Below are 57,671 nucleotides of genomic sequence, written 5' to 3'. Positions count from 1 at the left end.
CGACCTGTACTCGCGGCGGCTGCTCGGCGCGGCCACGGGGCTGCACCCGAACGCCGAGCTGGCGTGTGCGGCGATCCGGATGGCGGTGGCGGCCCGCGGCGGGGCGGACCGAATCGCCGGGGTGATCTTCCACACCGACCGCGGGTCGACCTACACCGCGGGCGCGTTCACCGCTCTGTGTCGGCGGCTCGACATCCGTCAGTCGATGGGCCGGGTCGGGTCGTGTTTCGACAATGCCGCGGCGGAGGCGTTCTTCTCCAGCCTGGAGTGGGAAGTGCTGTCCCGCAACGAATTCGACACCATCAGTAGGGCGCGGGCGGCGGTCATCGACTGGTGTTACGGCTTCTACAACCACCGGCGGCGACACAGTGCCGCCGCCGGGCTCTCACCGATCAACTACGAGAACGCCGCCCTCACCCGAGACGCGGCATAAGAACCCTCCACGATCTCGGGGGAACCGCAAACACCATGCCGCGCAGCACGTAGTCGCGGCGGGTCTGGCGGTTGGCGTTGGATGCGCTGCCGTCGCGGGAGCCGCGGTGCTTGGCCGCGTCGGCGCGCATCTGGTCGTAGACGTGTTTGGGGATCAACGGTTCGTGGGTGGGCTCAGGCGACCACACCCACTTGGCCGGGTCGTTGACCGCGCCACCGCGTGAGGTGCTCGCACGCCGGTTGAACACCATGTACCCGGTGTATTTCGGGTTCTTCAGGATCTCGTAGACGGTGAGCTTGCTCCACGCGCCGCGGGCCCGGTGTCGCCCGCCCACCGGTTCGGGTGGCGGGTAGCGCTCCAGGTCGGTGTTGAGCCGTTCGGCGATGGTGCCGTAGCCCAGGCCCTCGTGGTAGCGCCACAACGCGATCTGGGTGACGGTCTCCCCGCGGGCCCCGTCGGGTTCGAGCCGGGTCTTGGACAGTCCCTTGGCCCGCTTGACCGGGTTGGGGTGGCGGATCTTGCGGGCGCGGTAGCCGTACGGTGGTTTCCCGACGTTCCACCCCTCGCGGGCGTGGGTGCACAGCCCGCCCCAGGAAAGCTCCAGGGTGTTGATGACCTCGTACTCGGCGATCGACTGATTGATGCGCCGCTGCAGGATCCGCTGCGCCCGGCTCCCGGACACGGTGATCGGCTCGTTGCTGGCGAACAGGACGACGTCGGCGTCTTCGAGGGCTCGTTCGACCGTGAGCCCTTCGTAGGCGCGCCGCGCGACCCGCGACATCGACTCGACGATCACCACGTCGAACTTGCGCCCCGGCTCCTGCGCGGCGGCGAGCAGGTCGGCGATGCCGCCGTCGCGCGGGACCGGGATGTTGAACCGCTCGTAGTCCGCGCCCCGACCGCGCCGGTCGAGCGCCATCCGCCCGGACTCGACATCCCAGTAGTGGGCGACGATCACCCAGCTCTCCGGCAACGGCTGCTTGCAGTTGCCGAGCTGTCGCGGGATCGACGACCGAGGGTCCTGCTGGTCCTCTGTGGAGGTCCGCCCCAGGAACGCGACGCGGACCTCCTGGCGCATCAGCGCCAGCGGCGCACCCAGTGGGGACACCGCGTAGTCCGACAGCCCGGACGGCCCGGACTCCGGCACCGGCCGTCGCCCACCCTGCTGCGTCCGGTCGCCGCTAGTCTGTCCCCACCGCGGATCTGCTGTCATCGTCGTCACCGTCGCTTGTCGTCAGTGATCTGGGCGATCACCAGGTCGGTCATGGAGCGCGCCGCTCGTCTCGGCGTGCACCGTTCACGTCTCGGCCGGCGGCGTCGTGTCGTCGTCGCGTCCGGCGGCCCAGGCCAGCAGAGCCGCGAGCGCATCGGCCTGCTGCCGCTGGAGGTCGTGGCTGGCGGTGTGGCGCACCGAGCCGCGGTAGACGCGCTCGCCGCCTCGACGGTCGATCCGCTGCCGGTAGCTCCACGAGTAGCCCGCTCGCTCGTCGGCGAGGTCGACCGCACCGCCGCCGCGCGGACGACCCGGCGAGTCGAGGAAAGCCCCATCATCGCCACCCCTTCCGCTTATCGGGTCACCGGACGTGTCGGTCGTGTCGAGTTCGCCCGGCATCGAATTCCCTGCCCCGGAGATCGGGGCAGCGAATTCAACATCCTCAGAATAGCATTTATCCGGGCCAGATACCCTATTGATTCCGCCCTTTCCTGCCTCGCTTTTACGCGACCTTTTCGGGAGCGAACTCCGTGGTGGTCGAGGCGGACCCGGACGCGATGCCCGCCCGGAGCGGCGTCTGTCCGCTCGGTCGATCGGGTCACGCCTGGGTGCGCCGGTCGTGGCGGGCTGCGGGTCGATCCGTTTCGGCGTCACGGCTGGGTCCCGGAGCGAGCGGCGAGCTCGGCGCGGTTCATCGCGTCGAGCGCGGCGGCGCCCAGTGCTTGCCCGGGGACCGGCTCGGTGGGATCGAGCCACATGACGCGGCCGCCGCGCAGCGACTCGACGTCGGGGGCGGTCCCTCGGGCCTCGCCGTTGCAGTGCCCTTGGTGCGGGTGGCCGATGTTCGTACGCAGCCAGAGCACGCCGCAGCCGCGGGTGAGCAGGTGGTCTGCCTGGCCGCACTCCTGTGCGAGATGCTCCGGTCCGTAGCTGGCGTCGCTGATCAGGACCAGGAGCCGAGCCGCGGGTGACTCGGTCAGACCGGCGGCGTGCGCCACCGCAGCGATCCCGCCGGGCACCGTCGAGGGGCGTCCGAACCTCGTTCGCGCGCCGTACGGTTCGTGGGTTCCCGGCAGGCCGGACGAGCGTCGCGGCGGCGAGGCTGCTCCACCGGCGGTGCCGGTGTCGGTGTCGGTGTCGGTGTGACCAGGGGCGAGACCGACGGCGGTGAACACCGGGCCGAGGGCGTCGTCGATGCCTCGTGCGGAGTCGTAGGCGGCGGTGACCAGTGACCACGCCACTCGTGTGGCGAACTCGGTCGGCGCGCGCCCGGTCGGGTCGACGTCAGACAGGACGTTGACGATTCCGAGCCGCAGCCCGGCACCCGCCCAGCCCGGGGCGTCGCGCCAACGGCCGAGGACGTCAGCGACCGCTCGGGCGTCACCGACCGGGCGATCGGCCAGCCGGGGCCAGGGCGGGGACACGACGCCCGTCGGGACGAGGCCCGGGTGGACCCCCCGAGCGCGCGTCCGGAGCAGGTTCCGGCAGCCGTGTCGGTGGCGTGGTTCCTTGCGGCAGGGCTTTCCGTCGACCATTCGTCCACACTCGGTACCCATGTCCGTCGGCTCCCTCTCTACGTTCGGTCGTTGCCTTGCGGGTGGTCGTGTCGGCGGTTCAGGTCACGTAGGTCGGGCGTCTCCCTCGCCGGTTTCCAGCCCGATCGGTCGCGCCGGTTCCCGGTTCCCGATCCGGGTGTGGACGGAAGAACGGGGTCAGGTGTCGCCCTGACCCCGACCTCCCCGCGAGCGGGACGCGTTCAGATGAGGAAATCTCGGGCCAGCGCGGTGTCGAACACGAGCAGTACCGGCCCGTGATCACGGGCCCGCACCAGGAGGCGGGTTAGCGCGTCGACGTCGTGGTGCGGCGTACCGCGGGCGATGTCGGCGAGATCGTCGGCGGTCTCGCGGGACAGGCCCTGGGTGTTGCCGTCCTCGTCGGGCGCGGCGAGGGTGACCATCACGGCACCGGCCACGAGCATCAGCGGTGCCTTGAGGGCGGTGGCGAGCCAGACCGACCGGCCATTCGCCACCCACTGCGTGTCCGGGCCGATGTCAGTGTTGATCCAGTAGGCGAACACCCCGCCAGCGGTGTGCATGCCCACCTCGGTGGCGTCGATCTCGCGGTAGAGCGTGCCGAGCTCGTCATCGCCGCCCGGCCAGTCGATGACGCGGATGGGCTTGTCCACGTCGACCGGTATGACGACGGCGTACTGGCCGGCGGCGACGTTGATGGTGCGCGGCATGCTCATCCCTCCGTCGCGGCGGAGCCCGCCGGGTCATCGGCCCGTTGCGTGGTGACCAGCGGGACCGCAGCGGCTCGCCACCCTCTACCGGAGGCGTCGGCGCCCTGGCGTGCATCGCGGGGGGACCTCGCGCCCGGCCCGGCGTCGTCCGGCCCGCCGTCGTCCGGCCCGCCGTCGTCCGGCCCGCCGTCGTCGGCGTTGACGGGGTCCCCCGTGTCGGGTTCGGTGTCGGGGTCGGGTCGTTCGAGTTCGATGCGGATGGCTTCCACGAGTAGCCCGACGGCGATGCGGGCGTTCGGGTCGAACAGCAGGGTCGTTCCCGGGTAGTCGTCGCCGATGCACAGCTTGGAGCTCGGGCACAGCCACAGCACCCCGCAGCCCGAGCGGCGCAGCACCTCCAGCTCCCGGCGGGCGCGACCGACGAAGCGCTCCGGTTGACCGAACGCATCGCAGATCAGCACGAGCAGCCGCGCAGCCCCGGGTTCGGCCAGCCGCGCGAGGTGACCCACGGTCTCGATCGCCGCATGGACGTTGCGCTGGCTGCCCGTCCCCAGCGACGGGATCCGGTCCTCGTCGCTCACGATCCAGGTCATCGGGGTGGGCTGCGCACCGGCACAGCAGACGGCCGTGGACACGGGGAGGTCGGGGATGTGGGAGCGGTGTTGCTGGGCGTCGTGGGCGGCCCGCAACAGCACCCAGCTCAGTCGGGTCGTCGCCCGGCTGAGCGCGGTCATCGTCGGACCGATGTCGGCGACGACGCCCACCCGCAGACCGCCCTTGTCGCACAGCGGTCGCGCCATCGCCTCGGAGACGACCCAGGAGGCGTGCGCCTCCAGCGCGTCGGGCTCGTGACCGACGAGTCGCCACGGCCTCGCCATGACATCAGCCAGACCGACAGACCGGTCGTCGGCCCGGTCATCGGCACAGTCGCCGGTCCGGTCGTCGCCAGCTCGGTCGTCGGCCTGGTCGGGTGTGTCGATCATCATCGGTTCCCCGTCCCTGCGTCGGCGTGGTCGGGGTGCGGGCGGTCGATCTCGGCGTCGATAGCCGCACCGAGCACCCGGGCCGCGGGTGGCTCGTCGGGGTCGATGAGCAGGGTCGCCCCGGGCAGGGTCGCGCCCACACACGGCGCGGTGGACGTGCAGAGCCACAGCACCCCGCAGCCGGAGTCACGCAGCCGCGCCAGCTCCGTCCGGGTCTGGTCAACGACATCGTGCGGTGCCTGCGCGTCGGTGATCAGCACGAGCAGGCGAGACCCACCGGGTTCGGTCAGCCGCAAGCGGCGCACCAGCCCGTAGACGCCGTCGTCAAGGCGCCCGGTCTGCCCGGCGGTGACGGCGCCGATCATCTCCGACACCCCGAAATCGGCCACGCTCATCCGCGGGACGACGCCGGGCTCGGTCTGGACCACGATCGCCTTCGCCGAGCGACGCACACCGGTGTGGACGTCGTAGCGCTGGGCGGCCAGATGCGCGCCGCAGATCAGGACCCACGCCAGCGACGTGGTGCGCCCGGCGAACGGGCGCATCGACTCCCCGGTGTCGCACAGCACGCCCAGCCGCAGCTCGCCGCCGCGGCGCGACACCGTGTGCTTCAAGAACCCGGAGATCACCTGGGCCGTTCGCTCGTCCACGGCGTCGGGTCGGTGACCGTCGGGCTTCCGCCGTTCCCGGATCGGCCCATTTCGTGTGCCACTCATTGGATACACCTTTCGGTATTCGCGTTCCCGGTCGTGCGAACGGCATAGGTGTGACGCCGAACGCTTAGGATGTCGAATCGACAGAAGCAGCGGCCAGCCGCTCGCATTGAGCCGCCCTGTCAATTCAATCCGAATATAGCCAGGCATTCCGGGCCTGGCAAATTCGCCCGATACCGGCCTCGCGCTACAGTTTTACGGGTCGCACGAATTGAATTGATGGTGGCTCACGAGTGCTGCCCCTACGGTGTTGTCGACCGTCCGAGCTGGCGCTTCGCGTGTTGTCGCGTACGGGTGACCGGCGCGCCGAATCCGGCACGGTCCGGCGGCCGACGTTTTGTGCGGATGAGTTCAGCGGGATGTGCGTACGCGTTGGACGGCGTCGTAGAAGCCCTGGCCGATCAGCGCCGGATGGCTGATTCGCGGTGAACGGATCCAGTCGCAGACCGGGACGGGTCGTCGGTGTCGGGTGCGCCCCCACACCTGGTGCCCGCAGTAGCTGGGATCGGTCAGGATGCGGGCGACGAGGGCGGGCGTCCACCGTCGTGGTTCCCCGGGTGTGTGGGTTCACGGGTCGGGGGATGTCGTCGACGGCGGACAGCGACGCCGCGATCCGGGCGTCGCTGTAGCCGTCGCAGCCCATCCGGTAGATGAGCTGCACGACCGGTGCGGCCGCGTCGTCGCGCTCCCACAGATACGGCGGGGCCACCCCGCCCGCGGCCGGGTCGACACGACCCCCGTCGGCCGGTCCGGTGGTCGAGATGCGGTAGCCGTAAGGAACGCGGGCGGGGTGGACGCCGTCACGGACGCGGTCCTGGACCCCGGCGCGGCGCCGGCGGGACAACTCCGCGTGGTACTCGTCGAGCACCGCCGCGCGGACCGTCGCCGGGATCTGCCCCGTCACGGCCAGCCGCAGCCCCGCCACTCGGCCGCTACCCCCACGACGGCCCGGCCGAGCCGGGCTCGGGCCGCAGGGCCGACCGCGGCCGGTACGGCTGCGGGCGCGGCGGCTGTCGGTGAAGCGCTGCCGCGTCGGGCCTGCGTGGGCGTTGGCGTTCATCGTGGGGCTCCTGTTCAGGTGGCGCCGCGATCGGCGGTGTCGGCCGGCGCGGTGTCGGCCGGGGTGGTTGGGGCAGTGGGATGGTCGGCGGGCCGGACGGACTCCCGGGTCGCTCCGGGCGGTCGTGCCGATCGGGTGGCTCGGGTGGTGGGAGTCGGCGGGTGCGGAAGGTGAACGCGCGGGTCTCGCCGCCGTGGCAGAGCAGGCGGGCGGCGGCGTGGAAGGCGTCGAGGTTCGCCAGGTCGTGGGCGCCGAGTTCGGGTGCGGTGTGTTTCGCCAGGCGTGCGGCGTCCTCGGGCGCGGAGGTGAACACGATCTTGGAGCGGGCGTCGGTGGCGATCCCGTCGCGCAGCTCGGGCGGGAGCTGTGCGAGGTACTGGTGGGACAGGGTCAGTCCGAGGCGGTAGCCGCGTGCCTCGGCGAGCATGTCCTCGATCTTGTAGGGCAGGTTGAGGAAGTTGTGGCACTCGTCGAGGACCAGGGAGGCGTCGCGGCGCAGGTGCTCGGGTTGGGCGGCGCGGGCGGTGGCGGCCTGCCAGACCTGGGCGACGATCAGCGACCCCAGCAGCCGGACGGTGTCCTCCCCGAGTGGGCCTTTCGGCATCCGCACCAGCAGCAGCCCGCCCCGGTCCAGGACGTGGGTCAGGTCGACCGTCGACGGCCCGCACAGCACCCGCGCCGCGAACGGGCGCAACAGGATCGCCCGTAGCTTGTTCAGCAACGGCGCGGCGATCTGCGCGCGGGCGGGTTCGGACAACCGCTCGAACCACGTCCAGAACTCACGCAGCGCCGCGGTGTGGACGCTGCCGGACGGTAGTTCGCGGATGGCGTGCGCGCGGGCGTCGGCGTTGGTCAGCAGGGCGGGCAGCATGTCCAAGCTCGGGGTCTCGGTACCGGCGCGCAGGGTCAGGCACGCCACCCGCAGCAGGTCCTCGCTGCGGAACCCCCACGCCGAGGAGAACACCCTGGAAAAGATCGTCACCACGTTCTCGGCGGCGACGTCACCGACCGCGTCGACGTCCCCGGCCATCCCCGACCCGGTGGCCGGCGCCAGCGGGTTCAGACACGGCCACGCCAACCCGTCCGGGCCGCGTCGCGGCCGGTCGGGGCCGATCACCACGGTGCGGGCGCGGGCGGCGGCGGGTAGCCGGGCCAGGATGTCGGTGACCAGGTCGCCCTTGGGGTCGAGCACGACCGCGGCGCGCCCGGCGGCGGCGTCGGCCAGCACCCCGTGCACGAGCAGGGTGCTCTTACCGACCCCGGTCGCGCCGACGATCCACAGGTGATGGCGGGCATCGGGAACGGCGAGCCCGACCGGGCGCCCCGCCACCGCATCCGAGACGCCCAACGGCCGGACACCGTGCCCGGCGGTGGGGACCTGCGGGGGCGGCGCGACAGCGGCGGCACCGGCGCGGCGCAGCCCGGGGACGTGCTCACCGACCGGAAGCCGGGCCAGCGCCGCCAGCTCGGGCACCGAGAGCAGGTCCCCGCCGCGCAGCCGCCGCGCCCGCAGGACCGGGTCGGGGCGGCGCAGGCGTCGGCGCCGGAAGTGGTTGTGCCCGGCGAACGCCGACGCGACGCTGTGCGCGATCCCCCGACTCCGTGCTCGCGCGTGCCGCTGCTGGTCACTCATCGTCCGGCCCCGCGATCTCCTCGACTGGGGTGGCGGCGGCGTAGCGGATGGTGACCCGGTAGCCGCCGGCGGCGGCGCCGAGCTTGCCGGCCACGGCGCGGTCGGCGGCCGCGTCCATCACCCGCTGCGGACCGGGACCCGACCGCGCCGGGCGCGCCGTTGACGCCCTGCTCGCCGCGGGTCGATGGCTCGACGGTCCGCCGGGTACGAGCGCTGACACCAGCTCGGTCACGACCGCGGCGACGACCTCGACCAGCCCGAACGCCAGCGCGGTCGGCAACCGCAGCGGCAACGGTCCCGCGCCGTGCCCACGCCCGCCGCGCGCGGCCGATGCTGCGGCGCGGGCCATCCGGGCGGCCGGGACCGGGCGGGCCAACACCTGCACCCGCGCCCACTGGCCCGGACCCAGACGGCCGGGCGCCGCCAACAGCGCGCGCACCGGGTCCCCGGGTGGATCGTCGGCCAGCGGCAACGTGTCCGGCCGGGCCAGGCACAGCACGCCCCCGGCGACCGCGCGGCGCTCCCGGTCCCGGCCCGGCCCCGGCGGCGCGGGCGGCGGATCGGACTGCGGGTCGCAGAACGAGATGTGCGTGTGGCTCCCAGGCCACGCGGACCGGATCGCCGAGGCCACCAACGACGCGGACACCGTGCCCGGCACCCACACCCCGATCTCGACCCCGGCGGTGGAGAACCGGTACTCGAACACGACGTGCGGCGTCCCGGCCAGCCGGTCGCGCCACCGGCTGGGTAGACACAGCCCGAGCACGGCGCGCCAGAACATGACCGCGCCGTGCGGGTCGACCTCGGGCGGCGCGAGCACCGTGATCCAGCACGCGCCCCGCAGCAGACGTCGGTGACGCAGCCGCCCCACCCATTCCCGCCCGGCGACGACGAACACCGCCACCACAAGGACCCCGGCCGCCATCGTGACGGCGTCGGTCGTACTGATCATCGGCAGGATGGGAAGCATCCGGCTCACCAGCCCTCGACGATCAGGTCCGCGGCACCCGACGCGGCACCGGCCACCCGAGGATCCGCGACCTCACGCCGAACCGGAGCCGCGCGAGAAGCTGGCGGGCTGGGTGCGGCCGGACGGGGTGCGGGCGGACGGTCCAGGTCGATCCAGTCCCCGCCGGTGGCGGCGGTGCCGGTCAGCTGACGCGGGTCGGTGGTGATCAGCGCGTCCTCGGTCGGGGACACGACCGCGGACAGCGCCACCCGGGTGGGGCCGGCCACCAGCAGCGCCTCGCCGCGTCCGGCGCGGCGCACGAACCGCGCCTCGCCACCGGACAGGCCGCACGCGCGGGCGACGTCGTCGATGGCCTCGGCCGACTGGCGCAGGACGATCTGCGTGCCGGAGTTCGCGATCACCGCCCGACCGAGCTCGGAGCCCAGGACGTCGGCGACGTCCTGGGTGATCAGGGTCAGCCCGGCCCAGTGCTTGCGACCGGACTTCGCCGCCCGCAACAGGAACCGGGCGGCCGACGGGTGCTGCAACAGCGTCCACGCCTCATCGACCACGACCACCCGCGGTCGCCGGTTGTGCGGGTGGGTCACCGTGCGCCACACCGCGTCGAGCACCAGCAGCATCCCCAGGCGACGCAACGCCTCCGGCAGCTCCCGCACCGACCACACCACCAGGTGCCCGGCCGCGACGACGCTCGACGGCCCGTCGAACAACGCCGCGTAGGCCCCCGAGGTGAACGGGGACAAACGCGCCGCCAACCCGGCCGCCACCGAAGCAACCTCAACGCCCGTCGCGCCACCGCCCGTCGTGCCGGAGTCGGTGTCGGCGCGTAGCTCGGCGCCGGATCCGCTGGGACTTGCAGGGTCGGTGGAGCGCCGACCGGCAGCGTCGGAGTCGGTGCCGACGTCGAGCAGGGCGCGGTGCAGGTCGGTCAGCAGCGGCGCGGGGCGGGTCCAGGTGTGTGGGTCGTCGGTGATCCCGGCGCCGGTGTAGGCGGTGGTGATCGCGGCATCGAGCACGGCGCGCTCGAGCGCGGTGAGAGCTCCCGGCCCACCGGGGGCGGGTGAGCTGTCGCCGGTGAGGTCGGCGGTCAGCGCGACGGACAGGAACGTCTGCACGGCCAGGCGCTGGCGGGTCAGCGCGTCCGGGGCGGCGCTGCGCCGCCCGGTCGCGTGGTCGAGGTGGACCGGCAGGTCCAGCGGGTTGAGGGTGACCCCGGGTGCGCCGGCCCGGATCACGGTGCCGCCGACCGCGTCGGCCATCCGCACGTACTCGTCGTCGGGGTCCACGACGTGCACCTCGGTCCCGGTGCACAGCTCACGCAGCAGCCCCGACTTGACCAGGTAGGACTTCCCGGCTCCGGAGGAGCCGATCACGGTCTGGTTGTAGTTCGACTGGTCCCAGCGGTTCCACCACACCAGGCCCGAGCTGTGCAGGTTCTCCCCGTAGAGCACCGCGCCCGGCCCGGGTGCGGTAGCCGGCAGGTCGGGACTGGTGAACGGGAACGACGCCGCGAGGCTCGCGGTGTCCAAGATCCGGCCGGTCCGGACGCGGTCGATCCCGCACGGCAACCCGGTCTGCCAGGCGTGCAGCGCCCGCCCGGTCGTCGGGCGCGCCGAGATCAGCAGCGACGACGCCACCGCCTGCACCGCCGCGACCTCCTCCGCCAGCTCCGCTCGGGTCACCGCGTGCACGGTCACGGTGATCGTCGTCTCGAACATCCGGGCCGCGCCCCGAGCGATCCGCTCGGCCAGGGCATGCGCGTCCTCGGTGGCGGCCTCCTCGTCGGGATTGCTCAACCGGCCGCGCTCGGCGCCCATCCGGCGTCCGGACTCCAGGCGGGCCAGCCGACGACGTAGTCGTGAGGCCGCTACCGACGGGTCCACCGGGGTGATGTGCACGCTGACGTCCACCAGACCGGGATGTCCGGTCAACGGCGCCAGCCAACCCGCCCCCACCTGCTGCGGGAACCCAGTCAACGACAACGTGGATGTCCACAACCCGTCGACCCGTACCGCCTGCGCGCTCACCACCACCTCGGCCGCATCGAAGTAGCCCCGCGCCGCCACCGCACGGCGACCGAACCGGGAACGCCGGCCCGTTCGCCCCCGACGTCCGGAGCGGACCGGGTCGCGCCCACGACGGCGCCCCCGACGCTGCTGCTCCCGGCGGGCCGCGGGTTCGGGGTGGGTCATGCGCGGGCTCATCGGGTCGTCCCCTGTCCGGAGACGGGACCGTCGAGTGCGTCCCGGATACGGCCGGGCCGGAACTGGCCCGCCTCGATCTGCTCGTCGTCGAGCCCCTCGACGCCATCCACACCGAGGTCTTCCGACCCGCCGTCGTCCATGTCGCCGTACACGTCGTACGTCGGTTGGCGATCCAGCTCGACCGTCGGCGCCTCGTCCCAGCCGGGACACGGCGCCCATCCCGGGCTCGGCGCTCTGGTCGGACTAGGGGTTCCACCCGGGGTCGGGCCGCCTCGCGTCCGCGGCGGGGGTGGTGGCGGGGCCGGTCGGGGGTCGGGAGCCCAGTCCCGGGCGGCCTCGGCGGGGTGGAGCGGGGCAGGTCCGCTGAGTGGGTCGGCGGGGCGGGTGGCGGCGCGCACGACGCGGGCGGCGCTCGGGGCGTCGAGCACAGTGACCCGCAGCCCGAGCGGGTCGAGCAGGGCGGCGGCCTCGTCGGCGCGGCGGCACAGCGTCTCCACCGCCGTGCGCGTCGCCCGGGCCAGCCCGACCGGGCCGGGCGCACCCGAGCCGCCACCATCGTTGGTGCGGGCGGGAGTGGGGTGGCGGAGCACGAGCAGGTGCTCGTGGGTGGTCAGCTCGGTGGTGGCGGCGACCGCGGCGAGGTGGGCGGCGTGGGCGTAGGCGGCGTCGGCGAGCGCCGGGTGGGGCAGCCGTGCCGCGCGCCGGTAGAGGTCGGCGAGGACCGGGTCGAGGTCGAGCGGGCGGGTGCGGGACACGATCTGCACCGGCGCGGCCAACGCGTGCAGCCACCGGGCGAACCCGGCGAGCGCGTCAGCCTGTTCGGGCTCGGTACGCATCGGTAGGTGGATCGGGGTCACCGAGCACACCAGCGCCAGCCCCTGCCCGCCGAGGTCGAGCACCCCCAGGTGCGGGGACAGCGCGCGCACGCCCCGCACTGCCGCCGGCGCACGCACCACCCGTCCGACCCAGGACGGCGGCCGCCGGCGGCGGCCGCGGTCGTGCCCGACGTCGGCGTCGGTGTCGTCGGGGTGGTCGGGGTCCTGGGCGTTCTCGGTGGGGCGGGTGCCGGGCAGGGTGGGGGTCTCGGCGCGCTGGACGAGCGCCGCCCACAGGACCCGGTCGAGGGACAGGCCGTCGCGGCTGCCGAACGCGAGCGCGACCGCTGCGACGGTGACGGGGACGAGCGCGGCCAGGCACCACAGCAGGTGCGTAGGCCCGATCAACACCCACGCGAGGTAGGCGAGCACGGCGGCGCCACCGAGGATCGCGACCTGGCGGGCGGTGAGCTCACCCAGGATGCGGTCCTCGCGGTCGACGTCGGCCGGGATCTGGACGGGTGCGGGCATCAGGACTCCTTGGGGCGGCGGCTCGACCGGCCGCGACGACGAGACGGCGCGGCAGCGGACGGGGCAGGCGGGGCGGGTGGCTCGTGCCGGGGCGGCGCAGGCCGCGGGGGTCGGGGTCGTGCTGGTTCGGGTGGGCGTCGCACCGGTGGCGGCTGGTGCTCGTTCTGCGGGTGGGCGACGTAGTCGGCGGGTATCTGCCCGGCCTGCGCGGGCTCCGGGCGGCCGGGGGTCGCCACGAACCGGTAGGCCACCCGCTCGGGTGGTGTCGGCTTCGGCGCGGGGATCGGTAACCCGAACTGGCCGTCGCCGCGCCGGTGCCCACCGGCCCACGGCCGGCGCGGCGGCAGGTCGGCGACCCGTTCACCGGCGACGTAGTCGCGCGGCACCTGACCGGCGTCGGCGGGTTCGCGGTAGCCGGGCATCGGCACGAACCGCGATGCCCGACGGTCACGCGGGATGCGCCCGGCAGGGACCGGCAGCCGCCACTGCCACTGATCCGGGCCGACGTCCGGACCACGCATCGGGCTGCGCTGGGGTTGGCGGCGCGGGCGCGCCCGGGACGCTCGGGGAACGGCGGCGGAGAACGGGATCTCGTACTGGCCCTCGACGGGCGCCCTGCTCGGCTCGCGGTCCGGGGCGGAGGTGGAGCCGCGCGCCGGGCCAGGGGCGGGCCGTGCCCGCTCGGCGGGGACCGGCAGCCGCCACTGCCACTGGTTCGGGCCGACCTTCGGGCCGCGCCGCGGGCGGGGCCCGAACGCCGGGTTGTCCTCGGGGATCGGCATCGCCCACTGCCCGGCGACCGGCCCGCGCAGCGGCTCGTCGCGCGGGATATAGGTGTATTTGCCGCGGTCCGGCCGTGGTGGGCGGCCGGTGGGTTCGGCGCCCATCGGCAGGCGCCACTGCCACTGGCGCGGCCCGACCGTCGGACCGCGCACCGGGCGGGGATCACCGGAGACGTCGTCGAGCAGCGGCAGCTCCATCTGCCCCTCGATCGGGCGGCGGTGCTCGTCCCACGGCTCGTGCGCCGCCAGGTCGCCCACCCGCGGGTCGCCCGGGCGTGGCCGCCACTGCGGGCCCACTGGCGGGCGACGGCGACGGCGCGGCCTGAGCCCGTAGGGCAGTTCCGTCTGCCCGTCCTCACCGGTCGGTGCCTGCACATACGGGTCCCGCGGGCCCGACGGATCCGACGGGCCGGACGGGCCTCGGCCACGGCCGGATGACGTGCCCCCGCCCCGGGAGCCCGCGGCGGACAGCGCGCCCTTGAGCAGTCCGGCGCCCTTGGCGATCAGCAGACCGCGGACCAGGGCGCCGAGCATCGACCTGCCCCGGCCGCCGCCACCGATCCACGACGACCACACCCAGCCCGGGATCTTCCACAAGATCCACAGCAGGACGGTGACGGTGAGGATCGCGACCAGGCCGGACCCGGTCGGCACGGCGCCCATCGCGGGGACGAAGTTCCCGGGTACGAGCATGATCCGCAGGCCCACGATCAGCACCAGGCTCTGCAGCACCTGCGTGGCCAGACAGCCGGCCAGGGCCCGCCACCACCAGCGGGCCACGCCCTCGGTCTGGGGAAGGGCGTGCCACATCAGTGCCAGCGGCGCGGCCACGATCAGCAGGACCGTCACCGCGACCCGCAGCACCCACCCGGCCAGCACCGCGAGCACCAGCACGACCACCGGCAGCACGAAGATGCTCGCGACCAGCCCGGCGGGGGCGCCGCCGGTGGCGGACGAGCCGGTGATCGCGGCCTGCATCAGCTCCTGCAGGCCACCGGCGCCGGTGACCGGGTCGACCCCGTCCCCGATCGCCGCCCGAGACAGGGCGTTCGCGACCTCGATCGCCATCGCACACAGCGGCATCGACACCGCCCCGGCGACGAACCCGACCAGCAGCCGGGGCAGGACCTGACGCAGCCCGGTGCGGGTCTGGATCGTCTGGTGAACCATCACCAACAGGCCGCCGGCGACGATCAGCAACCCGTACACGGTGACCATCAGCTGCCACGACATACCCCACAGCTCGGCCACCCGCGGCATCTCGGTGAGCTGCGGCGTCGCCAGCAACGACCGCGACAGCAGCACCAACGCCGGATTGAGCACGTCGGCGACGACCGAGCGCGCCATGTCGGTGAACGACTCCGCGACGCACGCCGACACATCAGTGATCCCGCACGACCTGCTCTCATCCGGCGGCGGGGGCGGCGGTGACGGCTCCTGCGCCGGGACGCCCGACGTCGGGTCGGTGGCGCTCTGCCAGGCACCGCTCTGCCAGGCACCGCTCTGCCAGGCACCGCCCGGCGAGACACCGGCCGCGACGACCACCGCGGTGCCGGCCGGTCCGGGGTGGCCGGCGACCGCCTGCGCGCCGTCACCTGTGCCCGCAATGATGACGACGCCGATCACTGCGACGGCGAGTCTCAGCGCGACCGCGCGCCGGACCGGGCGGCACGACGTCCCGGGCGGCCGGCACCCGATCACGTCGTTGACGGGTTCGCCCGTGTGCGAGCGCGGACCGGCCGGGGCCGACGCGGTCGCCGACGCGGTCGCCGTCGTAGCTCGGGCGGGATTCCGGGCTGGAGTCCGGGCTGCGGTCGTCGGCGACGCCGCCGCGGTCGCGGTCGCCATCAGCCGACGACCTGCTGCAGCACGGTCAACAGGACCGGCGCCAGGACCGCGAGCACGTACCCGGCCGCCGCGGACTTCAGCGCGGACTTCGCGTTCTCGATCCGCGCCGGATCACCCCCGGCCAACAGGTAGAGCGTGCCGCCGACAAGCAACATCAACGTGGCCAGACCGGCCAGCAGACCGGTGATCACGTCCCGCAGGTTGCCGATGACGTCGTCGAGGGACTTCGCCTGAGCCAACACGATGATCCGGGTCCCCGCCAACTCCGGCAGCGGACCGGTCAACGAGCGCAGCGGCTGCGGGAGCGGCATGTGCGATCCGGACAGCAGCAGCTCAGCGAGGAGGAGATGCGCGCTCATCGGGTCGGCTCCCCGCTCGCGGTGATCGCCACGGCTCGGCCGGGCGCAGGTCTGGGTCTCGTGAGCTGACTCGGCCGGGTCGACGGCGGGCGGGCGGCGGTCACCGGGAGCTGTTCGCGACGCGAGCGACGACGCCGTCGCCGGCTGCCCGACCCGGCGACGGCACGCCCCGCAGCGGGCTCGGTCGGCCGGGTGAGGTCGGTCAGCGGGGCGGTCACGGTCAACGGTGCGGTCGCGGTCAACGGTGCGGTCGCGGTGGACGGGCTCGCGACGGGCGCTCCCGCATCGCGGATCGCGCGGGCGGCGTCGGAACGGGTCCGCACGGCGGCACGAGCCGACACCTGCTGGCCCGGCCGGGTGGGGCGCTGTCCGGTGCGGTGACGGCCGTCGCGGCGACGGCGGCCGGGCGCCGCGACCGCGGCCCGACCGGGCCTCGCCGTGCCATGGTCGGCCGCCTCTCGATCGCCCGGGTCGGGGTCGCGCCGGTCGGGGTCGGCGAGGTGGGCGAGCAGGCGGCCCTCCGCGCGGTAGCGGGTCGAGGCGACGGTGCCGATCGGGAGCCCGAGCGCGTGGGCGGCCTGGACGAGGGTCACCGGCTCCAGGCGGGTCGTCCCGATCAACGCGGCTTCGGTGGTGCTGACCGCCCCGGCCGTGACGGCGCGTGCCAGCACGAGGTCCGGGTGTCCGGGCGGGGGCGGCGGCGGGCACGACTCACACGGCCCTGACCGCGTCGAGGCACCCTCACCCGGGTCCCGCCGGGAGCTGCGCTCACCGCGCTCGGCGGTGTCGTCGCCGGGTGCGCTCTGCTCGGCGCGGTCGGTGTGGTCGGTGTCGGGGTGGCCGGCGGGGTCACTGAGCGTGTGCGGCGGGACCGGGCGGGGGGCGTCCATCGCCGCGGTGAGCGCCGCGCGCCCGGCGCGGTAGGCGGCCCACCGCAGCGACACCAGCGGTGCCCGGTCCGGATCGACCGCGACCAGCGCGGTCAGGAATCCGGTGAGGATCTCGGCGTGGATGTCGGCGGGGTCCCCGGCGAACCGTCGGGTCAGCTCGGCGCCCAGACCAGACAGCATCGGGCGGGCCATCCCGGCGCATGCCACCGTCCAGGTCGGCCCGCCGGTGCGGGCCGCCCGGATCAGGTGCGCCCACACCCGGTCGCGGACCTCGTCGGAGGTGACCGGGTCGAGCAGCCGCACGCGTAGCTCGTCGAGCGGGACCCGGGCGTCGGGCAACCCGGCGACGGCGCGGCCGTCGACGGTCACCGGGTGCGGGCGGGTACACAGCCACCCGAAGGCGACTTCGAGCGCGGTCAGGACTCCAGTCGGGAACCGGTCGCCGCTCCCGTTCGGGTCTCGCATGTCGCGGCGCTGCCGACCGGTGCGCCCCTGACATTCGCTGTTTTCGGTGTTCATCGTGCCCTCTCTGATTACTCGTTCCTTGCCGCCGGTTCTCCGGTGGATGACAGGCAACCAGAACATGCGCTTTCTAAGCGTTGTCTAAGCGTTTTGGTTAGCGCGCACTAAGCGTTGTCGGGCACGTCCTAAGCGCTGAGACGGGCGGCGGCGCCGCTGAGTGGTTGATCCACAATCGGCGGGACCGCGCTCGTGCTGGCGTCGTCACCCGAGTCCCGGAACCGATGCTCGCCGCGCGACCCGATCGACCGTTCGCCGCGCTTAGGACCCGTCCGATGTCAAGGCTCTGAAGTGGATCAATGATGCTTAGGGATGGCGCTGCCGTCGCGAGACGTCTCGACATCCCGCGCCCGGCCCCGTGTCCCGTACGACCACGCTGGGGACACGGCGTGACCACGGATCGGGTAGCGACTGCATGCTTAGCGGTCGTCCGCCGAGCCCGGTTCACAGACGGCACCGACGACTCCGGCCCGGCCCGCCGGGAGACCTCATCGACAAGCACTCATGCATGGCATCGACGTCACGCTGACCCTGTTCGCCGCGCTGAGCTACAGGACCGGGAAGCGTTTCGTCGCCGCGCTGGACGCGATTCTGGCCGATCGGGTCGGGTGTGCATGGAATCGACTCGAAATCCGGACTTCATTGGTGAGGGCCCCGTTCGGGGTTCGTGAGCACCCTCACCGACAGGAGAACGTCGTATGAGCACCCATGCCACGCCGCCGACCGCCGGCGACGACGCCGTCCCGCCCCGACGGCCGAACCGGGCCGCCCGCCCGGCCACCGCCGCGGGCACCCGGCGTACTGGCCGAGCAGCCGGGCCGGACACGGCCCGGCGAGGCGCCCGCCGCAGCCCAGGCGGTCCTGCCGGGCGGGCCGGGACGGGACCGGCCGACACGACATCCGCGCCGCGCCGTCGCCGGTCCTCGCGAGCCACCGTCGCCGCCCCCGGACACGGTGCACCGCCGGCAGCCGCTCGCCGGGCCGCACGGACGATCCGCGCCATGCCGCAGGCGAGGCCGGTGCCGCTGCCGACGACGGTGTGGACCGCCACCGGCGTGAACCCGATCACCCGCGTCGTGCGCGCCCTGGCACCGTTCACCGACGGGGACGCCCCGGTCCTGGTCACCGTCTGTGACCTCACCGCCGAGGGCGACCCGGCCGCCACCGACCGCCCGACCACCGCAGAGCCCGGTGGCCTGGTCGTCGTCGACCTCGACGACGGCGGGCTCGACCACGACAGCGCGCGAGCCGCCGCCGCCCGCACCACCCCCGGTGGACTCTTGGCCGTCCTCACCCGCTGCACCCACCACAGTGGACCCGCCGGATTGACGTTGACGGACCCGACGGGAGCGGTCGTGGCCGCCGTGCGGGCCGCCGGGCTGGCCTACCTCCAGCACATCGTCATCCTCGCCGAGGCCCTCACCCCCGCCCCCGACCCCGACCGCGACGGAGACGGCGACGGCGGACCGGGCGCGGCCGGCTCGGAGGTACGTGTCGGGGTGGGCCGCACCGAGTTGTTGGTGTTCCGTCGCCCGCCCACCGGAAGCGACCCTGCCCCGACTGCCCCGACTGCCCCGACGGCGCCGACCCGCGTGACGCACCGTGTAGCGGCCCGTGTGGCGGCCCGGTCGTGGCGGGCCGGTGACGGCCGCGGTGAGTCCGTGGCGGCGGGTGGGCCGCGGGTGTGGTGCACCTCCCAGCAGAACGCGCGCACCCAGCGCGTGGGCCGCTACGTGCCGGAGTCGGTGCGGCACCCGGCGCGGATGATGCCCGCGTTGGCCGCGCACGCCGTCGCGGAGTTCACCGCCCCCGGCGATCTGGTCGCCGACCCGCTCTGCGGGATCGGCACCACCCTGGTCGAGGCGGTCCGGGCGGGGCGCCGCGCGCTCGGCGTCGAGTACGAGGCGGCGTGGGCCGAGCTCGCCCAGACCAACCTCGACCTCGCCCACACCGACGGGCACCGCACGGCCACCGACTCGTGGGTACTGCGCGGCGACGCCCGCCGCCTGGGCGACTGGCTCGACCCGCGCTGGCACGGTGCCGCGTCGCTGGTGCTGCTGTCCCCGCCCTACGGGAGCACCACCCACGGGCAGGTCGAGAAGACCCCGACCGGTCTGGTGAAGACCGACGGCCGCTACACCGACACCCCCCGCACACCCGGTGCGGCCAACCTCGCGCACGCCTCACGCAACCGCCTCGTCGCCGGTTTCACCGACGTGTTGCGCGGCGCGGCGCTGCTCCTGCGCCCCGGCGGGCACGTCGTGATCGTCGTGCGGCCGTGGCGCGAGCGCGGCGAACTGGTCGACCTGCCCGCCATGGTCGCCGACAGCGCCGCAGACGCCGGTCTGGTCCTCACCGACCGGGCGGTGGCGCTGCTGGCACGAGTCACCGACGAGGGCCGGCTCGTGGCCCGTCCGTCGTTCTTCCAGAACTGGCACGTCGCCCGCAACCGCGACCGCGGCCTGCCCACCCACCTCATCGCGCACGAGGACGTCCTCGTCGCCCGCCTCGACCACACCGCCGACCACACCGCCGACCACCACACCGCCGACCCGGCAGGCGATGCCGGACGCCGCGGGCCGGAGCGGGTGGTCGCTGGCGGGGCGGTGCGCCGATGAGCGGCACGGCCGCGCGTCCGACTCGGACGACGACGACCGGGGTCGGTGAGGCGGCACGCCGGATCGGCGACCGCGACCGGTGGCTGCTGCGGATGCTGCACGAACACACCGTGCTGACCACCCCGCAGCTGGTCCGGCTCGGGTTCGCACACAAGACCCGGGCAACCCAGCAGCGGCTGACGGCGCTGCAGCGGCTCGGCGTGCTCGACAGGTTCCAGCCGCTACGCCGCACTCACGGCACCTCACCGATGCATCACCTGCTCGGACCCCTGGGGGCGCGGCTGCTGGCCGCCGAGCTCGGCGTCGAGGTCGCCGCGCTGGGATGGCGCCGCGACCGCAGCCAGGCCGTCGCCCACCGGCTGAGCCTGTCCCACGACGTCGCCACCATCGACCTGATCTGCGAGCTCGTCAGTGCGCCCGGAGTGCACATCGACGCGTGGTGGTCGCCGGCTCGCTGCCGTCGCGTCGTCGGCCGCCACGTCCTCCCGGACGCCTACCTCGCCCTCACCGCCACCGGCCCGACCGGCGGCCGAGCCCGGCCGGTGGCGGGGCCGGTGTGGGAGATGTTCCTCGAGTACGACACGGGCACGACGGCGTTGCGGGCACTCGCGGCCAAGCTGCACGGCTACCACAAGCGGGCCGTCGCGACCCGCACCGCGATCCCCGTCGGGATCTGGATCGCCCGCCCCGGACGCGAACCCGGCGCCCGCCGCGCGCTCGCCGCGGTGCACCGGACCCTGACCGACCCCGACGCCGTACCCGTGTTCACCGCGACCCCGCTCATCGCCACCGCCCCCGACGCCTGGCCCGTCGCCGCCGGGCCCGGCCGGACCGGCGGACCAGGCACGGACGCGGCGTGGCACGGCGCGTCCGGCCGGGTGTGGCTCCCGCTGCGCCAACGGGCCGGACACGCCGGGCACCGGTTCGGTCTGGTCGAGCTGGCCGGGCACCGCCACGCCGACCGACCCACGCTCGCCGAGACCACCGGCCCCGCCGACTCGGACGGCGGGTACGGGGAGCCGGACACCGTCGGCGGACGGGTGGAGCTGCCGACCCCGTCCCCGTACCCGCCGCACGCCCCGGCCCGGCCGGTCGCCCCGCCGCCCCACGACGGCCGACACGCCACCAGGGACACCGCCACCGAGAACACCGCCACCGACGATGCCGTCATGAACGGCGTCAAGTGCATCGCTCACGGCGACGGGCCGGCCTCGTCACGGTGAGCGGGGACCGTCCAGGCCCGACGCGAACAGGTCGCCATGCCCGCGACGCCGTCAGCGCTCACGCCGGACGTCGACTCCCGGGCTGACGGCTCGACGTTCCGCGCCCGACGCCCGCCACGGCGCCATCCCTCGTCGGCATCCCGCTCGTCCAGGAGGTGACAGCCATGTCGGCCACAACCAGGATCGCCGCCGTAGCGGCGGCCACCCTGCTTCTGTTCGTCCTCGTCGTGGCCGCGTCGCTGGCTGCGTCGATCGGGTCCGTCGGGCCGGGCGGCGCCTCAGCGCCGAGCCCGTCCGCGCTCGCCGACATCCCACCCGACCAGCTCGTCGTCTACCAGCACGCCGCCACCGTCTGCCCCGGCCTGGACTGGACCGTGCTGGCCACGATCGGCAAGGTCGAAACCGACCACGGGCGCAGCACCCTGCCCGGCGTCCACGACGGCGAGAACCCCTTCCACGCCGCAGGTCCCATGCAGATCATCCCGGCCACCTGGAACGCCATCCTCGTCCGGCACCGGATCCCGCCCGGCGGTGCGAACCCGCCGTCGCGCTACAACGCCCACGACGCCGCCCACGCCGCCGCGTTCAACCTCTGCGACAACGGCGCCCCACGGGACCTGCGCGGCGCGGTCTTCGCCTACAACCACTCGACCGCCTACGTCGACCAGGTCCTCGACCAGGCCACCCGCTACCGCGCGTCCCCGCCATCGTCCGGCCCGGAGTCCGGCGACGCGGCGACGGTGCCCGACCCCACCGGCACCGGCGGGCGGATCACCCCCCGCATGGACACCCTCTACCGCGCCCTGGACGCCGACGGGGCCGTCACCCGAGGCGCCACCTGCTGGGATCCCCACCCCCAGAACCCGACCAGCGACCACCCCGCCGGACGCGCCTGCGACATCTTCTACACCGCGAGCGACCCCACCTCGGTCACGCGAGGCTGGGACGTCGCGCGCTGGCTCACCGCGAACGCTGCCCGCTACGGCGTCAAGTACGTCATCTGGCAAGGACGGATCTGGACCACCAGCCGCCCCACCTGGGCCACCTACCGCTCCACGATCTACGGCTGCCCCGACCCCACCGAGATCACCGGATGCCACTACGACCACATCCACATCTCGGTGTACTGAGCGACGCAGGGCCGACGGCACCGCCCGACGCCGTTCCTCACCCCATCGTTCGCCGAACTGACCGCCCGGCATCGTGCGCCGCCGGATGGGAGCGCGTACCGGCCGCGTCGTTACGACGCTCACAACGTGTCGACCGTTCCGGCGTCGCTGCCCGGGAGGTACTCGACGGCGCGGCGGGTTACCCCGCCGCGCCGTGGACACCCCTGCGCCTGAGCATCGTAGGGACCGCGTTCGCCGAGCCGCCGTCCGCCGAGCCGCCGTCCGCCGAGCCGCCGTCCGCCGAGCCGCCGTCCGCCGAGCCGCCGTCCGCCGAGCCGCCGTCCGCCGAGATGTCTTCCGCCGAGCTGTCGTTGCGAGCGGCACAGCTGCCTCGTTCCCGTTCTGATCGACGCCGGTCGCGATGTGACCGGCGCTCACGGAATCGGCGGGGGCGGACCTACCGGCCGCTCCCCGCCGCACCGTGATCCCAAGGGCGGATCACCCGCGCGGGGGTGCTGCCCGGGAGCGCCGGTCTCGGCGCTCCCGGGCGGCCCGCCGCTACGCGGCCTGGTAGCGCAGGGTCGGCGTGTCGAGCTGCACCGCCCGGCCCCGGGCGACCAGGGAGTCCAGCGCGCCGCGCGTCGTGCCGTACCGGCGGCTGAACACTTCGCCGATCTCACCCGGCCCGAAATCCCGGTCTGCGTGCTCGTGGATGTAGGCGTCGATCATGTCCGTGATCGCTCCCCGGGGCAGGGACTCGCCCTGGGTGACCGACACCGAGTGGGTCACGCTGTCGGTGGCGGCGGGGCGCGTCCGTCCCGAGACCGGGATACGGGCGGTCGCCGCCTTCGCGAACACCTGCCGCGGAGTCGTGTAGTGCCAGCGGGCGATCCCGTTCATGTCCTCCGTCCGCGCCATTCCGGCGCTCTGGTACCGGTGCAGGATCCGCGAGACCACCGCCCCGTCGATGCCGACCGCCCCCGCCAGCTCCGCCTCCGCTGCGAGCTGCATGGCGGTCGGTCCGGTCCCGGCGTCGTTCGTCGCCCGCAGCATCCGCCAGATGGTGATGGCGGTGCGTGCCTCCGACTGCGAGGTGGAGCCGCCCGCCATAATCGCGATCAGCGGGAGCGCCTCCTCCCAGGTCGGTTCGGCGCCCTCCAGGAGAGCCTCCTCCGGCGGTGCCTCCGCCTCCTCGGTGACCGCCTCCTCGGTGACCGCCTCCTCGGTGACCGCCTCGCCGGTGACCGCCTCGCCGGTGACCGCCTCGCCGGTGACCGCCTCGCCGGTGGCCGTGTCCTCCGGCGCCGAACTGTCCGGCGTGGTGCTCTCGTTGACCGTGCTCTCGTTGACCGTGCTCTCGTCTGCGGTGGTCTCGTTCGCCCGGGCGCGGGTCGATCCCGCGCGTGTCCTGCCTGCCATTTTCCGGCCCCTTTCGTGAGGGTGTCGCTCGGTGCGGGCGGCATAGATCAGCCGTCCGTCGAATTGCGTGGAATCACCGCGGGAGAACTCCCGTGGTCACTAGTTCGCGTGCGAGTCAATCGTTCGCGTGCGTCGCGGCAATCGCGGCGTAGATGAGAACCGGGCTGGAACCGTGCTGTCCGGTCTCGGAGGTTGTACCGGGAGCTCCTTCGCTCCCTCCGTTCTGACACTTCCAATACTAGGCGCGGAAGCGCCGAATTGCAAGCCTTTCCGCAGCATTGTTCCGGCGAATATGCGTGCCGCCCCAACTGTGTTCAAGCCGTGCAAAGTTGATACAGATGAAACGTCACGTCAGAACGGCTCTCAAGGCGAGAGAGAAAGGCAATGGAGGCCGAAGCTCAAGAGTAGGAGAATAGGCATTCGAACTGCGGGAAGGACAATCAATCATAGAGAGTGACTGAAATGCTTATAGGGGTAAGTAGCGAACAGATAGACATGGACGGAGGACATACAGGAGAGGGGAGCACGAGGGAACGGGATCAAACGCCACGGCCCCCGACTACCCCTGGCCTTGCTTGCTGGTCGGGAGCCTGGTCATCGCGCGGGGTGGCACGCCGCGCGTGTGCTGCACGGATGACTGGGTGCGACTGCGTCTCTAAGGCGCAGGCGAGACGCAGGCGAGGCGCAGGCGAGACGCAGCCCCGTGCGCGGGCCACAGTGGACGCTACTCGATCGGTCCAGAAACAGTGGGTCATCGACAACGGATGGGCAATCGATTGCTCCGATCGGGTGTCGATCGTGGCGTTCTGCCCTGCTGGTGACGGCGACGGAGTAGCCAAGACGGTGGCTGATCAACACGGCGTTAGGAGTAGAAGAATGACCCGTCCAGACGTCGCCGGCGGCGGGTTCGCAGTGACGGTGGTCGAGCTTCGCGACCTCGCGGACCTGTTCGGGGAGCACACCGACGAGATGGTCCGACGGATTCGCTGCGAGACCGACGAGGCCGAGACGGAACGTTCACGGGTGACGGCGCCGAACTGGATGAACCTCGTCCCGTCCGCGTTGGACGCCATTGCCCCGCCCCCGCTGCCGCCCTGGCTCGACGAGGTCGATCACGCCTGGCAGGCCCGGCGGGCGCACCTGATCCGCGCCGATCGGGCCGGTGCCTCGGCGCTGATATCCACCGCGCGCGACTACCAGCGAACCGACGAGTACATCGCCACGGCCATCAGCGCCGGTGACGCAGTTCTGAGCACCCACGAGCCCGCTTCCGCGGCGCGCGAGGACGCTCCGGGAGACACCTCGCGCAACGCGACACCCACCCGGCTCGACACCGCCATAGCGCTGTGGTCGGTCCGGGCCCGCGCCTGCTCCGACGCCCTGGCCGGGCTCCATCACCCGGCCCTCGACGCCGACGGGTGGCGCGGCCCCGCCGGCAGCGCCTACGAACGGTGGCTCGACACCCACCGCCGCCGCTGGGACGGCCTGCGCGACGACGCCGACCGCATCCACCACGCCCTGGTCGAGCATTCCCTACCCGACCACCTTCGCCGTGGCGGCGGCCACCGCCCCCTCCCGTCCGGGCAGCGGGTCAGCGCGCCAACCCTGAACTCTGACGGCCTCGATCCATCCAGTGCGGCCCTCTCGCTACCTGACGTTGCACCGGCCGCGCTCGAACCCTTCCCCGCTCCGCGTAGCACCAGCGACATCGCCTCACCGACCGGGGCCGGATCGCCCGGGACCGGAGTTCCCGTGCCCCACGACGACGCGGCCCTCGATGTCGCGGGAACCACCACGTCCCCGCTCCCGACCGGCCCTTCACCCGGCGAGGGCGCCGTTGACGCGCCCGCTCCGCAGCCCACACCGCCGTCGTCGCTCACCCCGATGTCGTCGATCCAGGCGGCCCTGACCACACACCTGACCAACGGTCCCCTCGACGAGCACCCGGACGACGAGCACCCAGACGACGAGCACCCGGACGACTGGCACCCAGCCGACGAGCACCTGGCCGATGGCGGCGCGGTCGACGGACACCCGTCCGCCAGCCGTCCGCCCACGGAGTCCGAGCCGGCCCAGGTCGATCACGTCGTTGAGCCGGCTGACGACGGCCTCCATACCGACGTCGCGCCCACCGAGGACAGCTCAGGGGGCGACTCCGGGGGCAACGCCGAGTTCTACGACGCCGTCCACGGCGGGCCCGACCTGTCGGGCGGCGACGGGGAGCCGACGTCGGCCGACCGAGTGCCCACGCCGTCGGTAGTCGTGATCGACAACGATCCTTCCGTCGGCGGCGACGCCCACGCTTCCGCGCTGGCCCTCACCGCCGGCGCAGGCACCAGCGCTGCAGCGGGTGCCGCAGCAATCGCCGCGCTCGCCCAGCAGGACCGGGTCCGCTACGTCATCACCGACATCCCGCCGCACGCGTTCGCCCGCACAACCTCGACCCCGCCACCGGTACCCGGCGTGGTCGGACCTCCACCTGGAGCGTCGCCGCTCGGGCTGCCCGGCGCCCCGCCGCCACCGGCTCCCGCGCCGCCGACCCCACCGCACAGCGCGCCACCGGTCCCCGCAGCACCGGTCCCCGCAAGACCAGTCCCCGCGTCACCGGGGTCGACGTGGAGCCGCGCCCTGGCCGACGGACTCTCGGCCGCCCAGCAGATGGGCCCCGCCGGTGCGCCTGAACAGATCACACGCCGCCCACGAACCCCCCACCCGATGTCGGCGCCGGCAACCTCGAACGTCGACGCCGACGCGCCCACTCAGCCGCTCGCGATCGTGCCCGCGGTCCTTGTGGCCCCGACCGCGATGAACGGCCCGCTCGTGGTCGACCTCGGCGAAGCGGGCGGGCGCAGCGCCCTGCTCGATCTCGCCGCGACCGGAGGTCTCGGGCTGACCGGACCCGGTAGCGCAGACGTCGCCCGCGCCGTGCTCGCGACCCTGCTCACCCGGGCGCACCGCCCGCCCCGCATGGTCGCTCACACCGAAGCCTGGCGACACCTGCTCGGCTCCGCCCCACCCACCCCACCGGAGCTGGTCCGGCTCGTCGACGACCCCGACGACGCCCTGCTCAAGCTCGCCGACGACATCGCCCACCGACGTATCCGCCCCGATCTGCCGCCGCTGGTGCTGCTGCTCGCCGCGCCCCGCGATGACCGCGTCCGCGAGCGCGTCCACGAGGCCCTGGCCGACTCCCACCCGAGCCCGACCACCGCCCTCCTGCTCGGACCCTGGGCGCCCGGTACCACCCTCACGATCACCCACGACCACACCGTCGAACGCCACATCGACGGACGGCGCAGCAGCACCCAACACGTCGCGACGCAGGCCGATCTGGCGGGACGACAGCTGGCCCCGTCCACAGCGACGGAGCTGTTCGATCGTCTCTACACCGCGGCCCGCAACAGCGACGACCACGGCCTGGACCAGGCCGCGCCGGCCGCGTCGCCGAGCAGCGTTGTCACAGACGACACGAGCGGCGCCGCCACAGCGGACGCCACCACACCGGGCGGCGAGCCCGCACAGCCGTCGAGCGCCGCGCCGGCCATGCCCGGGACTCCGCTGTGGCTGTCGGTCATCGGGCCGATCGCGCTTCACGTCCGCGACGATCCCTCCGACCCGACCACCGCCCGCCCCATCCGCATCAATAGCCGCACCGCCGAGCTCTTGGCGTTCCTGGCCATCAAGCCGAACGGCGTCCCCCGCGACGAGATCATCGATGCGCTCTGGCCCGGTTCGCGCGCCGACCGGCCGGACGCCAACCTGCACAACACCACCAGCGAGCTACGCCAGACCTTGCGCAGCCACAGCACCGACGGCGCCCGCGACCTCGGCCCCGTGGTCGTGCACGACCGCGGCATCTACCGCCTCGATGACACCACCATCACCGTCGACTACTGGTCGTTCTGCGACGCGGCGAAAGCCATCCCGGACGTCGACGCCCGACCCGACCGGGCCAGCGCCGAGATCGTCGTCGGTCTCTACCGCGGGACGCTCGCCACCGGCTACCACGGCGACTGGGTTACCGCCGAACGCACCACCGTCGATCACCGCTTCGTCCTCGGCGTCAACGCCCTCGTCCGACACATCGTCGCCGAGAACCCCGATCGCGCCGTCGCCCTGCTCCACCAGGCACGGGCCCACGAACCCACCAACGAAGCGCTCTACCGCAACCTCATCCGAATCCACCTCAGGAACGGACGTCCCCGCGCCGCCGCCGACACCTACGACCTCCTCACCGCAGCCCTGGCCGCCTGCGGTTCCCCCGAGATCGTGGAGGGTTCTTATGCCGCGTCTCGGGTGAGGGCGGCGTTCTCGTAGTTGATCGGTGAGAGCCCGGCGGCGGCACTGTGTCGCCGCCGGTGGTTGTAGAAGCCGTAACACCAGTCGATGACCGCCGCCCGCGCCCTACTGATGGTGTCGAATTCGTTGCGGGACAGCACTTCCCACTCCAGGCTGGAGAAGAACGCCTCCGCCGCGGCATTGTCGAAACACGACCCGACCCGGCCCATCGACTGACGGATGTCGAGCCGCCGACACAGAGCGGTGAACGCGCCCGCGGTGTAGGTCGACCCGCGGTCGGTGTGGAAGATCACCCCGGCGATTCGGTCCGCCCCGCCGCGGGCCGCCACCGCCATCCGGATCGCCGCACACGCCAGCTCGGCGTTCGGGTGCAGCCCCGTGGCCGCGCCGAGCAGCCGCCGCGAGTACAGGTCGATCACCGTGGCCAGATACAACTTCCCGGCCGCGGTGGGGATCTCGGTCATGTCCCCGACCCATCTGCGGTTCGGCTCGGCCGCAGTGAAACCCCGACGAAGCAGGTCCGGGAACTTCGGCGCCGTGCGGTCCTGGCGGGTCAGCCCGTTGTGCCGCTTGATCCGGCGGGCGACCAGGCCCTGGCGGCGCATCGAGTCCGCCACGGTCTTCTCCGACACCCGCCATCCGGCCTCACACAGGTCGGCGTGCAGACGGGGTGAGCCGTGTAGCCGCTGGGCGTCGTCGAACGCCACGGCCACGGCGGCGTCCAACGCGCAGCGGCGCTTCTCGGTCGCGGTGGCACCACCGTCGGAACGCGCGGCGCGGTCGAGCCACTTGTACAACCAGGAGATCGACACCCCCAACAGGGCGCAGGCCAGCGTGTGCGGCACCCGGTGGAAGGTCCTCTGGTCGGCGATGAAACGGGCCACGCTCACTTCGTCGCCTCCTTGACCCACAGGACCACGGATCGCTTGAGGACATCACGCTCCATCCGCAGCTCGGCGTTCTCCGCGCGCAGCCGCTTGAGCTCCTCGACGCCGCCGCGAGACAGGCCCTCGGTGTCCTCGCGGGCCTCTCGTGCACGGGCCACCCAGTTGCCCAGCGTGCCCTCGTTGACCCCCAGGTCACGGGCGACCTGGGCGATCGGCTTGCCCGTCTCCTCCACGACCCGGACCGCTCCGTCACGGAACTCCCGGTCGTAGCGCTTCCGTACCTCTGGCATCGCTACCCCTTATAGCTGATGCCTCCCCGATCATGGGGGAACCGCAGCCATCCGCACCCGACCCGAACCGGCCACCATGGAACTGGTTGCCGAGATTCGACGCACGACCGCTCTGTAGATGCGCGGGGAACTGTCGGTGCGGCGAGGCAGGATCTCGGCATGTGGGTCTTGACGGTGGCACAGGCCACCTTGATGGGCGCCGGTGGTGCTGCCGCACTGACCACCATCGGTGCACGGCTGTCGGTGCAGGCCGGCCGACGCGGTAACCACGCCACCGCGCTCTGGGAACGCCAGAGCGCGCTCTACGACGACGTCCTGCGCGAGGCCCGTCGCTGGCGCCGGGATCGAGAGGACCCCGGCCAACCGACACCCGTAACCCGGCAGGACCAGCAACACACCGAGGGACGTCCGCGTGCGGTTCGCGATGTTCGCCACGACGACGTCGCACATCGTTACGTCGAGCACTTCGACCTGCACTGGAGGTGGGCCGGGCTGATGCACCGGTGGCGCCTGTCGGCCGAGATCAACCAGCGAGCCCTGCACGGCGAGGGACACCCCAACGACCTTGTGTCCGATCAGGACATGCGAACGATGCTCGACCTGGCCCGTCAAGCCAGAACCGATGCCGATGCCGCCCTCGACGCGCTCACCACCGCGGTCCGCCGCGCCATCCACACCGTCCCCTCGCTGGAACCGGCAGGAGCACGGCGGCGGTTGCGTTGGCCGGGCCGGTCGACCCGCCCGGCCGCGCAACTCGTCGAGCGCAACGAGTAACCGACCGCGCCAACGGTGCGGCCGTCGTGCACGCCCCCCGCGGGATCGGTCGCAGACCGACACTGGTCAGGCGTCCGCGGCCGACCGGCAGAACGTCACCAGTCCCGAGCCCCCTCGACCTCATCGAGCAAGGCACGGCAGCAGAGCCGGATCCCTGCTCGGTCCTCGTCGTCCTGGTCGTTCCAGCGGACCTCGGCCATGTCCAGTACCGAGGCCAGCGCGTAGGCCAGCTCCGGGCGGCGGAGGCCACGGTAGGCGCCCTGCGTGGCGTTGTGGCGCAACCGCTCCGCGGCCGCCCGCAAGAGGTCCTTGTCCGCCCGGACGCGCGGCAGGCGATCAGTCGTCGACGAGTCGGCGGCGCGATGTTCGGCGGCGCGATGTTCGGCGGCGCGATGTTCGGCGGCCACGAGTCCCCCGGATCGAGTACGGCGTGATGGAGCAAGCCCGCCGGGGGAAGCGTCGGGCCCGTCTTGGACAGCTCACAGCATGGCCGCAGGCGCCGCCTACCCGCCACCGCCCGCAGCCGACAGTGCCTCCGGCGCGACGCAGTCGCCAGTTCGACCGGCACCGTCGGCGATCTCTGCGGCGACTACCGGCGGGCCCGGACGCGGTCGAGGTCGCGCCGGCTGACCGCGACGAGCACGTTGGGGCCGGCGGGACGGCTCGTCGGGTAGCCGGCCATGAGCGCGGCCGCGATCAGCTGCCCGTTGCTCACGTAGCGGCCGATCGCCTGTTCGACGACGTGCTTGAGTGCGTAGCTGGACTGGGTCGGGGTCTTGATCGGCGCCAGGTTGGTGAGCAGCCAGTCGTGGACTGCCTCGACCTCTGCTCGACCCCGACGCAGTTCCTCGCGCATGCGGTGCAGTTCGGCGTCGTACTCGGCCGCGGTCTTGTTCCGGGCGTCATACAACCCGAATCCGTGGTCGCCGAGCTGCGGTGCTCGGTGAGCACGTCGTCGAGGGTCAGCACGTGACGCCGGGCCACGGAGTAGGGAACGCCGGTCACGCGCTGGTGGGCGCGGGCGGCGGCTTTGCGTCGACGGTTCGTGGTCATCAGGGCTCCGGCCGCGGAACATCCCACGCATGTACCGCTGTCGTCGTGGTGATGACCGTGCAGCAGAACGAGTGCGCGATTCGGTGAACCTTGTCCTCGGCGCGCCGGTCGGTCGTGGGCGATCGACGCTCGGGGCGGGCAGGCGCATCTGCCCGCGCTCATCATGCCAGCGACGGCCCCGGCCGGACAGGGTCCGTCCAAGGGAGTCGACGGTCTACCCGCGGAGCGAGGGGACTACTTCGTCGACTCGGCGAACCACGTGCACCGGTCACACCGGCTGAGAATGTGCGCCACGCGCGCCGCCCCGCAGCTCGGACATACGGCGCCCGAGCAGTGATAGCAGGTCATCTGACTACCCCCGGCGAGGTCAACGTGCAGGCGCGGGTTGGCCCGACGCACGACACGTGTGATGGACTCACAACCGCCCGCACACCGCCCGTCGCCGTCGGGGTCCGGGCGCAGGTGCGTCGGGAACACCGTGCATCGCGGATAGCGGGCGGCGGGTGCGTGCGGTTCGGTGCACCCGTTGGGACACGGCCAGTTCGGGTCAGCGATCACCAGGTCCGCGGTGCACACGGTGCACGCTGTTGGATCCAGATGGTGCGGGCAGCGGTGACGGGGCGGAAAGTCCTCGCCGTGAACCGGTCGGATACGGTCCGCCGGCCCATACTCGGGCCAGAGCCGGTATGCGCAGTTGTAGCAAGTCGTGTACTCGAACCAGTCACCGGTCAACGCCACGATCGTGGCCGTGTCCGGAACTACCGACCCGCAGGCGGTACCAGAACCGTCCAGGCTCACGTGCAACTTGCTCACCCACACACCGTCGCGCCCGACGCGCCGCCAGCTGACGATGAACACGCTGTCCACAGCTCGAATATATGAGCCGCCCCGACACCATACGAAGTATCGCGCTGGCCGTTCGCGAATGCTAATCGGCACCGACGGTCCGAGCTCGTCGCCGACGAGTACGCAGCTCTGCTCCGAGGTTCACCCGGTATAGGCGATTCGTGGGCGAACTGAACCGTCCCGGCTTTACTGCCGGTGGTTTGGTGGCCAGTGATCATCTGGCCGATGGTTCTGTGTCAGCGTAGTGGGCTGCCTCGAACTCGGTGGGGCTGATCATGCCCAGACTTGAGTGCAGTCGGCGGTTGTTGTACCACTCGACCCAGCTGGCGGTGGCGTACTCGACGTCGGCGATCGTGCGGTAGGGGCCGTCGTGGAAGACTCGGGTGCGGATGCATTCGGCCTTGTAGAGGCCGTTGATGGTCTCCATCAGGGCGTTGTCGTAGGCGTCGCCGACGCTGCCGACCGAGGGCCGTATGCCCTCGAGGTGCAGGTGCTCGGTGAACCGCAGACTCGTATATTGCGACCCGGCATCGGAATGGCAGATCAGCTGGTCCCGGGCCACGGCTTTGCCCTCGTGGGCACGTCGCCACAGCGCCATCCGTAACGGCACGTCCACCAGCTCGACGTCACGAGTGAGCGCGGCGTGCCAGCCCACGATCTTCTGCGAGAAGCAGTCCACGATGAACGCCACGTAGGTGAACGACTGATACGTGCGCACGTAGGTGAAGTCGGTGACCCACTTGCTGTCGGGTGCTGAGGCGGTGAAGTTGCGGTCGAGCAGATCAGCGGCCCGCTGGGCGGTCGAGTCCGGGATGGTCGTGCGCGGCCGTTTCCCGCGGACCACTCCGGCCAGCCCCACCGAGCGCGTCGCCCGGTCGACCGCTCCGAACCCAGCCTCGGGCAGCACCGTTCGACGGATCAGGGCCAGCATCTTGCGACGCCCATAAAGTCCCTCTGGGGCCAGCACCGGTTCGCCGGCGCGGTTGGTGGTGAACGCCGCCGCACGGACGGCGTCTTCGACCAGGGCGTCGGTGACGGTCCGGGCCGCGACCCGGCCGGCGGCGCCGTTCCTGGTGCCGGTCCGAGCGCACCAGGCCCGCAAGGTTCGTGCCGCGATCGTGAGCCCCAGGGTGTTGAGGGCAGCAAGGATCGACTCGACGGCATGACCAGCAGCCCGCATCTGATCGACGAACGCGACGATCAGCGGTTTCGGGGGTCGAGCTCCCCCACGAAGAAAATCGTCGCCGACTTGAGGACCTCGTTGACCTCGCGCAGGCGCTTGTTCTCCGCCCGCAACCGCCGCAGCTCCTCGCGGTCATCGCTGGTCACGCCCGCTACGACGCCGGTGTCGACGTCGTGCTGGGACACCCAGCGACGCACGGACTCACGCGACACCCCGAGTGACTCAGCGACCTGGACATGCACGGCACGCTCGGTCGAGTACGCCGAACGATGCTCGGTCACCAGACGCACAGCCTGGCTCCGAACCGCTGGGTCGATCTTCTTGGGCACGACACCCATCCTCTCAGCCTGCTCACAACGGAGCGGCAGAGAAGCCGGGACGGTTCACTGTGTGGGCAGCGGCCAGCAGTACGGGCCATCGGGATCGTCGAGCCAGGCGTACTGGCGGTGCGGTAGGTCGAGTGCGCTGATGCCGAATCGGGTCGGTGCCGGTTCGGCGAGGTGATCCCAGAGCGCGACGGCTGTCTCGATGGTGTCCCAGATCCGGCGGGGTCCGGTCTGGGTCACCGGCCAGCGTCCGTCATCACCGGGGGCGAGGGCGACCGTCGCGGTCGACTCACGATGACGCAGGATTAACTCGGCTGGCTGGTTCGCGCCGTCATGGCGGCTGAGCTTGTGCAGTCCCGGTAGGTGTAGATGGCAGAACAGGGCTAGAGGGGCATTCCCGGTCGCGAGCCGGGCGGGATCGAGTGCCGATGTGGAGTGGCTGGGAACCGTCCTCGTCGCGGTCGCGTCGCGGTCGTCCCCGGCCCCGAGCGGCGACTCCATGATCGCGCGCAGCGGCATGAACCCGCCGCCGTCGAGCAGGAACCGCCCGACGACCTCGTCGTCGGCGGTCTTGTCGAGCACGACGACGGGGCTGTCGAGGTCACCGTCGAGGGGGGCGACGATCCGCCCGCCCATCGCAAGTTGGTGGATCCAGGCCGGCGGGACGTGCGTGATCGAGCAGGTGGCCAGGATCCGATCGTAGGGGGCGTGCTCGGCCAGCCCGGCGTGTCCGTCACCGGCGTGCAGGGTCGGGTGAAGCCCCACGGCGCCCAACCGGGCCCGGGCCGACGCGACCAGGTCGGGGTCGATGTCGACCGAGGCGACGCGGTCCGCGCCGAGACGGCTGCTGAGTAGCCCCGCGACATAGCCCGTGCCGGTACCGATCTCCAGTACTCGTTCCCCGCCCTGCAGCTCCAGAGCCTCCAGCGCGACCCCGACCGCGGCCGGGGCGCTCAGCGACGAGGTCGCGAGCTCGCGGCCCGTGCCGTCGTCGGCGGTCCGGGTCTGGGTGACGACCGCGTCGGTGTACACCCGGGCCAGGGGTACCCCGGGCACGAACCACTGGCGCGGGAACTCCGCCAGCAGCCGCAGCCACCGCGGGTCTCGTACACGACCCTGCTCGCTCAACGCGGCGGCCATCCGAGCGGCATGCTCGCGCCAGGCATCGGTATCCACACCGTCGTGCCGCCCGGTGTGGCCGTCGGCCCGGTCGTCGTGGTCGGTGGCGGCGGCCCCGTCGTTGGTCGCGTCGTTCATGCGGTCACCTCGCTGGTGAGGGTGTCGACGAAGGCGTCGGCGATCGGTAGCCGGCATTCCTCGGCCAGCCAGCCCCACTGCCCGCCGCCGTTGCACTCCAGGAACCACCACCGCCCGTGCGGGTCGACGACGAAGTCGAACGCCCCGTAGGTCAAGCCGCTGTCGCGCAGGAACCGCCGTACGCCGTCCTCGATCGCCGGTGGGGTCTCGATGACGGTGTAGGACAGGGCGTCGTAGTCGGTTCGCCAGTCCAGTCGGGCCGCTGGGGAGTGGGCGTGGATCGCCACGGCGAACAGGTGCACGCCGACGACGATCAGCCGGACCTCGTAGTCCTTGACCAGCTCCGGCTGGAACAGGTGCGCTGTCACCTCGACCCCGCCCAGCTCGGCCAGCTGCGCGTCGTCCACACGACAGGTCGTGGCGATCGTCTGTCCGCCGTTCTCCGCCACCAGCGGCATCGCCAGCGGCTTCGTGATCAACGGCCCGTGCTCGCCTGCGAACCGACGCACGTCCTCAGCGCAGGTGGTGATCAACGTCGGCGGAACCGCGAGCCCGACCCGCTCAGCCAGCGCGAGCTGCCGAGGCTTGTACTCGGCGTCGGCCAAGGCAGACGGGTGATTGACCCACACCACCGGAAGGCTCGCCAGGATCCCGCCGATTGCCACACGAGCCTGCGCCCGGGCGAAGGAACGTTCCGGCGCCGACATCGACTCCGGGAACTGGAAATCCCGCGGCCGACGGTAGAGAACCGCGGTGACCTCATCCCAGCGGACCTCACCGCCCCCGACGACGGGACCCGTGGCGCGATCCTCCGCGCCGGAGCTCACGCCGTCGTCGGGCCCGTATCGGCCCCGCCAACCACCACCCAACGTTGCAGTCAGTCCGGCATTCATCGGGAACGTAGCCGGATCGAGCCACCGATAGGCAATGCCGCGCCGATCTAGCGCGGACGCGATTCGATCCGCTGACCAGTCGGTCACCGCGCTGAACAGCAGCACACACGTTGGCTCAGTCATCCGGGGTGTACCACGTGTCGTCGTCTTCTTGATTATCCCGGTTAGTCTTCTGCGGGTGCGGAGTCTGGTGATTCTCGGTTCGGTGTCGAGCGGTCGGCAGCACCTCTCCGACCGCTCGCGCCATCCGTAGCCCGAACGGGCGGTCGTCACTCGCAGGCTCGTCCGATCCGGTCGGCGGCCACTCGGTGCGAGGCAACCGATCCTCCACCCGCGCAAGAGGTCCGATAGTCACGGCAGTCTCCTTTCACATTTCAGCTGAGCTGGGGCCTCGGTGGACCCAGATGTCGATCCCGGCGTTGTCCAAGTCCACGGCGCCACTGTTCTGTCCACCGTTCGAGTGGGCGCAAGACCGGCTCACGCTCGGGCACACATACGGGGAAGGTCAACGTGTTCGTCGAGCCGGGATCCGGTTTCCCGTGACGAGCTGGCCGGGCCGTACGGCCTGGCAGCGCGGCCCAAGTCGTGGGGCGCATCCATACCGTCGCCGGTCCCGCACGGTGGGGCCGTAGATCGGACCGCTCGAACATCGCGCGGATCTGGGATGGGGGATGTCGATGATGGAATCGTTGCCGTCCATGGGCTCGGTTCTCATCGAGGTCCTCGGTGACCACGGCCAGCGCGAGGGGCAGCAGCGCGTTCAGCGTGTGGTCTGGGTCTGGGAGGTGGTCGAGGGTGTCGATGCACCACAACACGTCGGCGGCGTGCTCGCTGCTCACGACGGTCGGGCAGATCCTCGGTAACGTCATGTCGGCCCGGTAGGCGCAGAATCGGGTAGATGGTGAGTCGAAATCGCAGGTCGTGACGCGAAAGCCGGCCGCCTGCAGGGCAATGGCGTCGCTGCCGATTCCGCTCCCGAGGTCAAGGACCGTCCGAACGGGCAGCGCCTGGAGCACGGGCAGCGTGGCGTTGAGGTAGGCCGGACGGTTGCCGCTGGCTTCCCAGATGGCCAGGTTGTAGAGGTAGTTGGTGCTGGTCTGGAAGAACGCGGCGACCTCGGCCGGGGTTTGTGGGTCGGCGAGGTCCCAGTCGTCGGCCAGGGCGCGGCTGGAGTCTATGTAGGGCCGGTAGTCCTCGCCCAGGAAGTCGGCGAGCTGGTCGAGCAACGGATGCGCCAGCGCGGCGTCCCACCGGTAGCGGTTCCAACGGTCCCAGCAGCCCCGACAGGCGTCCAGGTGGGAGCGCACCGCCATACGGCGAGATGCGTCCAGGGTGCGCCGAAGGTAGGCGTCGAGGTCCGTTCGACCGACGTGTCGACCGTTCACAGCCGGGTCCGGCGGTGGTGGGCGTGCCGAGGTCGGGATCGCTGATCTGCTCTGGCACTCTGCGACGCAGTCCCCGCCCTTGAGTCCTGCTGGAGCCGGTGTTGATCAAGCATGCGACGGCGAGCACGTTCGTGTTCTGCCATGTGGACGACCAGTGGCGTCTGGGTTTGGTCGAGCACCCGCGTCTGGGCCGGCGCATGATCGTCGGCGGACATGTGGAGGACTACGAGACACCGGCTGAGGCTGCGGTGCGTGAGGCGACCGAGGAATCGGGGCTGCTGGTGCGTCTGCTGGGATGTCCGGCGCCGCAGCTGCCGCAGGGTTACCCGCACGAGCGGGTCGCCGCTCCGTGGTGGATGACCGAGGTTGGCGTCCCGGCCGATAACCACCTCGCCGAGCCGCACGTCCACATCGATCACCAGTATGTCGCGGTGGCCGATTCGCCGGTGCCGGTGAGCCGGCCCGCGCATCCGTTCGCGTGGTTCGGTGTCGGCGACCTTGATCGGGTCTCGATGTTCCGCGACACCGAGATGCTGGCGCGTGCGCTGTTCGACCGGATCGATGAGCTGGTCTCGCTGGGTGAGCACACACCTGTCGATGTGCTCGCCACGATCGGCTCCGTGGGCTGAGATCGCCCGGCCCGACGGGTCGACAGCGGCGGCGCCGATCATCGCGCCGACCCGGCCCAGGAGCGGCGCGGGGCCGACTCGATCCAGGCCAGCAGTGTCGCGGTCAGGGACTCCGCGTCCTGGCCGCGCCGGTCGAGAACCCACACGTGGCGGGGATCGTCGGCGGCGAGGCGGTCGAACAACGCAGCCGCGCGGCGGTGCAAGCGCCACTGCTCCGGGGTGTAGCGGAAGTCGTCACGAGCCTCGGCGCGTCCGACCGCTGTGTCGGGGTCGTCGGTGATCAATACCGTCAGATCCGGCAGCGGTCGCCAGGCAGCGGCCGTGAACAGGATGGTGCGCGCACGTGCCATCGCCTCGTCCTCGGTGCGCACGACGTCGGGCACGGCGTCAGGCACGGCGTCGATGTCCACGTCCGCGATGTCTCGTGTCTCTGGCACGGTGCCCGGTCCCAGGATCAGGGACTGGTAGACCGCGACGGAGTGCAGGCTTCGGCCCTCGATCACAGTGCCCCCGGACTGCAACGTGGCCCGGCTGGTCTCGAAGTCGTGGGCCTTGATCGCCAGCAGGAGCAGCGTCTCCGAACGGGGAGATCCCGATCGCAGGAACGGCTCACCCGCCGCGGCGTTGACCAGCGATCGCAGCAACTGGCGCCCCAGGTCGTAGCCCGAGCCCTGGTCGTCGGGGCACTGGCGGCGGGAGAACTCGGCCACCGTCGAGGGCCGCCGCGACGCCGGGATCGCGTCGAGGACCCGGTCGGTGAGGTAGGTCTTGCCGACGCCGTTGAGTCCTTCGATCGAGATCAGGGCGCCGCGGTCAGTTGGTCTGCCGCCGGAGGTGTCGGCGGGCGTGGCTGGGAGGTCCTGGCCGGGCATCAGAACAGCGCTTCCTGCTCGGTGTCTGCGGCGCGGGCGGGCACGTTGGCGACCGCTCGCAGCGTGCGCAGGTCAGGCCAGCGGACCTCGTGCTCGACCAGGGAGCAGAAGACGTCGACGAGCAGCTGCACGTCGGGCATCGCGCGGTGCCGCCCAGGCGGGGCCGGCATACGCATGTGCGCGGCCAGCACGTCGAGACCGTGCTTGGGCAGCTCGGGGAACCGGTCGCGAGCCAGACGGACGGTGTCGATCAGGTCGGTCCGGGCCAGTGTCGGGCAGTGCTCGCGCCAGTCGCTGAGGATCCGCGCTTCGGCGTGGGCGTGGTGGGCCACGAGGACGAGTGGGCCTCCCGCGGCCGGCCCCACCCCAGCCGCGGCGGCGCCCCCGTTCGTCGCTGATCGCAGCTGGTCGTCCAGCTCGGCGAGCACCTCGGCCGCGGCGGGACGGTCGGCGACCATCGCCGCCGTGATGCCGGTCTGCTGGGTGTCGAACCCTGTTACGGGCGCGTGCGCGGGCGGCCGGATCAGGGCCTCATAGGCCCAGGCACGGCGCAACCGACCGTCCTCGACGCGCAGGGTCTGCACGGCGACCTCGATCGGTTCGGGGGCGGCTCCGGTCGGGGTGGTGTACTCGAAGTCGATCACCGCAATGGTGATGTCGGTGAGAGTGGCGGTCAGACGGCCCATCGGGCGGCCTCCCGGGTGATCGTGTCCGCGAGCTGCCGCAGGTCTGCGGCAGCGGGGCCGTCGAGGGCGTCGGCGTCGTCGCGGATGTGGGGGACGTCGGGGGTGTTGGGTAGCGCCAGTGCCAGTGTGGCGTCGAGGACTGCGGCGGCCTGGCGGCAGGGTGCGTGTCGTAGGTCGGTGTAGGCGGGTCGCTGGTCGAGCGGCACGAGTCCGAAGGTGCCGGTGCTGTTCGCGACCCCGCATGCGGCGAGGTGCTCGCAGAACGCCCGCGGTCGCGCCAGGTCGAGCCGGTAGAGCGGCGCATATCCGTTCCAGCCGTCGTCGGCGGGTACGGCTCGCAGGGCGGGGGCGTCGGCGAGCAGCCGGTCCAGTGACGCGGTTCGGGCGCGCCGTCGGGCGACCAGCTCGTCGAGATGGGTCAGGCGCCGACGGCCGATCTCGGCCAGTGGGGCGGCGAGGCGGAAGTTGTGCGCCGCTCGCGCCAGCGGCGCCTCGCCAGGCGGCGGGGGGAGCCAGTGCGACCGGTAGGCCCGGGCCCGGGCGGCCAGTTGCGGGTCGTCGGTGCCGAGGAACCCGCCCTCGCCGGTGGCGAGGATCTTGGAGGAGTGCGTCGAGAAGCACACGGCGTGCGCCGGAACTCCGGCCTGGCCATCCGTCCATGTGGTGCCGAGCGCCTGGGCGGCGTCCACGATCACTGCGAGGCCGTGGTCGGCGGCCAGCGCGCGCAGGCGCTGCGCCCAAGGATCGGCGCGGCCCCAGAGCAGCACCGGGAGCACGGCGCGGGTTCGAGGCCCGATCTTGCTGAGCACGTCGTCGTGGTCGAGACCGGTCCCGGCCGGGTCGGAGTCGACCACGACCGGTCGCGCTCCCAGCGCCACCACCGGCGCGGCGGTCATCACGACCGTCAGCGCCGGCACCAGCACCTCGTCCCCGGGGCCGACCCCGGCCGCGTACAGGGCGGTGTGCAGCGCTGTGGTGCCGCTGGAGGTGGCGACGACGTGCTCGACACCGATCCGGGCGGCGAGTTCGCTCTCGTAGAGGCTGATCTCCTGCTCGGGAGACAATTCTCGCCGGGCGCTCTGTCCTGCATCGGGGTGACCGCGGTTCATCGGTTCCTCGCAGCGGGGTCGGCGAGGAACCGGTCGAAGTCCTCGACCAGCGGCCACATGTTCACGCAGTCGTCGGAGAACAGGGGGCACGGCGCGCGCTCCGGTCGAGGCGCGAGCGGGAACAACGTCGCGGCGTCGGTCCCGGAGATGGTGGCGGTCCGTCCCGCACTGGCCGCCGCCGCGATCCGATGCCGCGACGGGCAGTCCCAGACGGTGCCGTCGGGCTCGATGAACGCCAGGTCGGCGCCACCGAAGCACCGCGGTTCGGTCTGCAGGTCGTGGTGCAGCGTCGAGATCACCCGCGCCGGATAGCCGGGGCCGGGAGTCAGCATCCCCGGGACCGCCTCGGACACCGCCTCCAGCGCATCGCGGACTGCGGGCCCGTCCTCGGCGCGCAGTGCCAGCTCACCGTGCAGCCGGTGATCCGGGGCCAGCGAGATCGGCTGCGGCACCACGTAGTCCAGTCCGAGGTCGGCAGCGAGCCGGACGGTGTCGGCCAGCCCGGGAAGTGTCAGGCGAGTCAGGACCGTGTAGAGCCCGATCCGTGGGCCCGCGGCGCGTGGCGATGGCTGGGTGTCGCGGTCGGCGATCAGCGCACGGATCCCCTCGATCACGCCGTGCCAGCCGTCCCCGGGCCGGCGCGGGCGCCGGTGGAGGTCGTTGAGGTCGGGGCGCGCGGAGTCCAGGGACACCGACACCGCGGCGGCGTGCGCCAGCAGCAGCCGGCGCACTGGTTCACGGCGCAGCGGCAGCCCGTTGGTGCAGACCACGACCTCGACACCGGCGCCGGCCAACCGCTCGATGACCTGACCGGTACCCGGCCAGATCAGCGGCTCCCCACCGGCCAGGAACACCCGCCCGATCCGGGACTGCTCGGTGGTGGTCAGGAAGTCGGAGATCACGGCGAGCGGCAGGTCGCCGTGCGGCAGATGCGAGAGCACCCCGAGGGCCTGCGGCGGCGCGATCCGGTCGTCTTCGAGGGTGCCGAAGTAGCAGTAGTCGCAGCCAAGGTTGCACGGCGAGCGCAGCGCCCACAGCACGGCCAGGTCCCGGCCGTCGGTCGCAGCCCCGTGATCGGCTCGGCCCGACCCAGCCGCCGGGGCCGGTGTCGGTGTCGAGGGGTTCGGGTGCGGGGCGCTCATCGCTGCGCCACCAGGGCGTCGGTGACCAGCTGTTCGATCACCGTGACCGGGTCGAGGTTCGCCACCACGTCGACCCGCCGGATCCGCTGAGGTTCGAGCTCGGCGCGCCAGCTGTAGATCCGGGCGGCGCGCTCGACGAGGAGGTGTTCGTCCTCGGTCAGCGCGCGGCCTTCGCGCTCGGCGAAGCGGCGCGCGCACCGCTCGGCGTCATCGGTCAGCAGGATTGTCAGGTCGGGCAGCGGCCGCCATGGCGCCATGGTGTCGTAGACGGCCGTGGCGATCGCCCGCAGCTCCTCGTCGCCCACATCAGTGCGGTCGCCGGCGACGTGCCGGCCTGTCGGTGGTTCGACGCACACGGCGGCCTGGTAGGCGGCGACGGTGTCCACGCCACGGTCCTCGATCACTACGGCCGGCGGATCGGGCAGGGCGGCGACCAGCTCGTGCTCGCGGACCTTGAGCGCGAGCAGTGCCAATGTCTCGGTCGCCGGGTGGCCTGTGCGAAGGAACGAGCGACCTCCCGCCAGCGCGCCGATCACCGCGGCGGTGACGGTGTCCCCGCCGCCGTCGGTCAGCTCGGACAGCAGGCAGGTTCGTCCGACCCGGTCGGTGAGCCGGGCGGCGAGTCGGGGCGCGAGGTAGGTCTTTCCGACGCCGTTGGCGCCTTCGAGGCTGACCCACAGCGGCGGCCGGGTCACCGGGTGCTCCGCGTCGGGCACACGTAGAGCACCTCACCGGCCGCCTCGCCCAGCCCGGTCGAGATGACGGGGTCGAGCAGCGCCGACGGGCAGCGCTGCAGCATCTGGTCGTAGAGCAGCGCAGCGCCCACGCCGTACCGGGCTCGCAATGCGCCGCGCATGACCGGGGTGTCCGGCGGCAGCAGCCCGATGACCTCCAGCCGGTCGATGTCGAACCCGGCGTCGCGCAGGCCGGCCACGACCTCCTCGTGGGACCACTCGTAGACGTGGACGCGGTGCTGCAACGGCCGGGGCGCCGGGCCGGGGGTGTTCGGGGTCGACAGGAAGATCCGGCCGCCGTCTGCGAGCGCGTCGGCGGTCCGGCGCAGGCTGGCCAGGCCGCGCTCGTAGGGCAGGTGCTCCAGCGCGGAGGTGTAGACCGCGACATCGAACGGGCCGGTCACCGGCCACTCGGCGGCGACGTCGGCCTGATGGAACACGACGGGGAACTCCGCGCAGTCCCGACCGTGCGAAGCCTCGTCGAGGTTGGTGTCGCTGATGTCGATCCCGGTGTAGCTGCCCAGCCCGGGGCAGTAGCGGCGCAGCAGCGGCAGCGCGAGCCCACGTCCGCAGCACACGTCGACCAGGTCGTCGCCGGGCCGGCAACGCTCGGCCACGAGGAGGTGCTGCATCAGGTTCATCACGCCGGTGGTCTTGACCTGCCCGGCGCCCAGCGCGGCGTAGAAGTCGTCCATCTGTGCGGTGCTGTACGGGCCGGTCATCGGGGTTCCGGGCCGGGTCCGGGACGGGTCGTCGGCAGGCATCCGATCGTCGAGCTGTCGATCGTCGGTTCCGGTCATCACAGCTCCCAGGGGAATCGGACCCAGCCTGCGCAGGTCGTGCCGACGTAGTCGAAGTGGTGCAGGGGATCGTCGGGTCTGTTCCAGTTGTCGACGTTGATCACCGCGACAGCGAGACGAACGCGTGCCGGACCGCGCGCCCGCACGATCTGCTCCGCCATGTCCGCGGTGGCGCCGCTGCCGACCACGTCGTCGACGAGCAGAACGTCCAGCCCGGCGAGTGGGCCGAGCGCGGCGGCGTCGCGCACGGCAGGCGGGATCTTCGCGGTGTGTGGGAGGTCTGAGGTCGTGCGGGTGATCTCGACGGTCCGTACCGAGCGGACCCCGAGCTGGTGGGCCAGCATCACCGCCGGAATCGCTCCGCCGCGAAGCACGCCGACCACGACGTCCGGGGTGCCGTCGGACCGGATCCGCCCCGCTAACGTGCCGACGCTCGCGTGCAGTGCCGCCCAGTCCAGCTCCAGGGCGACCTGTGGGGCGCTCATCGGGCGCCGGCCAGGACGTGCAGCCGGGTCGACAGGTTCCACCCGTGCTCGGCCGCCGTCTCCAGCAGCGCCGCGGTGCCCTCCACGACGGCGCTCGGGGTCGTCGCCTCGGGCATCACCCACACCGGTCCGAGGCCGTAGCGCCCGACCAGCGCGGCGATCTCTGCGACATCGACCGCCGGGTCGCTCACCACGAACTTGAACGCGGCCCGGCCCGTGGCGCGCAGCGCCTCAAGCGCTGCCGGGACGAGCCGCCGCTCGATCGGCATCCCGGAGTTCGCCAGCTTGGGGCTGACCACCCACAAATCCACACGATCGGCCAGACCGGGCTCCGGCACCCGGGTTCCGTTGGTCTCGACCTGGACCCGGACCTGCGCCGAGACCTGATCGAGCAGCGCACCCAACCCGGGCTGTTGCAGCAGCGGCTCACCGCCGGTGAGCACCAGCAGATCCACCCCGACACCGCCCACCCAGTCCGCGACCTCCCCGACACCCGCCCGGACGGTGACCGCCGCGGGGTCGTAGCGCCGCCAGTCCCAGGTCTCGGGGGTGTCGCACCAGGTGCAGGCCAGGTTGCAGCGCGAGAGCCGCACGAACGCGCACCGCTGCCCGCACAGCGGACCCTCTCCCTGCACACTGACGAACCGCTCAGCCAGCAGCAACTCGCCCTGCCCCGGGTCTGCCGCCCTTGCCGGTCTCCCGCTCGGCGCGGCGATCACGCCTGGCCGCCGCGGATCCAGGTGGCCGACGCCGACGAGGTCTCGGCGACCCGGACCGACACGAGCCGACCGTGGATCTCCGGCTCGACGTGGCCGATGAACCACGACCCGAGATGCTGGGCCAGTAGCTCCGCGGTCGGGTGGAAGCTGACAACGTCGTTGAGCCGACGGTGATCGTAGGTGTCCTGCAAGTGCTCCCGAAACGGGCGCAGATCGCCGAAGTCGGTGACGAACCCCGTCTCGTCGAGGTCGGCCGCCGAGAGGGTCAGCGTGATCACGTAGTTGTGGCCGTGGTTGCGGCGGCACTTGTGCCCGGCCGGCAACTCGGTGAGCTCATGGCTCACCCCGTCCAGCTCGAAGGACTTCTCGATCGTGAACCACCCGGGCACCACGACCATCGGAGCAACGCTCATCGGCTTCTCATCCCTTCCTGACCACAGCCGCTCCCGGGACCCACGCGGATTCGTGCGGCGGGCGGGCCCGCGTTTGTCATCGCCCGGTCACCCACGCTGACCACCGATGTCCGCGGGGATCGGCGGCCAGGTGACGCGCAGGTCCCCGTGCGGCTTGTGCAGCCAGTCCGCCGCCTCGTCCTCCGGGACATCCGGCGGTGTCGTTCCGGTCGGCCAGAAGCTGAACGATGGTGTCGCGTCCCGCGAGGCCGCCCATGCCCGGACCTGTTCGATCATCGCGGTCGCCAACCGGTCGGCGCCCTCGCCGCGAGCGCAGATGCCGAGCTCGACCGTGTCCCCGGCCCCGTTCTCGTCTGGGTACTTGGTGGGCCGGTGCACCAGGTAGGCCAGCGCGCCCTCGTGGGCGACGCCGTGGGGCCACCACCGCGCGGGTCTCGGGATCAGCTCGGTGCCGTCCTCGACATCCATGGCGCAGTAGCCGGGCCAGTGCGTAGCCAACCGCAGGGACAGATCCGCGGTCGACTCCCGGCGGCCCAGCACGACCCGCGACCACACCGTCGTGGGTGCGCCGTCGAACACCACGCGCAGGCTGTCCGGGTCGGGGGCGGTGTCGCTGTCGAAGCGCAGGCTGACCTGCCGGTCGGGGTCACCGGGGAACCGCAGCGGGACCCGGACCTCGTCATGGGCGTCGGCGCCCTGCATGGGCACGAACCCGCACACCTGCACCGAGCTGCTCTCCAGGTGATCGTCAACGCGGCGGAACCCGATCGAGCGGGTCGCCCCGCGCATCCGCAGCGGCACCACCAACGTGCCACCGGGCGCGAGCTGGTCGAACCACGCCGGCGCGATGTCCCACGCCCCGGCGGTCACCACGACCGCGTCCACCAGCTGCCCGTCGGGCAGGACGCGGTGCGCGGCGTCGGCGACCACGGCCTGGACCCGCCCGCTGTACCCGGTGGTCTGCAGCCGGGTGCGGGTGCGGTCGACGACCTCCGGGTCGATGTCGACGCTGACCACCAGACCGTCCGGCCCGACGACCTCAGCGAGCAGGGCGGCGTTGTAGCCGCCCGACCCGATCTCCAGCACCCGCGAGCCCGCACCGACCTCGGCCTGGTCAATCATGGCGGCCTGCAGCCACGGCGCGCTGACCGACGACATCGACCGCCCGGTCTCGTCGCGCTTGGTGACCACCGCGTCCCGGTCGCTGTAGGCCAGCTCCAGCGAGGTACCGGCCGGCATGAACAGGTGCCGCGGCACCACCTCGACGGCCCGGCGCACCGCGGGCGTGTCGAGCCAGCCGTCGCGAGCGAGGTTGTCGACCATCCGGCGGCGGGCGGCTGCGGGGTCCCCGCCGCCCGGCAACCGCGCCACGAGCTCCTGGACGTCCAGGTCGTCGGCGGAGTCGGCGACCGCGCTCCACAGCTCGCGGACCGCGGCGGCCCAGCGGCCGTACCGGGTGAGTGCGGCGTCGCTGTAATAGAACAGGTCCGCCTCGAGCCGAGCGTCCAGGGCGTCGAGTCTCGACCTCGCCGCCTCCCACAAATCGGCCCGGTCCTCGGCCGCCCGGGCCTCACCGTCCCGCTGCGCGGCAGCCACGACCGGCCCGATGGGCAGTACCTCGAACAACGTGCACGCGTCGTGCAGGACCTGCGCCTCGACCGACAACCCATCGTCGAGCGGATGAGCCCGGCTGTCGCACACGATCTGCTCGACCCGCGCCCAGTCGTCCCGGTCGACATCGGCCTGGCGCAGCACGGCACGCGCCATCAGGAGATGGACATCGCCTCCGGAGTCTCGGCCCGAGTCGCGTCCGGAGTTCCGGCCCGGGTCGTGGGTCGGGGCGGTCGCGGGGTCCAGTCCCTCGATCAGCGCGGCGATCGCCACCACCCGGGTGTCGGCGCCGCGTGCCCGAGCGAACGTGACTGCCTTCGCCCGGATGAACCGGGTCCGCGCCCACTGCTCGGTGGCGACGGTGTTCGGGACGCCGGGCCGGTCGGCCAGGGTCTGCGCGCACGCCGCCGCCAATCGGTCGAGGACCGCGTCCGCGTCCTGGTCGGGCACCGGCGGCGGGGGCAACGTTGAAGGCGTGGCCGCCGGTGTCGACGCCGACGGCGCGTGTCGGGCCGGCGGCACCTCGGAGTCTCTCGCCTCGACATCGCAGGGCTGCGTTGCCCCGCGTGCACGAGGTGTCTTCGTGATATCCGCACCGGACGGGTTCACTGATTCCCTCTCCTTGATTCCCGAGTCGATCCTGAGCTCATCTGAAGCGTCGCCCCAGGCGCGCTCGCACGGCAGGGCACGCGAATGACCGGGCCGGTTCCTGGGGCGTTAACCGATCCAGGCGAGCGGTGCTCGCCAACACGGGGACTGTGCCACCGCGGTGGGCGTGCTCGTGGGCGTTTCGCCGGACATCACCGGCGTGGGCGATCTTGGCCGCGTCTGGTCGTGCCGGGGCGGTCATGAGACCGCTCGCAGGGGCGCCGTCGGGAGTAGCGCGGTGATCTGGCGGGCGATACCCACCGGGTCGGGGGTGACGTAGAGGCGGTGGCAGTCCACGGCCGCGAGGTCCTCGACGACCGTCCGGAACGCCTGCCCCATGCGGCCGGCCTCGGTCGGCGGGGTCGGGTCAGTGAGCCAGTCGTCGGTGGGTTCGTTCGGGCCCCGACCCGGGTCGATCAAGAACAACCGGGTCCGAGTCAACCGGGCACGCACCTCACCGCGGGCAATCGGCGGGCCGGGTGCTGTGTGGGGACTGCGGTCGAGTGCGAGTTGCGGCCAGAGCATCAGGCGCGGCCGGACGCGGGCGCGTAGCCGTCCCCCGGCGAGCAGGACGGCGTTCTGGGCCGGGTCGACGGTGACCGAGTGCCCGGTCATCTGCGCGCGGGGGTCCGGGGCGCCGAGCAGCGTGCGCAGCTGCGGATGCCCGAGCAACGCCCCGGAGCGCACGGTGACCGGCGCAGGCCACGGGTAGCCCACCAGGCCGCCGCCACGGCTGGTGTCGGGGTCGCGGGCGAGCAGAACTCGGTGATCGGCGACCAGATCCGCGGCGAGCAGGCGCAGCGCGGCCAGGACGGTCGTGGTCTTGCCGCTGGCGCGCAGTCCAGCGATCAAGACCCCGATCCCGGAGACGACCACAGCAGCGGCGTGGGCGTGCACCGCCCCGGCAGCGCGGAGCTGCGCGGTCATCGCCTGGCGAACCAGCTGCGGACCCCACCGGTGGCCCGCGGTCGAGTCGGTGGTGAGCACGCGCACCACGCCCTGGTCGGGGTCGGCGAGGATCAGGGTGCGGTCGCGATCGGCGCTGAACGCGTCCCACCGCCCGGTGTGCAGGTGTCGGATCGCGATGTCCGGGTCGGTGGCGCGCACCGGTGCGCCGGCGAACGCCCACGCCAGCGGCGCCAAGATCCGCTCGTCGACGACGTCAAGCTGGACCCGCCATCCCGGGCCAGGGCCGGCCACGGTGTAGGCGTGTCCGGCGAGGCGATCGGTCAGCCACAGCACCCGCCGATCGGCGCACACCAGGGTGACCGCCGCCCCGGTGTCCACTGTGGTGTAGCGGCGGGTGAACACCTTGCCGCCGTTCCTGGCCGTGGTGGGGTCGGGTAGCCCGGCCAGCAGCGCCTCCAGACGCGCGGTCACGCCGCCCCCGCCCGGTCCACGGCCGACCACTGCTCGTAGGGAACCGGTCGGCATGAGCCGGGGAGCCGCCCATGCCGACCGGAAGCCATCACCAGGACCGACCTCGCGGCACCAGCGACATGCGGCGCCGCGGCGCGGTCACCGTCCTCGATCGGGATCATCCGCGGTCACCTCGACCGCCGAGGTCATCCATTGCGACGACGACGCCGCCGACGTCTTCGAGGTCATCGACCATCGCCGCCTGCCGACGCGCGTCGAGCGCGAGGTGCCCGTAGGAGGGCACGACCACCGTCGGGACGTTGCAGCCGGCCACAGCCGCCACAAGCTGGTCGAACCCGTCCCGCGCGCCGGGCCGGGTCTCGGTGACCAGGTCGACGAGGTCGAATCCGCGCTCGCGGGTCCATTGCGCCAGCACGCGCGCGACACGGCGCTGTTCGGGTACCGACAGGCGCGCCGAACTCAGGTAGCCGATGGCCGGTCGAGCCCGTGCGGGACGGACGCCAATCGGTGCCGCCGGTTTCGCTGGCGCCGCTGGTGTCGGCGGTGCCGGAGCTGGGATCGTCGCGGCAAGGGCCCGACCAGTAGGGGTCAGCCGGTACACGTGCGGTGTGCGCCCTCCGCTGATGTGTCGCTGTCCGAGCGGTGGGGCCTGGGACGCGACCAGCTCGGCGCGTCGCAGGTGGCGCAGGCTGTGATAGGCCGAGGAGGTGGATGTCGCGGTGTCGAGGGCGCGCGTGACCTCGATGACCGACGCCCAGCCCGGGAGCCGTGCCAGCGCTGCGAGCACGGCGTCGCAGCGGGCGCCGAACGCCGCGCAGATCGATCGGCCGCACACCGGTACACCAGCCACGCCCCGCGACGGCTGCCCGACGTCGTTGCCGCACTTGAGACACCGCACCCGGTCACCGGCCGAGCCGACATCGTCGCCTCCGCCGGCCGTCGTCTCTGGTGTTGTCACGACGTCATCCAGACGTCCGCGAGGTCGGCCAGAGTCCGGGTAGGACACGGGGACGGCTGCGGGGTGTCGCAGAGCTCCGCGCACCCGCGGCAGTACCCCGCGGCGTCGGCGCAGTGCGCGGCGCGGATCTCGGCGCGCAACCCCTGGTCGGCGACCAGCACGGCAAGCGCGTTCCGCTCATCAGAGGCCAACGGATGCTCCGACAGCGGATGAGCCGCCAGCGACCGCGCAGCCGGTGACAGTTGTGGGGCGGTCCTACGGCGGTGCAGCACCTGACCGTCTCCGACGCGGTCGAAGATCCCGACCGTCAACGGCGGCACGCAGCCGGGACCGGTCGGCCAGACCAGCAGCCGCCCACCGGGCGCGAGCTGGGAAAGGCACGCCGCGACACGACGCCAGGCCCTCTGCTGCGCGGCCTGTCCGGCGTCGACGAGCTGCCCGAGCAGGATGGCGTCGTAGAGGCCGTGGCAGGCGGTGAGCGGGCCGGGTGCGGCGGTGAGGACTTCCGGGTGCCAGCCCAGGCGCTCCAACGCGGCTGCGGACTCCGCGCCGTCGCGCGGGTCGAGCTCGGCAAGGACCACGTGCCGGTCGCCCATGCTGCGGCACAACAACGCCGTCAACAGCGGGCCACCAGCCCCGGCCTGCAAGACCCGCATTGGATCCCCGCCCTGGCCGCACATGCCGCCGCCGTCACGTTGGGTTCGTTGCTCGCAGAGCAGCTCCACCATCCACGCCATCTGCTCAGAGGGCCTGCTCACCGGACTCACCACGGTGACCTCGCCTGACAGGTCGAGGTCGGCGCGACCGGCGTCCCGGTGACGCCGTCCGCTGTGGTCTCCACCGCGCGCACCGTGTTGCGTCCGGCCGCTTTCGCCGCGTACATCGCTCCGTCCGCTGCCTCCAGCAGAACCGACAGCTCAGGCGCGCTACCTGGCCGACCGATTGCGGCACCGACCGACACCGTCACTTCGGTGGTCTGCCTGTGGTCGGCGTCTCCGGTTCTTGTGCCGGCCAGCTTGGCGGCGCGCACGGTGGGCACCGGGACGCTCAGGTGCTCCACCCGCCGACGCAGGCGCTCGGCGATCCGTGCTGCCTGGGCGAGTTCGTGGTCATCGGTCAGCAGCGCGACCAGCTCGTCCCCGCCGAGGCGCCCGATCAGGTCCACGTGGCGAAGGCCGCGCCGGATCGTCCACACGACCTCGGCCAGCACCAGGTCCCCGGCAGCGTGGCCGAAGCGATCGTTGCACTGCTTGAAGTGATCCACGTCGAACAACAGCAGCGCCGGACGACGACCCGACTGCACGGCGGCCGCGATCTCGCGTTCCGCCCGCGTGCGCCACACCCCCCGCAGCAACGTGCCCGTCACATCGTCGTGGGCGGCGGACTCGAACACGTCCAGAATCGACACCCCCGCCAGCGGGTTCCGCGGCGGCGCAGCGGCCGCGCCATCCGAACCGGCCACCGACGTCAGCTCAGCTCGGCGCCCGAGCCGCGCACCCCCGGTCACGCCCGCCCTGCCCAGTTGGCTACCGGCCTGGCCAACGAGCGTCGCAGTGCCCCCACGACCTCGGCCAGCACACGATCCCCCGGAAGGTGTCCGAACGAGTCGTTCCACAACTTCAACCCGTCCAGGTCGATCAGCAGCAACGTCGGGCGACCGGTCGGCACGGCGGCAGCCGGAGCGCGTTCGGCTCGCGAGGTCCACGGCCGTCGCAGCAGCAGCCCGGTCACCTCGTCGTGAGCGGTGGAGTCTTGCGCGCCGAGCAGTGCGACGGCCGCCGGTCCGGGCCGTGACCCGTGGTGCTCGTTGAGCGCCGAGTTCGCGGTCATCTCAGATTTCTCCTGGTCCAGCGGTGCGCCGGGCGTGACGCCCCGGCGCGAGTTCGTAGTTTCTGTGAGACGGGCAGCGCGTCGCTTCGTGATCTCTGCCGCCGTGGAACCGGGCCAGCACGGCGCCGCTCATGGACACCACCCGAATCAGGCTGTCGACGACGGGCAGCGGGCAGCTCTGAGTCGGGACTCTGCGAGTCACCACGCGCTCTCGCGCCTCACGCAACCTCGACGCCGCGCAGCGAGCGCAGGCCAGACAGTCGGGACGTGGATCCGCCACTAGAGAGTCCGGCAGCACCACCTTCCCGCATACGGCCTGAAACCTCGGCGCGTCGATCCGGTGTTCGGCGGATGCGGCCAGTCCTTCCGCGTGCATCTGATCGTCGATCAGATGCCGACGGCCATCGATCGGACAGCCGACCGAGATCAGCTCTGCCTCTGAGAGGACGTGCGCCTCGGCGACCTGCCAGCCCTGAGACGCCTTCATCGCGCGAACCCGATGACGCACCGACGCCAACATCGAGGAGGCCTCGACAGTTCGACAGGAACGATCATGGAGGTGCCCCTAGGGTGTGTCTCCCAATGCGCGGAGCCAGGTGACGATTGCCTTCAGGACGGCGCCGCCGCGGAAGGTCAGGGCGAGCTTGTCGTAACGGGTGGCCAGCCCGCGCCACTGCTTGACGTGGCAGAACCCGCACTCGACGACGTTGCGGTTTCGGTAGTCGACCGGATCGAATGCGGGCGGTCGGCCACCGCGTGAGCCCCGTCGTTTGCGGTGTCCCTGCTGGTCAGAGGGCTCCGGAATGACAGCGATGATCCGGCGCTCGCGCAGGTGCCGGCGGATCGCGCGTGAGGAGTAGGCCTTGTCCGCGCGCACGCGTTCAGGCCGGGTCCGGGGTCGTCCCGGGCCCGGTCGGGCGATGCTCAGGCGCGCCATCAGGTGCGGAAACATTGGCGAGTCGCCGCCCTGGCCGGGGCCGAGGAGGACCACCAGCGGGCGGCCGTGCCCGTCAACGAGCTGGTGGATCTTCGTCGACAGCCCTCCGCGGGACCGTCCCAGCGCGTGATCTGCTGGTTCGGCGAGCAGATTCGTGTAGTTCGATCCGGCCCCCTGTGTCGCGCTTGAGGGTCGCGGCGTGCTGGTGGGCACGGATGATCGTGGAGTCCACGCTGACCGCCCACCCGAGCACCTCGGCGGCGTCGGCCTCGACCAGAAGAGCAGCCAGGATGTGGTCCCAGGTGCCGTCGCCGCTGTAGCGGCGGTGCCGCTTCCACAACGTCTGCCACGGCCCGAACTCGGCTGGGACGTCGCGCCAGGGAAGCCCGCACCGATACCGGTAGATGATCCCCTCGAGCACCCGGCGGTCATCGCGGAACGGGCACCCGCGACGACCCTCGGAGGAGGGCAACAGCGGCGCCAGACGGGCCCACTGGACATCAGTCAGGACAGCGGTACGCGGCACCGATCAAGCATCGCGCACCCCGCTCCGCCTATCTGGGAGACACGCCCTAGCAGCTCCTGCCCGCCGACCCGGCACAGCTCGGCCTCCACCAGGTCACACCACCGCAACACCCGACCACGCTCCCCCCGTGTCACCGCACGCACTCGCCCCGCCACCGATCCTCGTTACACACGGCCTAGCAGCACCTGCAGAGCCCGAGCACCCGGCCCGCCGCAGATCAGCAAACCCCGAACCGGACCCGGTGACCGACCCGCCTGACCGTTCACCGCACCACCACGAGAACGCCCCATAGGTCGGGACGTTGACAGCGAGGCGGTCGAGAGCCCGACCGGCGTCCGGGTCCGATCTTCTACGCGCTGAGGGCTCTGAGCGCTGCGGTGTGCACTCCGGGCGCGGCAGTCGGTCCCGAGCTCGCGATGACCCCAGGTGGCGAAAGTGGCGCGATGAACGATCTACCCGTGCCGTCCATCGCGGCTGAGCCGACCACGAACACATCGGGCACGCCCGGCCCGCGACCGGCCCGGTGCGGGAGGCGCTGCTGCAGGCGGCCCGAACCGAGCTCGCCGCCCACGGGCCCGGTGGGCTGAGCCTGCGCGCGACGGCCCGACGTGCCGGGGTGTCCCACGCGGCCCCGAAGCACCACTTCGGAGACCGGGCAGGGCTACTGACTGTGCCCGCCACCGACGGGCACCACCGGTTGACCACGGCGCTGCAGCGGACCCGCGACGTGCGGGGCACCGACCGGCCCGGCGAGGTGGTCGCCGATCTCGGGCACACACCTACCTCGGGTTCGCCCTCGCGGCGACGCCCCGATGCAGCCGCGTCCGGGGAGGGACCTCGACTCCGGACGCCGTCCCCGGTCCGCGGGCGACCGTCAGGCGTCGGGCCCAGGTGGTCGCAGCCCGTTGATCACGAGGTCGACCATCCGCTCGGCGAACGCGTCGTCCAGCGGCCGATCCAGGACGGTGGCGCGAGCAAGGACGACCCCGAGGAAGACGTCGAGCACGAGATCCAGGTCGACACCGTCACGGACCTCGCCACGTTCCTGGGCGCGGGCCAGCAGAGCACGGACCCGCGCGTACTCGGGGTCCACGACCTGCGCTCGCACGAGCCGGAGCAATTCCGGGCTCGTGGTCATCTCGGCGAGCATCGCCGGCAGGGCGGCCCTGGCCTCGGGCGCGTCGAACTCGGCGACCCCCCACCGGTAGGCCTCCAGTAGATCCTCGCGAACCCGTCCGCTGTCGGGCATCTCCCTGGCCTTGCTCTGACCGAACAGCGCCTCCGTGATCAGCAGCGCCTTGCTGGCATACCGCAGGTACAGCGTGGGCTTGCTGACCCCGGCACGCGCTGCGACGGCCTCCATCGACAGTCCGCGTTGCCCGACCTCGGCGATCAGGTCACGGGTCGCGGACAGGATCGCCTCGTTGATCGCGGGATCGCGGGGACGACCGGGGAGTCTTCTCGCCACGCCGCCAATCCTATACGCTGCGGCCAGATACGATACGGTACGTAAAGGAAACTAACTGGGGGCGAGATGACCCGACGGATCGACATCCCGCAGCACGTCACCACCATGCAACTCCTGGACCGGATCGACTACGGCGACGCGTTCACCGCCGACGTCCCACCGGGCGCACTGGACTCCACCCGAGCAGCCGAGCACGCGCAGGCGATCGCCCGCCAGGTGATGCCGCGGTGGATGACGGCCGCCGTCCTCGCGATCCACCGCCACGTCCTTGGACTGCAGCTGACAACATCGGACCAGTCCTCGCTCCTCCCCGGGTGGCGACTGCTGCGCCACGACCCGGACACCCTCGCCTACGGAGTGACCGGCGGACTGATCACGCCACGAGTCGTCCTCGTCGCGGCACCCGAACAGCTGATCGTCACGACTGTGGTGCGCTACGACCACCGCGCCACACCCGCGGTCTGGGCACTCGTGGCGCCCCTGCACCGACTCGTCGTCCGATTCGTCCTCGCTCGCACCGCACGTCGTGCGACGACCGCCACGACCAGCGGCCACCGGCCGCGATGACACCCGCGACGACATCACCCTCGGCAACCGCGACGACACATCCCGGCGATCGCGACCCGGCGCGGCGACGACACCTGGACCGTGAGCTACAAGTGATGCGCCGCAGGCCCATGGGCATCGGCGACCGAGCCGACCTCACCGTCACCATCCCCTACGGCAACCACTCAATCCGAACAGTCGCCGAGGCAAAGACGATCAACAACGTGGAAGTCGACACCGCGCTACGAGAACAGCTCGTCGAGCGTTACCTTCGTCCACTCGCACTGCGCCACGGGCTCTACCTCGTGTACTGGGTCCGTCGAGATCGCCGTCCTCCCGGATGGCACAAGTCCCGCGGCGAAGACCGCGACTCCTACCTCGACGAGCTCCGCGCTCAAGCCGACGCCGTCCGCGTCGACGGGTTCCACGTCGTCCCTTACATCTTGGACATCAGCCCACCGCCGACCTGAATCCCCACCTACGGAGCGATGTGGGCGCGCCGCAGTCAGACAAGGTCGGTCCGAACGCGCTCCTGGGCGGCTGCCGAACGTACTCTGTCGCAATAGCCTTGATCGACAAGCCGACGCTGGCTCCGGGGAGGCGGGTGCGCAGGTTCGAGGGCTGTCGATGGGCATCACAACTACGGGAACGACTCCGTCAGCCGCTCCGACGCCGCCCGGGGACGGCCAGTTCCCCGGACACGACCAGTTCACCGGCCGGTGAACCTGTCCCCCATGCTGTACGTGCCCCACCGCCGATCGGAACTGGCGATACCCATCGCCGCAGATCAAGACACTGACGACGACTACGGCCAGCGATTCGAACCGGCGACCCCGGGGTCACCGGGCAGCGTCCGGGTCGTGTGCGTCGACAACCGGAAAGCCGGTCTCTCGACCCCACCTGCGCCACATCCGGCCGTCGAGCATGCGTGCGCCTACCGTCGGGCGAATGTCGGCCGCGCCGTACCGGTTCGAGAATCTGGCCGACGACGTCGTCGTCGTGCTCGACGCGCTCAGCCGGGCCCAGACGCACCACCGCAGCAGCCGGACCAGACCGCGCGCAACGACCCTGTGACGTTGTTCGGTGGACGTGACGCGAGCGACCGACGGGGCGCCGGCCCGTCCGCCCGGCTGGATCACGTCACCGCGTGTTCCGGAGTCACACTGTCGGCCCGGGCACCGTGCCGTCGGTGGTGTAGGTGTGCAGGACCATGCCGCGGCGCACCGCGGGCACGACGCCGAGCGTGCGGAGGAACGCCGACATCGCGCCGCTGGTGCGCTGTACGGCCTCGTCCAGGATCGGCCTGTCCCGCTCCCGGACCAGGAGCGGGGTGACCGCCGCGTCCAGGTCTGCGCCGGTAGACCGGAACCCGGTGTCCGCTGCGCATGGCCGGCTGCCACCCGGTCGCCCGGACCAACCAGGGCGCGACGGCGTCGGCGACGAGCGTGCCGGTCGGCGCCGTGCCGTCCAGCGCGCCGGTGACGGCCGCCCGCACACCTGCCGGATCGAGATACATGACCAGCCCCTCGGCGACGACCAGCCGCGGGCGCCCGCTCGGGACCGACTCCCACCATCCGGGCTCGGTGACCGAAGCGGCGATCGTGGCGACGCCATCGCGTTCCGGGTACAGGCGCCTGCGCAGCGCGACGACCGACTCCTGATCGACGTCGAACCAGGCGACGCCCGGTCCGGGATCGACGGCCTACACCCGGCTGTCCAGGCCGCACCCCAGGTGGAGCACCACCGCGTCCGGATGCCGGTCGAGGAACCGGCGGGTGACGTCGTCGATCATCCGTGCCCGCGCGCAGATCATCGGAAGGTTCCCGTCCAGCGTGGACAGACGACCCGGCCTGTGCTCGACGCGATCGAGCAGGTCCGCGGCAAACCGATCGCCCAGGACGGGTCGCGCCGACGCCGCGTCCAGGGCGTGCAGGTGCAGTGTCATCAACATCGTCTCCTGCTCCTGGCGCAGAGAAATCCGGCCCGTGCTCATGCTGCTCCCGTCGACGTCTCCCTATTACGGTACACATGTGCACCGTAATGAGAGCGACGGAGTCCGGCAACCAGCGCGCCGGGGCCGCCCCCGGGAACGCCGGGCGGACGACGCGATCCTGGACGCGGCCCTGACCCTGTTCGCGGACGGCGGCCTGGCCGCGACGACGTTCGACGGCGTCGCCACGCACGCCGGGGTCAGCCGCAGCACCCTCTACCGGCGCTGGAGCACCCGCGACGACTTGCTGATCGCGGCGCTGCAGTGGTCACGCGCGCGGGCCGAGGCCGGGGTCGAGGACTGGGCGACCCGATCGCACGCCGACCAGATGGCGATCTTCACCCGTCTCGCCGTGCGCGGGCTGACCGACGCCGGCGGCATCGGGCTGCTCCGACACGTGACCGCACTGCCCGGAGACAGCCCGGTGCGGCACGCGTACTGGTCGACGATCGTCGCTCCCCGCCGGGACGTGTTCACCCAGCTGCTCGTCTCCGCCCGCGCCGCCGGAGACCTGCCGCAGGGCCCGGCACCGGACCTGTTGCTCGACCAACTGGCCGGGGCACTGACCTACCGCGCACTGGTCCACCCCACACCCCTCGACAAGGACACGGCCGAGCACTACCTCCGCCGCCTGCTCACCAGCCTGGGACTGGCCTCCACCCACGACGACCGGAGCACCGGACCGCACCCGTGACCAGCAGCGCATCCGGTCCGCCGCAACCGAACGTGACCGTTCCATCAGGCAGCCCGACGCCGGCCGGGCAGTGTCAGCACCTCGGAAACGACCAGCTCACCGGCCGGTGAACCTGTCCCCCATGCTGTATGTGCCCTGCCCTCGACCCGAACCTGCGAGGTGAACACTGCGGGGATATCCGGTCGGACGGGCCCGTAGGCACCACTTCCGGTCTCACGATGATCAACATCTCGCCCACCGCGGGTTCGGTGTCGCGGCACCGGTGGCTCGGCGGGAGTGTCCGGTGACCTCCGCGTCCGGGGACGTCGAGGTCCTGGTGGTCGGCCAGACCGGTCTGACCGCCGCCAACCAGCCGCGCGCTGCCAGGCGATGCGTCAGATCGAGGCCAGCACACGCACCCGATCGGAAAACGCGCGCCGGGCCACGTCGGAGTCCGGGGCCCACACGTCGAACAGGTGTGGCACGCCGGGGTGCAGGTGGTACTCGACGTCCACACCCGCGAGTCCGAGTCGCTCGGCGAAGTCCGCGGCCTCGGCGCGGAACAGGTCCAGCTGCCCGATCTCGACGTAGGCGGGTGGCAGACCGGACAGGTCGCGTTCCCGGGCGGGAGCCGCGTAGACCGGCACGTCCGGGCCGCCCGCGGCGTCGCCGAGCAGGCAGCCCCACCCGGTGCGGTTGTCGTCGGCGGTCCACATCACCATCGGGGCGAGGTGCGGGTCGGCGATCACGGTGCGATC

54 protein-coding genes and 3 pseudogenes (2 of these 57 only partly in view) are annotated in these 57,671 nt (G+C 72.2%); 13 read left to right on the top strand and 44 right to left on the bottom strand.

Annotated features, from left to right (window positions below; translation table 11 throughout):
- Positions 1–433: the 3' end of an IS3 family transposase gene (locus tag AFB00_RS17550; protein ID WP_068796814.1), read on the top strand. It extends 476 nt beyond the left edge of the window; only the last 433 of its 909 coding nucleotides appear in the window; its start codon lies off the left edge, out of view; the stop codon is at positions 431–433.
- On the opposite strand, the gene AFB00_RS17545 is transcribed toward AFB00_RS17550, so the two are convergent.
- The 14 genes from AFB00_RS17545 to AFB00_RS17485 form a co-directional block, all read right to left on the bottom strand.
- A complete protein-coding gene (locus tag AFB00_RS17545; protein WP_083276071.1) occupies positions 414–1,646 on the bottom strand; it encodes a recombinase family protein in 1,233 nt (410 codons plus the stop codon). The genes AFB00_RS17550 and AFB00_RS17545 overlap by 20 nt on opposite strands.
- 84 nt (positions 1,647–1,730) lie before the next feature.
- Positions 1,731–2,045: a hypothetical protein gene (locus tag AFB00_RS17540; protein ID WP_068798137.1), complete on the bottom strand. Its 315-nt coding sequence runs from the start codon at positions 2,043–2,045 to the stop codon at positions 1,731–1,733.
- Positions 2,046–2,296: 251 nt separating this feature from the next.
- Positions 2,297–3,070, bottom strand: a complete 774-nt coding sequence (locus AFB00_RS17535) for a hypothetical protein (protein WP_068798136.1) — start codon at positions 3,068–3,070, stop codon at positions 2,297–2,299.
- Between the two features lie 332 nt (positions 3,071–3,402).
- On the bottom strand, positions 3,403–3,888 hold the full coding sequence (locus AFB00_RS17530) for a hypothetical protein (RefSeq protein WP_068798135.1): 486 nt from the start codon (positions 3,886–3,888) through the stop codon (positions 3,403–3,405).
- A gap of 2 nt (positions 3,889–3,890) precedes the next feature.
- Positions 3,891–4,871 carry a hypothetical protein gene (locus tag AFB00_RS17525; RefSeq protein ID WP_068798134.1) on the bottom strand — a complete coding sequence of 327 codons (981 nt, stop codon included), beginning with the start codon at positions 4,869–4,871 and terminating at the stop codon, positions 3,891–3,893.
- The gene (locus AFB00_RS17520) at positions 4,871–5,521 is read right to left on the bottom strand and encodes a hypothetical protein (RefSeq protein ID WP_068798133.1); all 651 of its coding nucleotides are present in this window, start codon (positions 5,519–5,521) and stop codon (positions 4,871–4,873) included. Before AFB00_RS17520 ends, AFB00_RS17525 begins: the two co-directional genes overlap by 1 nt.
- 414 nt (positions 5,522–5,935) lie before the next feature.
- Positions 5,936–6,097 carry a recombinase family protein gene (locus tag AFB00_RS36280; RefSeq protein WP_442965872.1) on the bottom strand — a complete coding sequence of 54 codons (162 nt, stop codon included), beginning with the start codon at positions 6,095–6,097 and terminating at the stop codon, positions 5,936–5,938.
- Positions 6,098–6,516: 419 nt separating this feature from the next.
- Entirely contained in the window at positions 6,517–8,277 is a 1,761-nt protein-coding gene (locus AFB00_RS17515) for a type IV secretory system conjugative DNA transfer family protein (RefSeq protein ID WP_068798132.1), read from the bottom strand.
- The gene (locus tag AFB00_RS17510; RefSeq protein WP_156819606.1) at positions 8,270–9,247 is read right to left on the bottom strand and encodes a hypothetical protein; all 978 of its coding nucleotides are present in this window, start codon (positions 9,245–9,247) and stop codon (positions 8,270–8,272) included. Before AFB00_RS17510 ends, AFB00_RS17515 begins: the two co-directional genes overlap by 8 nt.
- 5 nt (positions 9,248–9,252) lie before the next feature.
- The gene (locus AFB00_RS17505) at positions 9,253–11,439 is read right to left on the bottom strand and encodes a VirB4 family type IV secretion system protein (RefSeq protein ID WP_197519575.1); all 2,187 of its coding nucleotides are present in this window, start codon (positions 11,437–11,439) and stop codon (positions 9,253–9,255) included.
- 8 nt (positions 11,440–11,447) lie between these two features.
- Positions 11,448–12,797 (bottom strand): PrgI family protein, encoded by a 1,350-nt coding sequence (locus tag AFB00_RS17500; RefSeq protein WP_068798129.1) that lies wholly within the window; start codon positions 12,795–12,797, stop codon positions 11,448–11,450.
- Positions 12,797–15,205: a hypothetical protein gene (locus AFB00_RS17495; RefSeq protein ID WP_156819604.1), complete on the bottom strand. Its 2,409-nt coding sequence runs from the start codon at positions 15,203–15,205 to the stop codon at positions 12,797–12,799. The genes AFB00_RS17500 and AFB00_RS17495 overlap by 1 nt, the downstream gene beginning before the upstream one ends.
- A 221-nt stretch (positions 15,206–15,426) precedes the next feature.
- Complete coding sequence (locus AFB00_RS17490; protein ID WP_231973966.1) at positions 15,427–15,786, bottom strand: pilin; 360 nt, start codon at positions 15,784–15,786, stop codon at positions 15,427–15,429.
- Positions 15,783–17,045 (bottom strand): hypothetical protein, encoded by a 1,263-nt coding sequence (locus tag AFB00_RS17485; RefSeq protein WP_156819603.1) that lies wholly within the window; start codon positions 17,043–17,045, stop codon positions 15,783–15,785. The genes AFB00_RS17490 and AFB00_RS17485 overlap by 4 nt, the downstream gene beginning before the upstream one ends.
- Positions 17,046–18,196: 1,151 nt before the next feature.
- On the opposite strand from AFB00_RS17485, the gene AFB00_RS33365 reads away from it, so the two are divergent.
- From AFB00_RS33365 to AFB00_RS17470, 3 genes are all read left to right on the top strand, one after another.
- Positions 18,197–19,813 (top strand): DNA methyltransferase, encoded by a 1,617-nt coding sequence (locus tag AFB00_RS33365; RefSeq protein ID WP_068798126.1) that lies wholly within the window; start codon positions 18,197–18,199, stop codon positions 19,811–19,813.
- On the top strand, positions 19,810–21,036 hold the full coding sequence (locus AFB00_RS17475; RefSeq protein ID WP_068798125.1) for a replication-relaxation family protein: 1,227 nt from the start codon (positions 19,810–19,812) through the stop codon (positions 21,034–21,036). Before AFB00_RS33365 ends, AFB00_RS17475 begins: the two co-directional genes overlap by 4 nt.
- A 164-nt stretch (positions 21,037–21,200) precedes the next feature.
- Entirely contained in the window at positions 21,201–22,166 is a 966-nt protein-coding gene (locus AFB00_RS17470) for a hypothetical protein (RefSeq protein ID WP_068798124.1), read from the top strand.
- Between the two features lie 537 nt (positions 22,167–22,703).
- Here the strand turns inward: AFB00_RS17470 and AFB00_RS17465 are convergent.
- On the bottom strand, positions 22,704–23,564 hold the full coding sequence (locus AFB00_RS17465; protein WP_068798123.1) for a hypothetical protein: 861 nt from the start codon (positions 23,562–23,564) through the stop codon (positions 22,704–22,706).
- Between the two features lie 876 nt (positions 23,565–24,440).
- On the opposite strand from AFB00_RS17465, the gene AFB00_RS17460 reads away from it, so the two are divergent.
- Positions 24,441–27,881, top strand: a complete 3,441-nt coding sequence (locus tag AFB00_RS17460; protein WP_156819602.1) for a BTAD domain-containing putative transcriptional regulator — start codon at positions 24,441–24,443, stop codon at positions 27,879–27,881.
- Here the strand turns inward: AFB00_RS17460 and AFB00_RS17455 are convergent.
- The gene (locus tag AFB00_RS17455) at positions 27,845–28,753 is read right to left on the bottom strand and encodes an IS3 family transposase (RefSeq protein ID WP_068796814.1); all 909 of its coding nucleotides are present in this window, start codon (positions 28,751–28,753) and stop codon (positions 27,845–27,847) included. The genes AFB00_RS17460 and AFB00_RS17455 overlap by 37 nt on opposite strands.
- Positions 28,750–29,040, bottom strand: a complete 291-nt coding sequence (locus tag AFB00_RS17450) for a transposase (RefSeq protein WP_060710840.1) — start codon at positions 29,038–29,040, stop codon at positions 28,750–28,752. The genes AFB00_RS17455 and AFB00_RS17450 overlap by 4 nt, the downstream gene beginning before the upstream one ends.
- A gap of 159 nt (positions 29,041–29,199) precedes the next feature.
- Between AFB00_RS17450 and AFB00_RS17445 the strand changes: the two genes are divergently transcribed.
- On the top strand, positions 29,200–29,814 hold the full coding sequence (locus AFB00_RS17445; protein WP_068798121.1) for a hypothetical protein: 615 nt from the start codon (positions 29,200–29,202) through the stop codon (positions 29,812–29,814).
- A gap of 95 nt (positions 29,815–29,909) precedes the next feature.
- Here AFB00_RS17445 and AFB00_RS17440 read toward each other — a convergent pair whose 3' ends face one another.
- The 7 genes and pseudogenes from AFB00_RS17440 to AFB00_RS36275 form a co-directional block, all read right to left on the bottom strand.
- Positions 29,910–30,221 (bottom strand): hypothetical protein, encoded by a 312-nt coding sequence (locus tag AFB00_RS17440; protein ID WP_068798120.1) that lies wholly within the window; start codon positions 30,219–30,221, stop codon positions 29,910–29,912.
- A 182-nt stretch (positions 30,222–30,403) separates the two neighbouring features.
- Positions 30,404–30,724, bottom strand: coding sequence for a hypothetical protein (locus tag AFB00_RS17435; RefSeq protein WP_197519574.1), 321 nt, complete (start codon positions 30,722–30,724; stop codon positions 30,404–30,406).
- 1,203 nt (positions 30,725–31,927) lie between these two features.
- A protein-coding gene (locus tag AFB00_RS17430; RefSeq protein ID WP_156819601.1) for an IS3 family transposase occupies positions 31,928–33,225 on the bottom strand; the annotation gives its coding sequence in 2 pieces (ribosomal slippage) (positions 31,928–32,952 and positions 32,952–33,225; 1,299 coding nt in all).
- A 54-nt stretch (positions 33,226–33,279) separates the two neighbouring features.
- Positions 33,280–34,479 (bottom strand): methyltransferase domain-containing protein, encoded by a 1,200-nt coding sequence (locus AFB00_RS17420; protein ID WP_083275605.1) that lies wholly within the window; start codon positions 34,477–34,479, stop codon positions 33,280–33,282.
- Positions 34,476–35,477 (bottom strand): hypothetical protein, encoded by a 1,002-nt coding sequence (locus tag AFB00_RS17415; RefSeq protein ID WP_231973965.1) that lies wholly within the window; start codon positions 35,475–35,477, stop codon positions 34,476–34,478. Before AFB00_RS17415 ends, AFB00_RS17420 begins: the two co-directional genes overlap by 4 nt.
- A 269-nt stretch (positions 35,478–35,746) precedes the next feature.
- The gene (locus AFB00_RS17410; RefSeq protein ID WP_231973964.1) at positions 35,747–36,679 is read right to left on the bottom strand and encodes a class I SAM-dependent methyltransferase; all 933 of its coding nucleotides are present in this window, start codon (positions 36,677–36,679) and stop codon (positions 35,747–35,749) included.
- 3 nt (positions 36,680–36,682) lie between these two features.
- Positions 36,683–36,757, bottom strand: a pseudogene (locus AFB00_RS36275) (hypothetical protein); the annotation flags it as partial.
- Positions 36,758–36,855: 98 nt separating this feature from the next.
- On the opposite strand from AFB00_RS36275, the gene AFB00_RS17405 reads away from it, so the two are divergent.
- Positions 36,856–37,386 (top strand): NUDIX hydrolase, encoded by a 531-nt coding sequence (locus AFB00_RS17405; protein WP_068798116.1) that lies wholly within the window; start codon positions 36,856–36,858, stop codon positions 37,384–37,386.
- A 38-nt stretch (positions 37,387–37,424) separates the two neighbouring features.
- Here the strand turns inward: AFB00_RS17405 and AFB00_RS17400 are convergent, their stop codons facing one another.
- From AFB00_RS17400 to AFB00_RS32045, 17 genes and pseudogenes are all read right to left on the bottom strand, one after another.
- A complete protein-coding gene (locus AFB00_RS17400) occupies positions 37,425–38,258 on the bottom strand; it encodes a dTMP kinase (protein ID WP_068798115.1) in 834 nt (277 codons plus the stop codon).
- Complete coding sequence (locus AFB00_RS17395) at positions 38,258–38,902, bottom strand: 3'-5' exonuclease (RefSeq protein WP_197519572.1); 645 nt, start codon at positions 38,900–38,902, stop codon at positions 38,258–38,260. The genes AFB00_RS17400 and AFB00_RS17395 overlap by 1 nt, the downstream gene beginning before the upstream one ends.
- A 29-nt stretch (positions 38,903–38,931) precedes the next feature.
- The gene (locus AFB00_RS17390) at positions 38,932–40,008 is read right to left on the bottom strand and encodes a DegT/DnrJ/EryC1/StrS family aminotransferase (RefSeq protein ID WP_068798113.1); all 1,077 of its coding nucleotides are present in this window, start codon (positions 40,006–40,008) and stop codon (positions 38,932–38,934) included.
- A gap of 41 nt (positions 40,009–40,049) precedes the next feature.
- Positions 40,050–41,195 carry a radical SAM protein gene (locus tag AFB00_RS17385; RefSeq protein WP_083275603.1) on the bottom strand — a complete coding sequence of 382 codons (1,146 nt, stop codon included), beginning with the start codon at positions 41,193–41,195 and terminating at the stop codon, positions 40,050–40,052.
- Positions 41,192–41,890, bottom strand: coding sequence for a dTMP kinase (locus tag AFB00_RS17380; protein WP_156819599.1), 699 nt, complete (start codon positions 41,888–41,890; stop codon positions 41,192–41,194). The genes AFB00_RS17385 and AFB00_RS17380 overlap by 4 nt, the downstream gene beginning before the upstream one ends.
- Positions 41,887–42,693: a class I SAM-dependent methyltransferase gene (locus AFB00_RS17375; protein ID WP_197519571.1), complete on the bottom strand. Its 807-nt coding sequence runs from the start codon at positions 42,691–42,693 to the stop codon at positions 41,887–41,889. The genes AFB00_RS17380 and AFB00_RS17375 overlap by 4 nt, the downstream gene beginning before the upstream one ends.
- A gap of 35 nt (positions 42,694–42,728) precedes the next feature.
- Positions 42,729–43,214: a phosphoribosyltransferase gene (locus tag AFB00_RS17370; RefSeq protein ID WP_068798110.1), complete on the bottom strand. Its 486-nt coding sequence runs from the start codon at positions 43,212–43,214 to the stop codon at positions 42,729–42,731.
- Positions 43,211–43,849 (bottom strand): 7-carboxy-7-deazaguanine synthase QueE, encoded by a 639-nt coding sequence (locus tag AFB00_RS17365; RefSeq protein WP_197519570.1) that lies wholly within the window; start codon positions 43,847–43,849, stop codon positions 43,211–43,213. The genes AFB00_RS17370 and AFB00_RS17365 overlap by 4 nt, the downstream gene beginning before the upstream one ends.
- 80 nt (positions 43,850–43,929) lie before the next feature.
- Positions 43,930–44,346 carry a 6-pyruvoyl trahydropterin synthase family protein gene (locus tag AFB00_RS17360; protein WP_068798108.1) on the bottom strand — a complete coding sequence of 139 codons (417 nt, stop codon included), beginning with the start codon at positions 44,344–44,346 and terminating at the stop codon, positions 43,930–43,932.
- 87 nt (positions 44,347–44,433) lie between these two features.
- The gene (gene fxlM, locus AFB00_RS33360; RefSeq protein ID WP_156819597.1) at positions 44,434–46,407 is read right to left on the bottom strand and encodes a methyltransferase, FxLD system; all 1,974 of its coding nucleotides are present in this window, start codon (positions 46,405–46,407) and stop codon (positions 44,434–44,436) included.
- 396 nt (positions 46,408–46,803) lie between these two features.
- The gene (locus AFB00_RS17350; protein WP_156819596.1) at positions 46,804–47,985 is read right to left on the bottom strand and encodes a hypothetical protein; all 1,182 of its coding nucleotides are present in this window, start codon (positions 47,983–47,985) and stop codon (positions 46,804–46,806) included.
- Positions 47,986–48,142: 157 nt separating this feature from the next.
- Positions 48,143–48,943, bottom strand: a complete 801-nt coding sequence (locus AFB00_RS33355; RefSeq protein ID WP_156819595.1) for a hypothetical protein — start codon at positions 48,941–48,943, stop codon at positions 48,143–48,145.
- Positions 48,940–49,671: a hypothetical protein gene (locus tag AFB00_RS17340; RefSeq protein WP_156819594.1), complete on the bottom strand. Its 732-nt coding sequence runs from the start codon at positions 49,669–49,671 to the stop codon at positions 48,940–48,942. The genes AFB00_RS33355 and AFB00_RS17340 overlap by 4 nt, the downstream gene beginning before the upstream one ends.
- Positions 49,672–49,706: 35 nt before the next feature.
- Positions 49,707–50,405 carry a GGDEF domain-containing protein gene (locus AFB00_RS17335; protein WP_197519569.1) on the bottom strand — a complete coding sequence of 233 codons (699 nt, stop codon included), beginning with the start codon at positions 50,403–50,405 and terminating at the stop codon, positions 49,707–49,709.
- Between the two features lie 41 nt (positions 50,406–50,446).
- Positions 50,447–50,773 (bottom strand): diguanylate cyclase, encoded by a 327-nt coding sequence (locus tag AFB00_RS17330; RefSeq protein ID WP_068798103.1) that lies wholly within the window; start codon positions 50,771–50,773, stop codon positions 50,447–50,449.
- 1 nt (position 50,774) lies between these two features.
- The gene (locus tag AFB00_RS33350; protein ID WP_156819593.1) at positions 50,775–51,260 is read right to left on the bottom strand and encodes a hypothetical protein; all 486 of its coding nucleotides are present in this window, start codon (positions 51,258–51,260) and stop codon (positions 50,775–50,777) included.
- Positions 51,261–51,338: 78 nt separating this feature from the next.
- Positions 51,339–52,236 (bottom strand): annotated as a pseudogene (locus AFB00_RS32045) (IS5 family transposase).
- Positions 52,237–52,759: 523 nt separating this feature from the next.
- On the opposite strand from AFB00_RS32045, the pseudogene AFB00_RS34945 reads away from it, so the two are divergent.
- Positions 52,760–52,843 (top strand): annotated as a pseudogene (locus AFB00_RS34945) (hypothetical protein); the annotation flags it as partial.
- 267 nt (positions 52,844–53,110) lie between these two features.
- On the opposite strand, the gene AFB00_RS17315 reads toward AFB00_RS34945, so the two are convergent.
- Entirely contained in the window at positions 53,111–53,704 is a 594-nt protein-coding gene (locus tag AFB00_RS17315) for a TetR/AcrR family transcriptional regulator (RefSeq protein WP_068798102.1), read from the bottom strand.
- A gap of 66 nt (positions 53,705–53,770) precedes the next feature.
- Between AFB00_RS17315 and AFB00_RS17310 the strand changes: the two genes are divergently transcribed.
- From AFB00_RS17310 to AFB00_RS17300, 4 genes are all read left to right on the top strand, one after another.
- Complete coding sequence (locus AFB00_RS17310; protein WP_068798101.1) at positions 53,771–54,271, top strand: DUF2867 domain-containing protein; 501 nt, start codon at positions 53,771–53,773, stop codon at positions 54,269–54,271.
- A gap of 110 nt (positions 54,272–54,381) precedes the next feature.
- Positions 54,382–54,720 carry a hypothetical protein gene (locus AFB00_RS17305; protein WP_156819591.1) on the top strand — a complete coding sequence of 113 codons (339 nt, stop codon included), beginning with the start codon at positions 54,382–54,384 and terminating at the stop codon, positions 54,718–54,720.
- A 478-nt stretch (positions 54,721–55,198) separates the two neighbouring features.
- A complete protein-coding gene (locus AFB00_RS35505; protein ID WP_257785235.1) occupies positions 55,199–55,324 on the top strand; it encodes a hypothetical protein in 126 nt (41 codons plus the stop codon).
- 311 nt (positions 55,325–55,635) lie between these two features.
- Positions 55,636–55,911 (top strand): hypothetical protein, encoded by a 276-nt coding sequence (locus AFB00_RS17300; RefSeq protein ID WP_068798099.1) that lies wholly within the window; start codon positions 55,636–55,638, stop codon positions 55,909–55,911.
- A 41-nt stretch (positions 55,912–55,952) separates the two neighbouring features.
- On the opposite strand, the gene AFB00_RS17295 is transcribed toward AFB00_RS17300, so the two are convergent.
- Complete coding sequence (locus tag AFB00_RS17295) at positions 55,953–56,243, bottom strand: class I SAM-dependent methyltransferase (RefSeq protein ID WP_068798098.1); 291 nt, start codon at positions 56,241–56,243, stop codon at positions 55,953–55,955.
- A gap of 37 nt (positions 56,244–56,280) precedes the next feature.
- On the opposite strand from AFB00_RS17295, the gene AFB00_RS17290 reads away from it, so the two are divergent.
- Complete coding sequence (locus tag AFB00_RS17290; RefSeq protein WP_068798097.1) at positions 56,281–56,934, top strand: TetR/AcrR family transcriptional regulator; 654 nt, start codon at positions 56,281–56,283, stop codon at positions 56,932–56,934.
- Positions 56,935–57,308: 374 nt separating this feature from the next.
- Here AFB00_RS17290 and AFB00_RS17285 read toward each other — a convergent pair whose 3' ends face one another.
- Positions 57,309–57,671, bottom strand: the 3' end of a protein-coding gene (locus AFB00_RS17285) for an alpha/beta hydrolase (protein ID WP_068798096.1). The gene runs 588 nt beyond the window's last position; only the last 363 of its 951 coding nucleotides appear in the window; its start codon lies off the right edge, out of view; the stop codon is at positions 57,309–57,311.

The organism is Pseudonocardia sp. HH130630-07 (assembly GCF_001698125.1).
GTDB lineage: Bacteria > Actinomycetota > Actinomycetes > Mycobacteriales > Pseudonocardiaceae > Pseudonocardia.
This window is presented reverse-complemented; position numbering and strand designations above follow the sequence as displayed.

Coding starts and splice junctions, on each gene's coding strand:
- AFB00_RS17490 (WP_231973966.1), bottom strand. CDS start 15,786: ATGAGCGCGCATCTCCTCCTCGCTGAGCTGCTGCTGTCCGGATCGCAC.
- AFB00_RS17340 (WP_156819594.1), bottom strand. CDS start 49,671: ATGGTGGAGCTGCTCTGCGAGCAACGAACCCAACGTGACGGCGGCGGC.
- AFB00_RS17510 (WP_156819606.1), bottom strand. CDS start 9,247: ATGCTTCCCATCCTGCCGATGATCAGTACGACCGACGCCGTCACGATG.
- AFB00_RS17465 (WP_068798123.1), bottom strand. CDS start 23,564: ATGGCAGGCAGGACACGCGCGGGATCGACCCGCGCCCGGGCGAACGAG.
- AFB00_RS33365 (WP_068798126.1), top strand. CDS start 18,197: ATGCCGCAGGCGAGGCCGGTGCCGCTGCCGACGACGGTGTGGACCGCC.
- AFB00_RS17445 (WP_068798121.1), top strand. CDS start 29,200: ATGTGGGTCTTGACGGTGGCACAGGCCACCTTGATGGGCGCCGGTGGT.
- AFB00_RS17450 (WP_060710840.1), bottom strand. CDS start 29,040: ATGCCAGAGGTACGGAAGCGCTACGACCGGGAGTTCCGTGACGGAGCG.
- AFB00_RS17460 (WP_156819602.1), top strand. CDS start 24,441: ATGACCCGTCCAGACGTCGCCGGCGGCGGGTTCGCAGTGACGGTGGTC.
- AFB00_RS17530 (WP_068798135.1), bottom strand. CDS start 3,888: ATGCCGCGCACCATCAACGTCGCCGCCGGCCAGTACGCCGTCGTCATA.
- AFB00_RS17515 (WP_068798132.1), bottom strand. CDS start 8,277: ATGAGTGACCAGCAGCGGCACGCGCGAGCACGGAGTCGGGGGATCGCG.
- AFB00_RS17420 (WP_083275605.1), bottom strand. CDS start 34,479: ATGAACGACGCGACCAACGACGGGGCCGCCGCCACCGACCACGACGAC.
- AFB00_RS33350 (WP_156819593.1), bottom strand. CDS start 51,260: ATGAAGGCGTCTCAGGGCTGGCAGGTCGCCGAGGCGCACGTCCTCTCA.
- AFB00_RS17375 (WP_197519571.1), bottom strand. CDS start 42,693: ATGCCTGCCGACGACCCGTCCCGGACCCGGCCCGGAACCCCGATGACC.
- AFB00_RS17400 (WP_068798115.1), bottom strand. CDS start 38,258: ATGCCCGGCCAGGACCTCCCAGCCACGCCCGCCGACACCTCCGGCGGC.
- AFB00_RS17385 (WP_083275603.1), bottom strand. CDS start 41,195: ATGAGCGCCCCGCACCCGAACCCCTCGACACCGACACCGGCCCCGGCG.
- AFB00_RS35505 (WP_257785235.1), top strand. CDS start 55,199: ATGTCGGCCGCGCCGTACCGGTTCGAGAATCTGGCCGACGACGTCGTC.
- AFB00_RS17330 (WP_068798103.1), bottom strand. CDS start 50,773: ATGACCGCGAACTCGGCGCTCAACGAGCACCACGGGTCACGGCCCGGA.
- AFB00_RS17370 (WP_068798110.1), bottom strand. CDS start 43,214: ATGAGCGCCCCACAGGTCGCCCTGGAGCTGGACTGGGCGGCACTGCAC.
- AFB00_RS17295 (WP_068798098.1), bottom strand. CDS start 56,243: ATGAGCACGGGCCGGATTTCTCTGCGCCAGGAGCAGGAGACGATGTTG.
- AFB00_RS17475 (WP_068798125.1), top strand. CDS start 19,810: ATGAGCGGCACGGCCGCGCGTCCGACTCGGACGACGACGACCGGGGTC.
- AFB00_RS17500 (WP_068798129.1), bottom strand. CDS start 12,797: ATGCCCGCACCCGTCCAGATCCCGGCCGACGTCGACCGCGAGGACCGC.
- AFB00_RS17505 (WP_197519575.1), bottom strand. CDS start 11,439: ATGACCCACCCCGAACCCGCGGCCCGCCGGGAGCAGCAGCGTCGGGGG.
- AFB00_RS17300 (WP_068798099.1), top strand. CDS start 55,636: ATGGCCGGCTGCCACCCGGTCGCCCGGACCAACCAGGGCGCGACGGCG.
- AFB00_RS17470 (WP_068798124.1), top strand. CDS start 21,201: ATGTCGGCCACAACCAGGATCGCCGCCGTAGCGGCGGCCACCCTGCTT.
- AFB00_RS17545 (WP_083276071.1), bottom strand. CDS start 1,646: ATGACAGCAGATCCGCGGTGGGGACAGACTAGCGGCGACCGGACGCAG.
- AFB00_RS17540 (WP_068798137.1), bottom strand. CDS start 2,045: ATGCCGGGCGAACTCGACACGACCGACACGTCCGGTGACCCGATAAGC.
- AFB00_RS17305 (WP_156819591.1), top strand. CDS start 54,382: ATGGGCATCGGCGACCGAGCCGACCTCACCGTCACCATCCCCTACGGC.
- AFB00_RS17360 (WP_068798108.1), bottom strand. CDS start 44,346: ATGAGCGTTGCTCCGATGGTCGTGGTGCCCGGGTGGTTCACGATCGAG.
- AFB00_RS17310 (WP_068798101.1), top strand. CDS start 53,771: ATGACCCGACGGATCGACATCCCGCAGCACGTCACCACCATGCAACTC.
- AFB00_RS17525 (WP_068798134.1), bottom strand. CDS start 4,871: ATGATCGACACACCCGACCAGGCCGACGACCGAGCTGGCGACGACCGG.